The organism is Hydrogenophaga sedimenti, assembly GCF_051857515.1.
Classification (GTDB): domain Bacteria; phylum Pseudomonadota; class Gammaproteobacteria; order Burkholderiales; family Burkholderiaceae_C; genus Hydrogenophaga.
The window spans coordinates 54,109-109,375 of sequence record NZ_JBPZHA010000004.1 but is presented as its reverse complement, the minus strand read 5'-3'; the positions used below and the strand labels follow the sequence as shown (position 1 = coordinate 109,375).

54 protein-coding genes (2 of these 54 running past the window's edge) are annotated in these 55,267 nt (G+C 67.8%); 24 read left to right on the top strand and 30 right to left on the bottom strand.

Annotated elements, in window-relative coordinates; translation table 11 throughout:
• Positions 1-214: the 5' end (the start) of a sigma-54-dependent transcriptional regulator gene (locus ACS5NL_RS07805; RefSeq protein ID WP_439353164.1), read on the bottom strand. 1,202 nt of this gene lie to the left of the window's left edge; 214 of the gene's 1,416 nt are visible here — the first part of the coding sequence; its start codon is at positions 212-214; its stop codon lies off the left edge, out of view.
• Between the two features lie 435 nt (positions 215-649).
• Between ACS5NL_RS07805 and ACS5NL_RS07800 the strand changes: the two genes are divergently transcribed.
• From ACS5NL_RS07800 to ACS5NL_RS07755, 10 genes are all read left to right on the top strand, one after another.
• Positions 650-868, top strand: coding sequence for a formate dehydrogenase (locus ACS5NL_RS07800; protein WP_439353163.1), 219 nt, complete (start codon positions 650-652; stop codon positions 866-868).
• A gap of 17 nt (positions 869-885) precedes the next feature.
• Complete coding sequence (locus tag ACS5NL_RS07795) at positions 886-3,849, top strand: formate dehydrogenase subunit alpha (protein WP_439353162.1); 2,964 nt, start codon at positions 886-888, stop codon at positions 3,847-3,849.
• Between the two features lie 97 nt (positions 3,850-3,946).
• Positions 3,947-4,552 (top strand): formate dehydrogenase FDH3 subunit beta, encoded by a 606-nt coding sequence (gene fdh3B, locus ACS5NL_RS07790; RefSeq protein ID WP_439353161.1) that lies wholly within the window; start codon positions 3,947-3,949, stop codon positions 4,550-4,552.
• Positions 4,549-4,788, top strand: coding sequence for a hypothetical protein (locus ACS5NL_RS07785; protein WP_439353160.1), 240 nt, complete (start codon positions 4,549-4,551; stop codon positions 4,786-4,788). The genes fdh3B and ACS5NL_RS07785 overlap by 4 nt, the downstream gene beginning before the upstream one ends.
• 10 nt (positions 4,789-4,798) lie before the next feature.
• Positions 4,799-6,025, top strand: coding sequence for a formate dehydrogenase subunit gamma (locus ACS5NL_RS07780; protein ID WP_439353159.1), 1,227 nt, complete (start codon positions 4,799-4,801; stop codon positions 6,023-6,025).
• Positions 6,026-6,045: 20 nt separating this feature from the next.
• Positions 6,046-6,411, top strand: coding sequence for a hypothetical protein (locus ACS5NL_RS07775; protein WP_439353158.1), 366 nt, complete (start codon positions 6,046-6,048; stop codon positions 6,409-6,411).
• A 46-nt stretch (positions 6,412-6,457) separates the two neighbouring features.
• A complete protein-coding gene (locus tag ACS5NL_RS07770) occupies positions 6,458-7,318 on the top strand; it encodes a formate dehydrogenase accessory sulfurtransferase FdhD (protein ID WP_439353472.1) in 861 nt (286 codons plus the stop codon).
• A gap of 54 nt (positions 7,319-7,372) precedes the next feature.
• A complete protein-coding gene (upp, locus tag ACS5NL_RS07765) occupies positions 7,373-8,005 on the top strand; it encodes a uracil phosphoribosyltransferase (protein ID WP_439353157.1) in 633 nt (210 codons plus the stop codon).
• A gap of 171 nt (positions 8,006-8,176) precedes the next feature.
• On the top strand, positions 8,177-10,708 hold the full coding sequence (locus tag ACS5NL_RS07760; protein WP_439353156.1) for an ABC transporter permease: 2,532 nt from the start codon (positions 8,177-8,179) through the stop codon (positions 10,706-10,708).
• A gap of 12 nt (positions 10,709-10,720) precedes the next feature.
• The gene (locus ACS5NL_RS07755; protein WP_439353155.1) at positions 10,721-11,128 is read left to right on the top strand and encodes a group II truncated hemoglobin; all 408 of its coding nucleotides are present in this window, start codon (positions 10,721-10,723) and stop codon (positions 11,126-11,128) included.
• On the opposite strand, the gene ACS5NL_RS07750 is transcribed toward ACS5NL_RS07755, so the two are convergent.
• The 3 genes from ACS5NL_RS07750 to radC form a co-directional block, all read right to left on the bottom strand.
• Positions 11,091-11,729 carry a DUF4124 domain-containing protein gene (locus ACS5NL_RS07750; RefSeq protein WP_439353154.1) on the bottom strand — a complete coding sequence of 213 codons (639 nt, stop codon included), beginning with the start codon at positions 11,727-11,729 and terminating at the stop codon, positions 11,091-11,093. The two genes, ACS5NL_RS07755 and ACS5NL_RS07750, sit on opposite strands and share 38 nt — an antisense overlap.
• Before the next feature lie 66 nt (positions 11,730-11,795).
• Entirely contained in the window at positions 11,796-12,437 is a 642-nt protein-coding gene (locus ACS5NL_RS07745; RefSeq protein ID WP_439353153.1) for a Smr/MutS family protein, read from the bottom strand.
• Between the two features lie 31 nt (positions 12,438-12,468).
• A complete protein-coding gene (gene radC, locus ACS5NL_RS07740) occupies positions 12,469-13,161 on the bottom strand; it encodes a RadC family protein (RefSeq protein WP_439353151.1) in 693 nt (230 codons plus the stop codon).
• A gap of 120 nt (positions 13,162-13,281) precedes the next feature.
• Here radC and ACS5NL_RS07735 point away from each other — a divergent pair, with 120 nt between their 5' ends.
• Positions 13,282-13,728, top strand: coding sequence for an FKBP-type peptidyl-prolyl cis-trans isomerase (locus tag ACS5NL_RS07735; RefSeq protein ID WP_439353150.1), 447 nt, complete (start codon positions 13,282-13,284; stop codon positions 13,726-13,728).
• Positions 13,728-14,693 (top strand): 4-hydroxy-3-methylbut-2-enyl diphosphate reductase, encoded by a 966-nt coding sequence (ispH, locus tag ACS5NL_RS07730; RefSeq protein WP_439353149.1) that lies wholly within the window; start codon positions 13,728-13,730, stop codon positions 14,691-14,693. Before ACS5NL_RS07735 ends, ispH begins: the two co-directional genes overlap by 1 nt.
• 9 nt (positions 14,694-14,702) lie before the next feature.
• Here ispH and ACS5NL_RS07725 read toward each other — a convergent pair whose 3' ends face one another.
• The gene (locus tag ACS5NL_RS07725; RefSeq protein ID WP_439353147.1) at positions 14,703-15,830 is read right to left on the bottom strand and encodes a branched-chain amino acid ABC transporter substrate-binding protein; all 1,128 of its coding nucleotides are present in this window, start codon (positions 15,828-15,830) and stop codon (positions 14,703-14,705) included.
• Between the two features lie 117 nt (positions 15,831-15,947).
• Between ACS5NL_RS07725 and serS the strand changes: the two genes are divergently transcribed.
• The gene (gene serS, locus ACS5NL_RS07720; RefSeq protein ID WP_439353145.1) at positions 15,948-17,273 is read left to right on the top strand and encodes a serine--tRNA ligase; all 1,326 of its coding nucleotides are present in this window, start codon (positions 15,948-15,950) and stop codon (positions 17,271-17,273) included.
• An 88-nt stretch (positions 17,274-17,361) separates the two neighbouring features.
• On the opposite strand, the gene ACS5NL_RS07715 is transcribed toward serS, so the two are convergent.
• From ACS5NL_RS07715 to ACS5NL_RS07705, 3 genes are all read right to left on the bottom strand, one after another.
• The gene (locus tag ACS5NL_RS07715; RefSeq protein ID WP_439353144.1) at positions 17,362-17,577 is read right to left on the bottom strand and encodes a hypothetical protein; all 216 of its coding nucleotides are present in this window, start codon (positions 17,575-17,577) and stop codon (positions 17,362-17,364) included.
• A gap of 97 nt (positions 17,578-17,674) precedes the next feature.
• Positions 17,675-18,538 carry a peptidoglycan DD-metalloendopeptidase family protein gene (locus ACS5NL_RS07710; RefSeq protein WP_439353142.1) on the bottom strand — a complete coding sequence of 288 codons (864 nt, stop codon included), beginning with the start codon at positions 18,536-18,538 and terminating at the stop codon, positions 17,675-17,677.
• Positions 18,535-19,734: a Gfo/Idh/MocA family protein gene (locus tag ACS5NL_RS07705; protein ID WP_439353141.1), complete on the bottom strand. Its 1,200-nt coding sequence runs from the start codon at positions 19,732-19,734 to the stop codon at positions 18,535-18,537. The genes ACS5NL_RS07710 and ACS5NL_RS07705 overlap by 4 nt, the downstream gene beginning before the upstream one ends.
• A gap of 27 nt (positions 19,735-19,761) precedes the next feature.
• On the opposite strand from ACS5NL_RS07705, the gene ACS5NL_RS07700 reads away from it, so the two are divergent.
• Entirely contained in the window at positions 19,762-20,469 is a 708-nt protein-coding gene (locus ACS5NL_RS07700; protein ID WP_439353139.1) for an SOS response-associated peptidase, read from the top strand.
• 47 nt (positions 20,470-20,516) lie between these two features.
• Here the strand turns inward: ACS5NL_RS07700 and ACS5NL_RS07695 are convergent, their stop codons facing one another.
• Positions 20,517-21,008: a DUF1097 domain-containing protein gene (locus ACS5NL_RS07695; protein WP_439353137.1), complete on the bottom strand. Its 492-nt coding sequence runs from the start codon at positions 21,006-21,008 to the stop codon at positions 20,517-20,519.
• 268 nt (positions 21,009-21,276) lie between these two features.
• A complete protein-coding gene (locus tag ACS5NL_RS07690) occupies positions 21,277-21,819 on the bottom strand; it encodes a DUF4399 domain-containing protein (RefSeq protein WP_439353135.1) in 543 nt (180 codons plus the stop codon).
• Positions 21,820-22,062: 243 nt separating this feature from the next.
• Here ACS5NL_RS07690 and ACS5NL_RS07685 point away from each other — a divergent pair, with 243 nt between their 5' ends.
• Positions 22,063-24,207, top strand: coding sequence for an Ig-like domain-containing protein (locus tag ACS5NL_RS07685; RefSeq protein WP_439353134.1), 2,145 nt, complete (start codon positions 22,063-22,065; stop codon positions 24,205-24,207).
• A 27-nt stretch (positions 24,208-24,234) separates the two neighbouring features.
• Here the strand turns inward: ACS5NL_RS07685 and ACS5NL_RS07680 are convergent, their stop codons facing one another.
• Positions 24,235-24,864 (bottom strand): MSMEG_1061 family FMN-dependent PPOX-type flavoprotein, encoded by a 630-nt coding sequence (locus ACS5NL_RS07680; RefSeq protein WP_439353133.1) that lies wholly within the window; start codon positions 24,862-24,864, stop codon positions 24,235-24,237.
• A gap of 23 nt (positions 24,865-24,887) precedes the next feature.
• Between ACS5NL_RS07680 and ACS5NL_RS07675 the strand changes: the two genes are divergently transcribed.
• Positions 24,888-25,652, top strand: a complete 765-nt coding sequence (locus tag ACS5NL_RS07675; RefSeq protein WP_439353131.1) for a tRNA-uridine aminocarboxypropyltransferase — start codon at positions 24,888-24,890, stop codon at positions 25,650-25,652.
• Positions 25,653-25,740: 88 nt separating this feature from the next.
• Here the strand turns inward: ACS5NL_RS07675 and ACS5NL_RS07670 are convergent, their stop codons facing one another.
• The 14 genes from ACS5NL_RS07670 to ACS5NL_RS07605 all read right to left on the bottom strand — a co-directional run bounded on the left by ACS5NL_RS07670 (position 25,741) and on the right by ACS5NL_RS07605 (position 38,650).
• Complete coding sequence (locus tag ACS5NL_RS07670; RefSeq protein ID WP_439353129.1) at positions 25,741-26,187, bottom strand: SRPBCC family protein; 447 nt, start codon at positions 26,185-26,187, stop codon at positions 25,741-25,743.
• A gap of 103 nt (positions 26,188-26,290) precedes the next feature.
• Entirely contained in the window at positions 26,291-27,796 is a 1,506-nt protein-coding gene (locus ACS5NL_RS07665) for a protein adenylyltransferase SelO (RefSeq protein WP_439353128.1), read from the bottom strand.
• 179 nt (positions 27,797-27,975) lie between these two features.
• Positions 27,976-29,043, bottom strand: coding sequence for a 3-isopropylmalate dehydrogenase (gene leuB, locus ACS5NL_RS07660; RefSeq protein ID WP_439353126.1), 1,068 nt, complete (start codon positions 29,041-29,043; stop codon positions 27,976-27,978).
• A gap of 22 nt (positions 29,044-29,065) precedes the next feature.
• Entirely contained in the window at positions 29,066-29,713 is a 648-nt protein-coding gene (gene leuD, locus ACS5NL_RS07655; protein ID WP_439353124.1) for a 3-isopropylmalate dehydratase small subunit, read from the bottom strand.
• Positions 29,714-29,724: 11 nt separating this feature from the next.
• Positions 29,725-30,018, bottom strand: coding sequence for a hypothetical protein (locus ACS5NL_RS07650; RefSeq protein WP_439353123.1), 294 nt, complete (start codon positions 30,016-30,018; stop codon positions 29,725-29,727).
• A gap of 34 nt (positions 30,019-30,052) precedes the next feature.
• Positions 30,053-31,474, bottom strand: coding sequence for a 3-isopropylmalate dehydratase large subunit (gene leuC / locus ACS5NL_RS07645; RefSeq protein WP_439353121.1), 1,422 nt, complete (start codon positions 31,472-31,474; stop codon positions 30,053-30,055).
• Positions 31,475-31,504: 30 nt separating this feature from the next.
• Positions 31,505-32,446 carry a LysR family transcriptional regulator gene (locus ACS5NL_RS07640; protein WP_439353119.1) on the bottom strand — a complete coding sequence of 314 codons (942 nt, stop codon included), beginning with the start codon at positions 32,444-32,446 and terminating at the stop codon, positions 31,505-31,507.
• A 217-nt stretch (positions 32,447-32,663) separates the two neighbouring features.
• Positions 32,664-33,974: a citrate synthase gene (locus ACS5NL_RS07635; RefSeq protein ID WP_439353118.1), complete on the bottom strand. Its 1,311-nt coding sequence runs from the start codon at positions 33,972-33,974 to the stop codon at positions 32,664-32,666.
• 24 nt (positions 33,975-33,998) lie between these two features.
• The gene (locus ACS5NL_RS07630) at positions 33,999-34,307 is read right to left on the bottom strand and encodes an FAD assembly factor SdhE (protein WP_439353117.1); all 309 of its coding nucleotides are present in this window, start codon (positions 34,305-34,307) and stop codon (positions 33,999-34,001) included.
• Complete coding sequence (locus ACS5NL_RS07625; RefSeq protein WP_439353115.1) at positions 34,307-35,011, bottom strand: succinate dehydrogenase iron-sulfur subunit; 705 nt, start codon at positions 35,009-35,011, stop codon at positions 34,307-34,309. The genes ACS5NL_RS07630 and ACS5NL_RS07625 overlap by 1 nt, the downstream gene beginning before the upstream one ends.
• A 32-nt stretch (positions 35,012-35,043) precedes the next feature.
• Positions 35,044-36,846 (bottom strand): succinate dehydrogenase flavoprotein subunit, encoded by a 1,803-nt coding sequence (gene sdhA, locus ACS5NL_RS07620; protein ID WP_439353112.1) that lies wholly within the window; start codon positions 36,844-36,846, stop codon positions 35,044-35,046.
• 3 nt (positions 36,847-36,849) lie between these two features.
• Positions 36,850-37,215 carry a succinate dehydrogenase, hydrophobic membrane anchor protein gene (gene sdhD, locus ACS5NL_RS07615; RefSeq protein ID WP_439353110.1) on the bottom strand — a complete coding sequence of 122 codons (366 nt, stop codon included), beginning with the start codon at positions 37,213-37,215 and terminating at the stop codon, positions 36,850-36,852.
• 25 nt (positions 37,216-37,240) lie between these two features.
• The gene (sdhC, locus tag ACS5NL_RS07610; RefSeq protein WP_439353107.1) at positions 37,241-37,672 is read right to left on the bottom strand and encodes a succinate dehydrogenase, cytochrome b556 subunit; all 432 of its coding nucleotides are present in this window, start codon (positions 37,670-37,672) and stop codon (positions 37,241-37,243) included.
• A 153-nt stretch (positions 37,673-37,825) separates the two neighbouring features.
• Positions 37,826-38,650 carry a GntR family transcriptional regulator gene (locus ACS5NL_RS07605; protein ID WP_439353104.1) on the bottom strand — a complete coding sequence of 275 codons (825 nt, stop codon included), beginning with the start codon at positions 38,648-38,650 and terminating at the stop codon, positions 37,826-37,828.
• Positions 38,651-38,807: 157 nt separating this feature from the next.
• Between ACS5NL_RS07605 and ACS5NL_RS07600 the strand changes: the two genes are divergently transcribed.
• The 4 genes from ACS5NL_RS07600 to ACS5NL_RS07585 all read left to right on the top strand — a co-directional run bounded on the left by ACS5NL_RS07600 (position 38,808) and on the right by ACS5NL_RS07585 (position 46,446).
• Positions 38,808-39,794, top strand: a complete 987-nt coding sequence (locus ACS5NL_RS07600; RefSeq protein ID WP_439353102.1) for a malate dehydrogenase — start codon at positions 38,808-38,810, stop codon at positions 39,792-39,794.
• Between the two features lie 23 nt (positions 39,795-39,817).
• Positions 39,818-40,801: an HpcH/HpaI aldolase/citrate lyase family protein gene (locus ACS5NL_RS07595; protein ID WP_439353099.1), complete on the top strand. Its 984-nt coding sequence runs from the start codon at positions 39,818-39,820 to the stop codon at positions 40,799-40,801.
• Between the two features lie 40 nt (positions 40,802-40,841).
• Positions 40,842-43,439 carry a bifunctional aconitate hydratase 2/2-methylisocitrate dehydratase gene (gene acnB, locus ACS5NL_RS07590; RefSeq protein ID WP_439353096.1) on the top strand — a complete coding sequence of 866 codons (2,598 nt, stop codon included), beginning with the start codon at positions 40,842-40,844 and terminating at the stop codon, positions 43,437-43,439.
• 133 nt (positions 43,440-43,572) lie between these two features.
• Positions 43,573-46,446, top strand: a complete 2,874-nt coding sequence (locus ACS5NL_RS07585) for a hypothetical protein (RefSeq protein WP_439353095.1) — start codon at positions 43,573-43,575, stop codon at positions 46,444-46,446.
• A gap of 83 nt (positions 46,447-46,529) precedes the next feature.
• Here the strand turns inward: ACS5NL_RS07585 and ACS5NL_RS07580 are convergent, their stop codons facing one another.
• The 4 genes from ACS5NL_RS07580 to ACS5NL_RS07565 all read right to left on the bottom strand — a co-directional run bounded on the left by ACS5NL_RS07580 (position 46,530) and on the right by ACS5NL_RS07565 (position 50,374).
• Positions 46,530-46,919, bottom strand: a complete 390-nt coding sequence (locus ACS5NL_RS07580; RefSeq protein ID WP_439353092.1) for a response regulator — start codon at positions 46,917-46,919, stop codon at positions 46,530-46,532.
• Positions 46,916-48,562, bottom strand: coding sequence for a sensor histidine kinase (locus ACS5NL_RS07575; protein WP_439353089.1), 1,647 nt, complete (start codon positions 48,560-48,562; stop codon positions 46,916-46,918). Before ACS5NL_RS07575 ends, ACS5NL_RS07580 begins: the two co-directional genes overlap by 4 nt.
• 109 nt (positions 48,563-48,671) lie before the next feature.
• Complete coding sequence (locus ACS5NL_RS07570; protein WP_439353087.1) at positions 48,672-49,550, bottom strand: Rossmann-like domain-containing protein; 879 nt, start codon at positions 49,548-49,550, stop codon at positions 48,672-48,674.
• Positions 49,547-50,374, bottom strand: coding sequence for a helix-turn-helix domain-containing protein (locus ACS5NL_RS07565; RefSeq protein ID WP_439353084.1), 828 nt, complete (start codon positions 50,372-50,374; stop codon positions 49,547-49,549). Before ACS5NL_RS07565 ends, ACS5NL_RS07570 begins: the two co-directional genes overlap by 4 nt.
• A 113-nt stretch (positions 50,375-50,487) precedes the next feature.
• On the opposite strand from ACS5NL_RS07565, the gene ACS5NL_RS07560 reads away from it, so the two are divergent.
• From ACS5NL_RS07560 to ACS5NL_RS07550, 3 genes are all read left to right on the top strand, one after another.
• On the top strand, positions 50,488-50,889 hold the full coding sequence (locus tag ACS5NL_RS07560; protein WP_439353083.1) for a hypothetical protein: 402 nt from the start codon (positions 50,488-50,490) through the stop codon (positions 50,887-50,889).
• An 82-nt stretch (positions 50,890-50,971) separates the two neighbouring features.
• Positions 50,972-52,144: a YjgN family protein gene (locus ACS5NL_RS07555; protein WP_439353081.1), complete on the top strand. Its 1,173-nt coding sequence runs from the start codon at positions 50,972-50,974 to the stop codon at positions 52,142-52,144.
• 12 nt (positions 52,145-52,156) lie between these two features.
• Positions 52,157-53,317, top strand: a complete 1,161-nt coding sequence (locus tag ACS5NL_RS07550) for a M48 family metallopeptidase (RefSeq protein WP_439353078.1) — start codon at positions 52,157-52,159, stop codon at positions 53,315-53,317.
• A gap of 23 nt (positions 53,318-53,340) precedes the next feature.
• Here ACS5NL_RS07550 and ACS5NL_RS07545 read toward each other — a convergent pair whose 3' ends face one another.
• Positions 53,341-54,681, bottom strand: coding sequence for an MFS transporter (locus tag ACS5NL_RS07545; RefSeq protein WP_439353075.1), 1,341 nt, complete (start codon positions 54,679-54,681; stop codon positions 53,341-53,343).
• A 226-nt stretch (positions 54,682-54,907) separates the two neighbouring features.
• Between ACS5NL_RS07545 and cyoA the strand changes: the two genes are divergently transcribed.
• On the top strand, positions 54,908-55,267 hold the beginning of the coding sequence (cyoA, locus tag ACS5NL_RS07540; protein ID WP_439353072.1) for a ubiquinol oxidase subunit II. Its footprint extends 705 nt past the window's final position; 360 of the gene's 1,065 nt are visible here — the first part of the coding sequence; the start codon lies at positions 54,908-54,910; the stop codon falls past the right edge of the window.

The following is a 55,267-nucleotide window of genomic DNA, read 5'->3' as shown; positions in this document are numbered from 1 at the left end:
AGATGTCGAGGATGACCAGATCGACGTGGTGGCCACGCAGCCATTCCGCGCCTTCTTCGGCGCTGCCCGCGCTCATCACGAAGTGGCAGCGCGGGGCCAGGGTCTTGACCAGGAAGTTGAGCATGCCCTGTTCGTCGTCCACGACCAGGATGGACCAGTCGGGCCAGCCTTCGAGGCCTTTGTCGGGGGCAGCGTTGAAAAGGGTGGGTTCCACCCGCCGCGATTCTACGGACGAAGCCGAGTGATTCGCTCGGTTAATCGCGCGGAAGCGACGGGGGCCAGGGCCGCCGGCCAGCCGCAGCGTCGCGACAAATTGTCGCAACACGGCGCGACAAGCTGACGCATGAGGGCGTGTGCGCGCGGCCGCCGCCGATCCGGTCGCGCACCGTCGCTGCAGGGCGGGGCATTGGCGGGCAGATGCCAGGCGGTGGCACGTTTCTGGCTATGGCGCCGCTCCCTGGCGGCACCCCGATCGCGGTGCGGGTCGGCCTTGGCGGGCCGCTGGCGGGCGCCGGCCAGCCGGGCAGGCAAACACGCTTGTCATGCCCCCGGTGCAGGGATAGATTCGGACGGCATCGACTTATGCAATTTGCCCGCAGGTGGCCCGCCATGGGCCACCGCTGACCGCGTTCAACCAGGAGACATGCCCATGAGCAAGCCCTCTCGCCAGGATCCACCAGCCCTGCGCCGTCGCAGCCTGTTTGCGGGTGCCGGCGTCGCGGGTGCCGCGGCCGCGGCCACGGCGCTGCTGCCTTCGGTCCAGCCGGAAGAGCTGGCCGTCCAGGAGCCCCGGCCCGCACCCACACGCGGCGGCGGCTACAGCCTGACCGACCACGTCCAGCACTACTACAAGACCACCCGGATCTGACCCCGAGGAGCCCCACGATGTTGCTCACCAAGAAATCCACGGGCGCGGCGCCCTCCGGTCGCGGGCATTCGGCCTTCGTGCAGAGCCTGCAGCGCGGCCTCTCGACCGCCTTGCCCACGCTGGACCGCCGATCGTTCCTGCGCCGCTCCGGCCTGGGCGTCGGTGTTGGCATCGCCGCTTCGCAGCTGTCGCTGGTGAAGAAGGCCCAGGCTGCGTCGGGCGGTTTCGCCGGCGGCACCGGCAAGATCGAGGTCAAGCGCACCGTCTGCACCCACTGCTCGGTGGGCTGCGCGACCGACGCGATCGTCGAGAACGGCGTCTGGGTGCGGCAGGAGGCGGTGTTCGACTCGCCCATCAACCTCGGTTCACATTGCGCCAAGGGTGCTGCCCTGCGCGAACACGGCCACGGCGAATACCGCCTGCGCTACCCGATGAAGCTGGTCAACGGCAAGTACCAGAAGATCGGCTGGGACCAGGCGCTGGACGAGATCACCGCCAAGATGAAGGGGCTGAGGGAGGCCAGTGGTCCCGACTCGGTCTACTTCGTCGGCTCGTCCAAGCACAACAACGAACAGGCCTACCTGCTGCGCAAGTTCGTGAGCTTCTGGGGCACCAACAACTGCGACCACCAGGCGCGCATCTGCCACTCCACCACGGTGGCCGGCGTCGCGAACACCTGGGGTTACGGTGCGATGACCAATTCGTACAACGACATGCAGAACAGCAAGTGCGCGTTGTACATCGGCTCCAACGCCGCCGAGGCGCACCCGGTCTCGATGCTGCACATGCTGCACGCCAAGGAGAACGGCTGCAAGATGATCGTGGTCGATCCGCGCTTCACCCGCACGGCCGCCAAGGCCGACGAGTTCGTGCGCATCCGCTCGGGCACCGACATTCCCTTCCTGTTCGGCCTGCTGCACCACATCTTCAAGAACGGCTGGGAAGACAAACAGTACATCAACGACCGCGTCTTCGGCATGGACAAGGTGCGCGAGGAGGTGCTGGCCAAGTGGACGCCGGCGGCGGTGGAAGAGGCCTGCGGTGTCAAGGAAGAGCAGATGGCCAAGGTGGCCAGGATGCTGGCCGAGGCCAAGCCCGCCACCATCGTCTGGTGCATGGGCCAGACGCAGCACACGATCGGCAATGCGATGGTGCGTGCCTCCTGCATCCTGCAGCTGGCGCTGGGCAACATCGGCAAGAGCGGTGGTGGCACCAACATCTTCCGCGGCCACGACAACGTGCAGGGGGCAACCGATGTCGGCCCCAATCCCGATTCGCTGCCGGGCTACTACGGTCTGGCGGCCGGCTCCTGGAAGCACTTTGCCGCGGCCTGGGGCGTGGACTACGAGTGGATCAAGTCCAAGTACGCCGAGGGCACGATGGAAAAGCCCGGCATCACGGTCTCGCGCTGGATCGACGGTGTGCTGGAGAAGAACGAGCTGATCGACCAGGGGCCGAACATCCGCGGCATGTTCTTCTGGGGCCACGCGCCCAACTCGCAGACCCGCGGTCTGGAGATGAAGCGCGCGATGGACAAGCTGGACCTGCTGGTGGTGGTGGACCCGTACCCCTCGGCCACGGCGGCGATGGCGGCCATGCCCGGCAAGCCCGAAGACCTGAACCCCGAGCGCGCGGTCTACCTGCTGCCGGCGGCCACGCAGTTCGAGACCAGCGGCTCGTGCACCGCCTCCAACCGCTCGATCCAGTGGCGCGAGAAGGTCATCGAGCCGCTGTGGGAGAGCCGCACCGACCACATGATCATGTACCAGTTCGCGCAGAAGCTCGGCTTCGACAAGGAGCTGGTCAAGAACTACAAGATGCAGAAGGTCAAGGGCATGGACGAGCCCGTGCCCGACGACATCCTGCGCGAGATCAACCGCAGTGTCTGGACCATCGGCTACACCGGCCACAGCCCCGAGCGCCTGCAGGCCCACATGCGCAACATGGGCGCCTTCGACGTGAAGACGCTCAAGTGCAAGGGCAAGGTCGTCGACAAGGTCAACGGCTACGACATGACCGGCGATTACTTCGGCCTGCCGTGGCCCTGCTACGGCACGCCCGAGATCAAGCACCCCGGCTCGCCCAACCTGTACGACACCTCCAAGCACGTCATGGAAGGCGGCGGCAACTTCCGCGCCAACTTCGGCGTGGAGAAGGACGGCGTGAGCCTGCTGGCCGAAGACGGCTCGCACTCGGTGGGTTCGGAGATCACCACCGGCTATCCGGAGTTCGACCACCTGCTGCTCAAGAAGCTGGGCTGGTGGGACGACCTGAGTGACGCCGAGAAGGCCAAGGCCGAAGGCAAGAACTGGAAGACCGATCCCACGGGCGCGATCATCCGCGTGGCGATGGCGCACGGCTGCCACCCGTTCGGCAACGCCAAGGCGCGCGCCATCGTCTGGAACTTCCCCGACGCCATCCCGCAGCACCGCGAGCCGATCTACGGCATCCGCCCGGACATGGTGGCCAAGTACCCGAGCCACGACGACCAGAAGAACCGCTGGCGCCTGCCCATCCTCTACAAGTCGCTGCAGCAGAAGAACATCGACGACAAGGTGCACGAGAAATTCCCGCTGATCATGACCTCTGGTCGGCTGGTGGAGTACGAGGGCGGCGGGGAAGAAACCCGCTCCAACCCCTGGCTGGCCGAGCTGCAGCAGGAGATGTTCGTCGAGATCAATCCCAAGGTGGCCGCCGCGCGCGGCATCCAGAACGGCGGGCGGGTCTGGGTCAGCACCCCGACCGGTGCGCGGTTGAACGTGCAGGCGCTGGTGACCGAGCGCGTGGACGACCACACGGTGTTCATGCCGTTCCACTTCTCCGGTCGCTGGCAGGGGCAGGACCTGAAGGACCACTACCCCGAAGGCGCGATGCCGATCGTGCGTGGTGAAGCGATCAACACCGCGACCACCTATGGCTACGACATCGTGACCATGATGCAAGAGACCAAGACCACGGTCTGCAATGTCGAGAAAGCATGACCCCCACGCCTTTCACTTCGTGTAATGCGCTGCCCCCCGAGGGGGCGCGTTTTCCCTTGGGGCGGCCCGGCGGGAAAACCACCGACCAGGAGACACCATGGCAAGAATGAAATTCATCTGTGACGCCGAGCGCTGCATCGAGTGCAACGGCTGCGTCACCGCCTGCAAGAACGAACACGAGGTGCCCTGGGGCGTGAACCGCCGCCGCGTGGTCACGCTCAACGACGGCGTGCCGGGCGAGAAGTCGATCTCGGTGGCCTGCATGCACTGCAGCGATGCGCCCTGCATGGCGGTCTGCCCGGTCAACTGCTTCTACCGCACCGACGAAGGTGTGGTGCTGCACGACAAGGACGTGTGCATCGGCTGCGGCTACTGCAGCTACGCCTGCCCCTTCGGTGCACCGCAGTTCCCGTCGCAGGGCACCTTCGGCGTGCGCGGCAAGATGGACAAGTGCACCTTCTGCGCCGGCGGTCCGGAAGAGCACGGCAGCGAAGCCGAGTTCGAGAAGTACGGCCGCAACCGCCTGGCCGAAGGCAAGCTGCCGGCCTGCGCCGAGATGTGCTCGACCAAGGCCTTGCTGGCCGGTGACGGCGACGTGGTGGCCGACATCTTCCGCAGCCGCGTGGTCAACCGTGGCAAGGGCGCTGAGGTCTGGGGCTGGGGCACGGCCTACGGCACCGCCAAGGGAGGAACCAAGTCATGAAGCCTCTGACCACCACCCTGGGCGTGCTGGCGATGGCCGCTGCCCTGACCGCCTGCGGCGAACGGCCGCAGGAGCTGGGTGGCGCCGCGCGCCACGACGAAGCACCCTATGCCGGTGTCGGCAAGAGCCAGTACCAGCAGCCGGGCTGGAAGGTGGGAGACAAGGCCAGCTGGGAACAGCAGCTCAAGGCCCGCGGCCAATACGGCATGAACGAGTATTCCCGCGCCACCCAATGAGGAGCCGCGCATGAGCAAGACACCTTTGGCGACATGGCGGCACTGGGCGCTGGCACTGGTCTTGGCCGGTGGGCCGGGCCTCGCGCAGGCCCAGGCGACCAAGACCGAACCCGCCGCAGCGGCACCGGCAGCCGCCGCCAGCGCGGCACCCGCGGCATCGGCCGCAGCCGCGGCGCCCGGCGTCAAGAGCGCGAACATCTTCGAGATCGCGCCCGATGCGTCCAGCGACGCGAACTACACCAAGCAGTCCAACGCCGAGCGCCACGACGTGCAGCCGGGCAACAACGCGCCGATGTGGCGCGATGTGGGCAAGGGCGTGACCGGCTACAGCAGCCTGCCGGTGACGCAGGCGCCCGAGGCGGGCAACCTGATCCAGCCCTTCGTGCAGTACCCGGGTTCGCGCCTGACCAATGCCGGCGAGGCCTGGCGGCAGGTGCGCAACCAGTGGCTGATCCCTTACGGTGGCTCGCTGCTGTTTGTCGTGCTGCTGGCCCTGGCCATCTTCTACAAGACCAAGGGGCCGCTGGGTGGCCACCTGCCCGACACCGGCCGCAAGGTCGAGCGCTTCACGCCGTTCGAGCGTGCGGCGCACTGGTCCAACGCGGGCGCTTTCACCCTTCTGGCGGTGTCGGGTCTGGTGATGGCCTTCGGCAAGTTCTTCCTGCTGCCGGTGATCGGCAGCACCCTGTTCGGCTGGCTGACCTTCCTGCTGAAGAACCTGCACAACTTCGTGGGACCGCTGTTTGCGGTGTCCCTGCTGATCGTCATCGTCACCTTCATCAAGGACAACATCGCCAGCGCGGCCGACTTCGTCTGGCTGTCCCGGCTGGGCGGCATGCTGGGCGACAAGGAGGTGCCTTCCCACCGCTTCAACGCGGGCGAGAAGGGCATGTTCTGGTGGGGCGTGACGATCCCAGGCCTGTTCGTGGTCGGCTCCGGCCTGTTCCTGGACAAGCTGGTGCCGGGCATGCTCTACCTGCGCGGCGACATGCAGATCGCCCACATGATCCACATCACCTGCGCGGTGTTCATGATGGCGCTGATTGCCGGCCACATCTACATGGGCACGGTGGGGGTCAAGGGCGCCTACGACGGCATGAAGACCGGCTATGTGGATGAGGCCTGGGCGCGGGAACACCACGAGCTCTGGCACGACGACATCCAGGCCGGTAAGATCCCCGCCCAACGCAGCAAGACCGAACCTCCCGCCCCGCTGCAGACGACTGCGCAGGCCTGACCGGACCCAAGGACATTGCCATGAAGAAACTGATTCTGTGGATGGGCCTGGCCAGCGTGTCGGTCGCTGCCCAGGCCAAGCTGCCGGCGCCCGTGCTGGACGACGCCGCCAAGGCCAAGGCCGACGAAGCCAAGGCCAAGACCGCCTACACCGCCAAGGTCGATGCCTACAAGCTCTGCCTGTCGATGGACAAGGTCGCCACGCACTACCAGAAGACCGCGGCAGCGGCCGGCAAACCCGCCAAACCGGCCACGGCCACGCCGCCGTGCGCCGACCCCGGTCCGTTTGTCTGGCCGGCGCCAGCCGCTCCGGCCGCGGCGGCGACGGCACCCGCCGCCCCTGTGCCGGCCGCCCCTGCGCCAGCGGCACCGGCCAAGAAGTCCTGACCGAAGGTCGCCCGGACCCATGAACCTGGCCGAACTGCCCACGGTCATGGCCTCGGTGCTGGAGGCCGGCCCCCGGCCTTCGCTGCCGCGCCTGACACAGGCGCGCGCGGACCTGACGCGCGAGGTCTCGGTGGTGGATGAGACGGGCCAGGAAAGCCGCATCCGCATTCCGGCCGAACGCGATCTCACGGTGTACGTCGACAAGCGCGAGCTGGTCACACTGATGACCCTGGGCGCCCACCCCGAGTGGCTGGTGCTGGGCTATCTGCTCAACCAGCGGCTGGTGGGATCGGTACAGGAAATCGAATCCATCAGCGTCGACTGGGACGTCGGCGCCGCCGCCGTCGTCACGCGCCAGGGCATCGACCGCATCGAGGAGCGCACGGCGCGCCGGGTGGTCACCACCGGCTGCGGGCAGGGCAGTGTGTTCGGCGGGCTGATGGACGATGTCGACCGCATCCAGCTGCCACCGCAGGCGCGCCTGCGGCAGTCGCAGCTGTACGAGATCGTCAACACCATCCGTCTGCACGACAGCACCTACAAGACCGCCGGTTCGGTGCACGCCTGTGCGCTGTTCGCCGGCGAGCATCTGCAGCTGTTCGTGGAAGATGTGGGTCGCCACAACGCGGTCGACACCATCGCCGGCTGGATGGCGCTGCAGCCGGCGCTTCCCGCGGGCGAGCGGGTGTTCTACACCACGGGTCGGCTGACCAGTGAAATGGTCATCAAGTCGGCCCAGATGGGCGTGCCGGTGGTGATCTCGCGCAGCGGCACCACCGAGATGGGTCTGAACGTGGCCGAGCGCGTCGGCCTGTGCGCCATCGGTCGCGCCAAGCACCGGCACTTTCTCTGCTACACGCACCCCGAGCGGATCGTGTTCGACGTGCCGCCGCCCGCGGCGGCATAAACTCGTGGCACCGCCAGCCGCCGGGCTGGCCTCCAACCCCTTCGAGTTCCGTTCATGAGCCGCGACGTCCACATCATCGATCACCCCCTGGTCCAGCACAAACTCACGCTGATGCGCCGCAAGGACACCAGCACCAAGAGCTTCCGCGAGCTGGTGCACGAACTCTCGGCCTTGCTGGCCTACGAGATCACGCGCGACATGCCGATGCACGAGATCGAGATCGAGACGCCGCTGGAGACCATGAAGTCCCGCGTGATCGACGGCAAGAAGATCGTGCTGGCCTCGATCCTGCGCGCGGGCAACGGGTTCCTGGACGGCATGCTGCAGGTGATTCCCGGCGCGCGCGTGGGCCACATCGGCCTGTACCGCGACCCCGCCACCCTGCAGGCGGTCGAGTACTACTTCAAGATGCCCAGCGGCATGGAAGAGCGCGACGTGATCGTGCTCGACCCGATGCTGGCGACCGGCAATTCGGCGGTGGCGGCGGTCGAGCGGCTCAAGGCCACCAAACCACGTTCGATCCGTTTCGTCTGCCTGGTGACCTGCCCGCAGGGCATCAAGACCTTCCACGATGCGCATCCCGACGTGCCGATCTACACCCCGGCGGTCGACCGCGAGCTGAACGAGCACGGTTACATCGTGCCGGGCCTGGGCGACGCGGGTGACCGGATCTTCGGCACGAAATAAGGCCCACCCCCGCGCCGCGCCTGCGGCGCGTCACCCCCTCAAGGGGGCAACGCGTGCGGGCCGGCGGAGCCGGACCCACCGCGTTCTCGAATGGGTCACGCGCTTCGGCGGGCGCCTAGCGCCAAACCGCAGCGGTCTGCTGGGGTGATCCGCTTGGGGTAAGGTCTGCCCATGCAAACGGTTCCTGTGTCTTTCTGGTCTCTTGGCTGGCGGTCGCTGTGGCGCGACTGGCGGGCCGGGGAGTTGCGGCTGTTGCTGCTGGCGGTGACGCTGGCGGTGGCGGCGCTGACGGCGGTGGCGTTTTTCGCCGACCGGCTGCAGGGCGGCCTGCAGCGCGATGCGCGGGCGCTGATCGGTGGCGACGCGGTGATCCAGAGCGACCAGCCGGCACCGCCGGCTTTTGCCGCCAAAGCCAGGGCGCTGGGCCTGCAGTCGGTGCAGACGCTGAGTTTTCCGACCATGGGCCGGGCGCGCGACGAAGACGGTGGCGCGGCGCGGCTGGTGGCGTTCAAGGTGGTGGCGCCGGGCTATCCGCTGCGCGGTGGCCTGCGGGTGGCCGACGGGCCGGACGCGCCCGAAGTCACCACGCGCGACATTCCTGCGCCGGGCACGGTGTGGGTCGACGCAGCCCTGCTGTCGGCGCTGGATCTGAAGATCGGCCAGCCGCTGCTGCTGGGCGACGCGAGCCTGACGCTGGCCAAGGTGATCGTGGTCGAGAGCGACCGCGGTGCGGGTTTCATGAGCTTTGCGCCGCGCGTCATGATCAACGCCGCCGATCTGGCCGCGACCGCGCTGGTGCAACCGGCCAGCCGCGTCGGCTACCGGCTGGCGCTGGCGGGCCCGGAGCCCGCGGTGAAGCAGTACGTCACCTGGGCCGAGGCAGAGATCAGGAAGCCGGGCGTGCGCGGCCTGCGGCTGGAGTCGCTCGAAGGCGGCCGGCCCGAGATGCAGCAGACGCTGGCGCGCGCTGAAAAATTCCTCAACCTGGTGGCCCTGCTGGCGGCGCTGCTGTCGGCGGTGGCGGTCGCGATCGCGGCCCGCGGTTTTGCGCAGCGCCATCTGGACGACTGCGCCATGTTGCGCGTGCTGGGCCTGTCGCAGGGCGCGATGGCGCGTGCCTATGCCTTCGAGTTCATCGCGGTGGGGCTGGCCGCGAGCGCGCTGGGCGTGCTGGCCGGTTTCGCGTTGCACTACGTGTTCGTGCTGCTGCTGGCCGGACTGGTGGAGTCGGCGCTGCCGGCCGCGAGCCTCTGGCCGGTGCTGCTGGGCCTGGGCATGGGACTGACGCTGATGGTGGCCTTCGGCTTGCCGCCGGTGCTGCAGCTGGCACAGGTGCCGCCGCTGCGCGTGATCCGCCGCGATGTCGGCCAGCTCAAGCCGGCGACGCTGGTGGTGCTGGGGCTGGGCGTGGCGGGGTTTGCGGTGCTGCTGCTGGCGGCCAGCCGCGACCTCAAGCTCGGTGGTATCGCGGTGGGCGGATTCGCGGCCGCGGTGGCGGTGTTCGCCCTGGTCAGCTGGGTCGCTGTCCGGGTGCTGAGGCGCAGCGTCAACGAAGCGACCGCGCCGCGCGCGCTGGTGCTGGCCACGCGCCAGCTCTCGGCCCGGCCGGCCTACGCGGTGGTGCAGATCAGCTCGCTGGCGGTCGGCCTGCTGGCGCTGGTGCTGCTGGTGCTGCTGCGCACCGACCTGATTTCCAGCTGGCGCAACGCGACACCACCCGACGCGCCCAACCGCTTCGTGATCAACATCCAGCCCGAGCAGGGCGATTCCTTCCGGCAGGCGCTCGCCGCGGGAGGTGTGGCGAAGTTCGACTGGTATCCGATGATCCGCGGCCGGCTGGTGAGCGTGAACGAAAAACCGGTGCGGCCCGAGGACTACGCCGCCGACCGGGCGCAGCGCCTGGTTGAGCGCGAGTTCAACCTGTCGAACACGGTCGAGAAGCCGCCGCACAACGAGGTGGTGCAGGGCCGCTGGACGCCGGAGGAGGCGGGCGGTCTGAGCGTGGAAGAAGGGCTGGCCAAGGAGCTGGGCCTGAAGCTGGGCGACCGGCTGGGCTTTGACATGGCGGGCATGCCGGTCGAAGGCAAGATCACCAGCCTGCGCAAGGTCGACTGGGGCTCGATGCGGGTCAATTTCTTCGTGATCTTCCCGGTGGCGCACCTGCCCGACCTGCCGACGACCTACATCAGCGCCTTTCGCGTGCCCGAGACCGACAAGCGCTTCGACAACGCCCTGGTGCGGCAATTCCCGAACATCACCAACGTCGACATGAGCCAGACCATCGCGCAGGTGCAGCGCGTGCTGGGCCAGGTGATCCGCGCGGTCGAGTTCCTGTTTGCCTTCGCGCTGGCGGCTGGGCTGGTGGTGCTGCTGGCCACCATCACCGCCACCCGCGGCGAGCGCGAGCGCGAGTTCGCGGTGCTGCGTGCGGTCGGGGCCAGTTCGAAGCTGCTGCGCGATGTGCAGCGGGTCGAGCTGCTGGGTGTCGGGGTGCTCGCGGGCGTGCTGGCCTCGGTGGTCGCGATCGGCGTCGGCTGGGCGCTGGCGAAATACGCTTTCGAGTTCAGCTGGCAGCCCTCGCCCTGGGTGCCGCTGGCCGGAGGGCTGACCGGTGGCGTGCTGGCGCTGGCGGCGGGCTGGTGGGGGCTGCGCAGCGTGTTGCGCACGCCCGTGGTCGAAACCCTGCGGCGTGCCGCAATCTGAATCCCGCAAACCATGGACGAACAAGCCACCCCTGTCTCTCCTGCCACCCCGTTCGAATGGATCGGCGGCGAAGCCCGCGTGCGCGCACTGGTCGACCGCTTCTACGACCTGATGGACATCGAGCCCGGCTACCACGAGCTGCGGCTGGCCCACGGCACCACGCTGGACGACGCGCGGCAGAAGCTGTTCTGGTTTCTGTGTGGCTGGCTGGGCGGCCCGTCGCACTACGAAGACCGCTTCGGCCACCCGCGCCTGCGCATGCGGCACATGCCGTTCAAGATCGGCATCGTCGAGCGCGACCAGTGGCTGGCCTGCATGGACCAGGCGATGGGCGAAACGGGGGTGCCCGAGGACCTGCGGGTCCGCCTGAAGGACAGCTTCTTCAAGACCGCCGACTGGATGCGCAACACGCCGGCCTAGCCGCCGTGTCGTCGTTCTCGCAGCGCATGCCCATGACAGAGCTGCCGTTGGCGAGGATGCGGGTGTTCATCAGGTACTTGGCCGTCGCCTGGGTGCCGTCGGCGTTGATCTGGATCTGCAGCCGGGTGATCGTGCTCTGTGAACCCAGGCCGGCCGCGCGCATCGCATTGGCCGAATCCCGCTGCAGCTTGCAGATCTCGTCGCGACCACCGGAGTTCTTGATCTCCGGTGACTTGCTGCGGTCAATCATCGTGAAACTCAGGTCGGGTGCGGCGAGGGCGCATTCGCTGGCGAAGTCACCGCGGTCACTGTTTTCCCGGGTGCGCTGGAGCACGCTCTCGACCACCGCCGTGGTCAGCCTGTCCACCCGGGCCACAGGGGCCGCCGGTGCGGCCGGCATGGCCGGCGCAGGGGCTTCCTTCTTCGGCTCGGGCGGGCGGATCGTCACCTTCGGCAAGTCGGTCCGGCAGTCGGTGTCGGAATAGACGATCTGTCCACTGGCGTTCTTGCACTTGTACAGCGGCGCGGCCGCAGCGGCGGACGGCGCGAGGGCAACGAATCCGAGCACGGCGAGCAGTGGCGCGGGAAAACGAAGACGCATGGCGAAAGGCTCCCTGATGTTTTGGCGCCCGCACTATAGCCGGCGGCGTCGGCGGGGCGCCTGCCTTCAGCGTCCCACCGGCTTGAGCAACACCACCAGCGCACCCGCTCCACCCTCGGCCGGTCGCGCCTGCACGAAGGCCAGCACTTCTTTCTTCTGCACCAGCCAGCGCAGCACGCGGCCCTTGAGCACCGGCGCGCGCCCAGGCGAGCCCAGTCCCTTGCCGTGCACCACGCGCACGCAGCGCAGGCCCAGGTGGTGGGCGTCGCGGATGAACTTGCCCAGCGCTTCGCGCGCTTCATCGACACGCAGGCCGTGCAGGTCGATCTGGGTCTGGATGCTCCAGTGGCCCTCGCGCAGCTTGCGCGTCACGTCCGGCCCCAGGCCGGGGCGGCGGTAGCTCAGCTGTTCGTCGGTGTGCAGCAGGGTCTCGACGTCGAACTCGTCGGACAGTGCTTCGCGCATCACCGCGTTTTCATCGAGCTGGCGCTGCCGCGGCTCGGGCGGCACTGCGATCGGCGGGTGCACCACGCGCCGGGCGGCGGTCAGCGGCTTCACCGGTCCGACGGCCAGCTCGAACAGGCGCTTCTCGCGGTCCTGCCTCAGCGCCCGCAGGCGCTCGGCCTCGCGCGCCGCCGTCTCGGCGGCCACCCGCTGGGCGATCACGTTTTTCACGGCCTTGAGTTCTGCGAGCGAGCGGACCTTCATGGCCCGGATTCTCGCGCAGGCGCAAAGGCCTTCAGACCAGACCGAGCTCTGCCATGGACGCCGCGTTGTCGCGGGTCACGATGAAGTGGTCGAGCACGCGCACGTCCACCAGCGCCAGCGCCGCCTTGAGCGACTGCGTCAGCGCCTCGTCGGCACGCGAGGGCCGGGCTTCGCCGCTGGGGTGGTTGTGCGCGAGCACGACCGAGGCCGCGTGGTGGTGCAGGGCGCGCAGCACGACTTCCCGCGGATAGACCGAGGTCTGGCTGAGGGTGCCGCGGAACAGTTCCTCGAGCGCGATCAGCCGGTTCTGGCTGTCCAGGAACAGCACGCAGAACACCTCGTGCGCCCGGGCGCCGAGTTGCAGCTGCAGGTAGTCGCGCACCGCGCGCGGGCTGTCGAACAGCGGCCGCTGCTGCAGCTCCTGCGCCAGGGCACGGCGGGCCAGCTCCAGCACGGCGACCACCTCGGCGCGTTTGGCCGGCCCGAGACCCTTGACGACCTTGAGCGCGTCGGCACCGGTGTGCAGCAGGCCGCCGACGCCGCCGAAGCGGTCGAGCAGTTCCTGGGCGAGCTGGATCACGTGTTTGCCGCTGATGCCGGTGCGCAGCAGCAGGGCCAGCAGCTCGGCGTCGCCCAGCGCGCCGGGGCCGCGCGCGAGCAGCTTTTCGCGTGGCCGCGCGTCGGCGGGCAGGCTCTTGAGTCCGGTGGCGGCAAGGCCATTCATGTGGTGTGCTCCCTGGGTCTGGCCGGTTTTTACAATACGGCTTGTTGTCGGGCAGTCACGGATCGGGCGTTTTCCGTGCGTAGGTGCCTTCCGAGCCCGTGTTTCATCCCCCTTTTGTCCATGCCGCACATCCAAAAAGGTTCGTTCCTGACCCTGCACTACCGCATGTCGGGTCCCAACGGCCAGGTCATCATCAACACCTTCGAGGGCCAGCCCGCGACCCTGAGTCTGGGCGCCGGAGAGCTCTCGCCCGCCATCGAGCAGCGCCTGATCGGGCTGGAAGAGGGCGTGCACACGACCATCGAGCTGGCACCCGGCGAAGCCTTTGGCGAGCGCCAGCCCGAGATGGTCCAGTGGGTCGCTCGCAAGCTGCTGAACCAGCTGGGCGACCCGCACGAGAAGTACGCGGTGGGCGACGTGGTGCAGTTCCCGACGCCGGACGGCCTGGGCAGCTACGCCGGGTCTGCCGTCGAGGTGGCCGAAGACGGCGCGGTGCGTTTCGACTTCAACCACCCGCTGGCCGGCCAGCCGGTGAGCTTCGAGGTGAAAGTGATCGGGGTGTTGTGATGAGCCAGTTGCAGGATGTTCTTCTGGCCGAGCCGCGCGGTTTCTGCGCCGGCGTCGACCGCGCGATCGAGATCGTCGAGCGCGCCCTGGCCAAGTTCGGCCGGCCAATCTATGTGCGCCACGAGATCGTGCACAACACCTATGTGGTCAACGACCTCAAGGACAAGGGCGCGATCTTCATCGAGGACCTGGACGAAGTGCCTCCGGGCGCGACGCTGGTCTTCTCGGCCCACGGCGTGAGCCAGGCGGTGCAGAAGGAAGCGGAGCAGCGCGGCTTCCGCATCTTCGACGCCACCTGCCCGCTGGTGACCAAGGTGCACGTCGAGGTCGCCAAGCTGTTCAAGGAAGGCTACGAGTTCCTGATGATCGGCCACAAGGGCCACCCCGAGGTCGAGGGCACGATGGGGCAGCTCAGCGAGGGCATCCACCTGGTCGAAGACATCGACGATGTGGCCAAGGTGAGTCCGCGCCAGACCGAACTGCTCGCCGTCGTGACGCAGACCACGCTGTCGGTCGATGACACGGCGGGCATCCTGGCCGCCGTCAAGGCGCGTTTCCCCAAGGTGCGCGAGCCCAAGCAGCAGGACATCTGCTACGCCACGCAGAACCGGCAGGACGCCGTCAAGCTGCTGAGCCCGCAGGTCGACATCGTGATCGTGGTGGGCAGCCCGACCAGCAGCAACAGCAACCGCCTGCGCGAGGTCGCGCACCGGCTGGGCACGTCGGCCTACATGGTCGACAACGCGGGCGAGTTGAAGGCCGAATGGTTCGAGGGCAAGCAGCGCGTGGGCCTGACGGCCGGCGCCTCGGCGCCCGACATCCTGGTGCAGCAGGTGATTGAACGCCTGCGCGAACTCGGCGCGATCTCCGTGCGCAAGCTCGACGGCATCACCGAAACGGTCAAGTTCCCGCTGCCCAAGGGCCTGAAGATCGAGGGCGACGGCGCCATCGACCATCTGCACTGAGCGGACTCTTTAGCGAAGAGCCTGCTTGAATTTCAGGACACCGTTTTCCGCTTCGTAGAGGTAGGCCGGCGCCAGCGTGTTGTCGCCCCGGGCGTCGAAGGCCACCGGTCCCTCCCCGCCAACCAGGCGACCACCTGATTTCAGATGGTCGCGGACAAGTGCCCGATTGCCGTTTCCCTGTTGTCCCAACGTTTCAACCAACAGGGTCACGGCATCAAACGCCGATGAAGCCGCATCGCCGGGAGGCTTGCCGTACTGGCTTTGGTAGGTCTGTGCAAAGGCCGAGTCGGAGGGTGGGACAGAGTCCTTGCGGTCCTGGCTGGTGCAGACCAATGTCATGCCCAATCTCGCTGTTTCCTGAGCCATGGGGTCACTGCAGACCCCGTCACCTGAGACGATGGTCCAACGGACATTGCGGGGCAGTCGCCCGACGACTTTGATGGCAAACCGGTCCATGCCGCCGAGGTAGAGAACCGCAGCGGAGCCCCCGACAGTTTGCAGGCCGGACAGATCGCCATCGCCGTTGAGTCCCAGGTTCAGGGGGGCGACATCCTGCCCAGAGAACGATCTGTGCGCGCTGGAAAACCCGTTTGCGGTGAGCTCGCCGTAGGCTGTGTCATCGTATGCAAACAGCGCTGGCTGGTCCTGAAAACGTCCGGACAACACCCGGTAAGTGTTTCGGGCGAGCTGCTCGTCGTCCATGGCCATCCGGAGGGTCCATCGATGGCCCGAGCGCGTCAACAAAGGGTTCGTTGCGGCAAGGGACACATTGAGCAGGCCGGCCTGTTCGTAAATCGTTGCCGCAGGCATGGCGGTGCCGGAGTTGATGCCGCCCACGACGGCATCGTAGTGACCGTCGGCGACGATGGTCCTGGCCACGGTTTGGGCAGTTTCCGGATTGGCCTTGTCGTCAAAGAAATCCAGCCTCACCTTGAACTTCCCGCCCGCAGGTCTGTCAGGCGAGGACTTCAGTCGGATGGCGCCCGCTTTGGCGCCGAGCGCTGCGCCATTGAGAGCCTCTTGTGCGACATGGCGTATCGGGGAGCTGAGGGGAACCACCACCGCGATTCGCAGGTCGGGCGCTTCGTCTGCATGTGCCGAGAGGGTGCTCAAGGCGAGCAGCAGCAAACTTGTCATCGGTTTCAATGGAGTCCTCCCCGGAGTTCAGGCGCTGTTGGCATTCAGGTGGCCTGCCCTCGGCAGTCTAACGGCGTGAAAAGGATGCCCGCCCTTGGGAAACCTACAATCCCACCCATGCTAGACATCCTCCAACTCCGCAAAGACCTGGACGCCGTGGTGGCGCGCCTGGAAACCCGCAAGAACCCGCAGCCCTACCTCGATGTGCCCGCCTACCAGGCGCTGGAAACCGAGCGCAAGACGCTGCAGACCCGCACCGAAGCCCTGCAGGCGCAGCGCAACAGCCTGTCCAAGCAGATCGGCATGCTCAAGGGCAAGGGACAGCACGCCGAGGCCGACGCGGCCATGGCCCAGGTCGGCGAGATGAAGGCCGAACTCGAAGCCTCGGCCACGCGACTGGAGGTGATCCAGGGCGAACTGCAGGGCCTGCTGCTGGCCGTGCCCAACCTGCCGCACGAGAGCGTGCCGGTGGGCGGCGACGAACACGGCAACGTGGTCGTGCGCAGCTGGGGCACGCCCCGGACCTTCGACTTCACCGTGCGCGACCATGTGGACATCGGCGAACAGCTGGGCCTGGACTTCGACACCGGCGCCAAGCTCGCTGGCTCGCGCTTCACCTTCATGCGCGGCCCGATCGCCCGCCTGCACCGCGCGCTCGCCCAGTTCATGCTCGACACGCAGACGCAGGAACACGGCTACACCGAGTGCTACACGCCCTACATCGTCAACGGCGAGACGCTGCGCGGCACCGGTCAGCTGCCCAAGTTCGAAGCCGACCTGTTTGCCGTGAAGAAGGGTGGCCAGGAGGGCGAAGAGATGCCCGACACCCAGGCGCTGTACCTGATCCCGACCAGTGAGGTGACGCTGACCAACGTGGTGCGCGACACCGTGCTGGCCGAGGCCGATCTGCCGATCAGGATGACGGCCCACACCCCGTGCTTCCGCTCCGAAGCCGGCAGCGCCGGGCGCGACACGCGCGGCATGATCCGCCAGCACCAGTTCGACAAGGTCGAGATGGTGCAGATCGTGCACCCCGAAAAGAGCTACGAAGCGCTGGAGGAAATGACCGGCCACGCCGAAGCCATCCTGCAGAAGCTGGGCCTGCCTTACCGCGTGATGAGCCTGTGCACCGGTGACATGGGCTTTGGTGCCAGCAAGACCTACGACCTGGAGGTCTGGGTGCCCGCGCAGGGCACCTACCGCGAGATCAGCTCGGTGTCGAACTGCGAAGCCTTCCAGGCCCGCCGCCTGCAGGCCCGCTTCAAGAACGCGCAAGGCAAGAACGAACTGGTGCACACCCTGAATGGCTCCGGCCTGGCCGTGGGCCGCGCACTGGTGGCGGTGCTGGAAAACAACCAGAACGCCGACGGCAGCGTGACGGTGCCCGAAGTGCTGCGGCCCTACATGGGCGGCCTCGAACGCATCGGCGGCACGGCGGCCTGAGCGTCCAGCACACGCCGCGGAACCGGCTCCGCCGGGCCGGTGGCGTGGCCCCCTTGAGGGGGTGACGCCGCAGGCGGCGCGGGGGTGGTCACTTCAGCCGGAACCCCTTCGCCTGCATGCAGTGCTTGAGCAGCTCCTCGGCCTGATCGCCCTTGATCTTGGCCAGGCCCGTCTGGAACTTGCATTCCGAGATGAAGTTGGCGGTGTCGAAGTCGCTGACACCTTCCTTGGTCCAGCGCTGCTCGGTGGAGGCGCACGCGGTCAGCGCGGCCACGGCGGATAGGCAAAGCAGCGGACGGAACAACGGCGACTCCGGGCAGGAAAAGGTGATCGGGGACTGACCGCCTGATTTTGCCGTGGCGACCGTGCCCGCCGCCCCACGGACCGGGCCGAAATCGGGCTCAGGCGTGAATAAACAACGCCGGATCGACCGAAACGCGGTTCAAAACCACACCCCAGTGCAGGTGCGGGCCGGTGACGCGGCCGGTGGCGCCCACGGCCGCCAGCGCCTGTCCCTGCGCCAGCCGGTCGCCGACGCGCACATCGATGCGGCTGAGGTGGCACAGCATCGAGAACACACCACCGCCGTGGTCGATCCACACCGTCTGGCCGTTGAAGAAGTAGTCGCCGGTGTCGACCACCTCGCCCGCCAGTGGCGCACGCACCACCGTGCCAGTGCCGGCGGCGATGTCCATGCCGCTGTGCGGCTGTCGGGCCTCGCCATTGAAGACGCGCCGCAGGCCGAACGAACTGGAACGTGTGCCGCCGACCGGGGCCTGCATCCGCAGGTTGGTGGGCAGCGGCTCGGAAAAACGCGCCATCACCAACTGCTGCCGTGCGCGCTCGCGCTCGTGCCGGGCCAGGTCCTCGGGCGAGAGTTCGACGGTGCGCGGCGCCACCTTCAGGCGCTGCTGCGCGTAGGACTTGGGTGCGATCTGGTAGGCCACCCTGCGCCGGCTGCCGTCGGCAGCCTCGACCACGATCTGCGCCGGGCCGGGTGCCGCCGACAGCGGAATGCCGACCAGCGCGGTCCAGCCGACCGGCGAACCCACGACCAGCAGCCGTGCATCGTCGGACCAGGCCGTGGGGCGGTCGGCCGCCGGGCCCAGCGGGAGCAACGCCACGCCGCCGGGGACCGCCGAAGCGTCGGGCCACTGTGCCTCTGCCTCCGGGGCCGCGCGACCCGCCGTGGGCCAGACCGTGCCGGCCCAGAGCGCGGCGATGCCGGCCAGCAGCCGGCGGCGATGTGGTGCGACCGAGTTCATGCGGTGGTCCATGTGCCACCGGCCTGTGCCGAGCGGATCACCGCATCGACAAAGCGCATGCCCATCCAGCCGTCGTGCGCATTGGGGAAGTGCAGGGCCAGGGGATCGGGCGCCACGCCAGCCCGGCGCGCTGCAATCGCTTCGGCCGCGTCGGAGTACAGGTTGGCGAAGGCCTCGGGAAAGCCTTCGGGGTGGCCGGCGGCGACGCGGGTGCTGCGCTGCGCCAGCGGCAGCGTGCCCGGGCCGCGCGGCGTCAGGCGCTGTGCGGGCGCGTCCAGCGGCTTGAAGTCCAGCACCTGCGGGTGTTCCTGCTGCCATTCGAGCGTGCCGCGCGAGCCGCTGACGCGGATGCGCAGGCCGTTCTCGACACCGGCGGCGGCCTGCGTGACCCAGAAGCTGCCGCGCGCCCCGCCCTGCAGGCGCAGCAGCACGCCGGCGAAGTCGTGTGCCGTGCGGTCGGGCACGACGCAGCCGAGTTCGGCCGCGAGCTGTTCGACCTCCAGCCCGGTGACGAAGCGCAGCAGGTGGTGGGCGTGGGTGCCGATGTCGCCCATCACCAGCGAGGGGCCGCCGCGCGCCGGGTCGGTCTTCCAGGCGGTGCGGCCCGGGCCGGGCTTGGCGCGCCCGCCCTGCACGTACTCGACCTGCACCAGCCGGACCTCGCCGAGCTGGCCGGCCGCGACCATGGCACGCGCCTGGCGCGCCATCGGGTAGCCGCTGTAGTTGTGCGTCAGGCAGAACACGCGGCCGCTGGCCTGCGCCTTCTCGCGCAGCTGCGCGGCTTCGGCCACGGTGTTGGTCATCGGCTTGTCGCAGATGACGTCGAAGCCGTGGTCCAGGGCGGCCATGGCGTAGGGAAAGTGGCTGTCGTTGGGCGTCATGATCGCCACCACATCGGCGCCGTCGGCGCGGGCCGCTTCGGCCGCCAGCAGGGCCAGCGCATCGGGATGGCAGCGGTCCGGCGCCAGGCCGAGCGCCGTGCCGGCCGCGACCGAGCGCTGCGGGTCGGACGACAGGGCGCCGGCCACGATCTCGTAGCGGTCGTCCAGGCGCGCGGCCTGGCGGTGCATGGGGCCGATGAACGAACCGGCGCCGCCGCCGATCACGGCCAGGCGCAGGCGGCGGCCCAGCAGGGCGACCACGGGGTTGAGATGGGGTGCGGCAGAAGCAGGGGCCGACATGGAAGCAGAGGTCATGGTGGCCCGTGTTCTACCATCGATCGCATGACTGTTCATTTCGAGACCCTCCACCCGGCCCAGCTGTACACCGATGTCTTTGGCGTTCCCGCGCCCGACACGCCCGTGGGGCGCGAGCTCTGGCCGCGCCAGCAGGGCGCGTTCGTCCGACAGCGGCGTGAACCGGTTTCCCCCGGCGAAGCGACCCCGGGTGCGACCGATGCCGAGGGCGGGCCGACCGCACCGGTGCTGGAATTGCAGGTGGGTCAGTTCGGCCTGGTGCCGCGCTGGGTGAAGTCGGCGTCGGACGCCAAGCTGCGCTCGCCCAAGCTGGTGAACGCGCGCAGCGAGACGCTGACGACTTCCAACAACCTGCGCGAGGCCTGGCTGGCCGGGCAGCGCTGCATCGTGCCGATGCAGGCATTCTTCGAGGACGACTGGCGCAGCGGCAAGGCGGTGCCCACACGCATCACGCGGGTCGATGGCCAGCCCATGGGCGTGGCCGGTGTGTGGGAGCGCTGGGTCGGGGCCGACGGCACCGAGATTGTCAGCTTCACGCTGCTGACCGTGAACGCCAACAGCCACGCGCTGCTGCACCGCTACCAGCAGCCCGGCGCCGAGAAGCGCATGCCGGCGATCCTCAACGAAGGCGGTTACGGCGCCTGGCTCAACGCGGGCCATCCGGAGAAGGCGCGCGAGTTCCTGCGCGCTTACCCGGCCAACTGGCTGACCGCCAATCCGGTGCAGAAAAAATAGGGCGCCGCCGCCCCTGACCGAAGCGGCGGCGCCGGGACGGGGCCGCGTCAGGCGGCGGGTTTGGTGAGCTTGCCAGCCACTTGCTCGGACAGCCAGCCGAACAGTGCGCCCACGACGATCGAGAGAATGGTCGGCACGATGGCGGTGGTCGGAGTCATGTCCTTGCCCAGCAGGATCAGACCGGCCACGGTGGCGAAGCCGTAGACGCTCGACGGGATGGTGGACAGCACCGGAATGTGCGCGGCCAGCACGATGACGGCGGCGCCGATGCCCACGGCGACCGGTGCGGCCAGGCCACCCAGCGCACCGAGCTGGCCGATCAGCAGGACCGAGGCCATGCCCACGACAGCGCCGAAGGACATGCAGACCACGGTCTTGACCAGGCCGTCGCGCTTGCCGCCGTTGTGGAAGAAGCTGGCCCAGGCCACGAAGGCCTGCCAGACCTGCATGTGGAACGCGGCCAGCGGCCCCAGGAACAGCCAGGTGGCGACGACGGCGAGCAGGCCGATGGAGATGGCCAGTGCAAACAACAAACTCATGAATGTCTCCTCGTTGGTGGTTGGAAATCACCCGCTTCCGTGGGGAGCGGGTGTCACCAACGAGTCAATTCCCGTGCCATGCCGCGCGGGCATGGATCAATTTGAGAGCGCTGCTGATTTGATTGGGGAAAGGGCGGAAAACCGCCGCGGTACATGACGCGCTGCACCATGTACCGCCGCCATCTTTCTGCCACACCGGGTGTGCGCGAACGGAACAGGGCGTGACGAAAAAAGACCAAGGCGCAGGCGCCGTGGTCGCTCCAAGGGCTTACTTCACCGTGATGGTGATGCGCTCGCTCGCGACCACCGGGTGGTGCGGGATGTGGTTCTGGTCGCCCAGCACCAGCTGCAGCGTGTGCGGTCCCGGCTTGAGGTCGAGCGAGACCTCGGTCTGGCCGGCGCCGAAGTGGCGGAAGTTTTCGTTGGCCGGCAGCGGGGCGTTGGCGTCCCACTCGCTGACGTCCACCAGCAGGTGGTGGTGACCGGTGCCGGCCTTCTCGATGCCCGCGGGCGCCACGCCCATGCCGCTGAGGCCGAACACCACCTTCACCGGGCCGCTCACCGTCGCCCCGTTGGCGAGGTTCACGAAATACAGCCTGGCCGCCGCCGGCGACTCGACCTTCTTGTAGCCGCTGGCCAGCGCGGGCGTGCTCTCGGTGACCTTGGCGGGCGTGGTGGCCGCGGCGTTGGGGGCCATCGGGCCGTGCATGGCGCCATGCATGGCTTCGTGGTCGTGGCGCATGCCGTGGCTGCAACCGGCGAGCGCAATGGCGGCAACGGTGCTGGCGAGGGTGAGGCGGATGTGTGGCAAGGGTTCTCTCCTGAATGGGCTGTTGGAAGCGCCAGCATACGGAGGGAGCCCGCGCCGTGAAGCAGGCTTTACCCATGGATACATCCCGGCGGGGTTTTCGGGGGATTTGCCCCAGCCGCCGCTGGCGTCCTCAGGGAAAACGCGAAGAGCTCTGGCTCTTGTCGGCCGACCGGCGTACAACGGCGTGCGGAACTTCACACCAAAGACCTCCCGGCCCGGGCGGTTGCCAACAGGAGACTTCAGATGACGCCTTTCCACGCCCGCCGGTTCACGGCGGTCCTGTCGTTCGCGCTGATCCCGGTGGCCGTCTGGGCCGACGGCGTGTCGGTGCGCAGCGACGACAGCGCCAGCCCCTTCCCGAGCAACCGCTACACGGTGGCCGACTTCGGCAACGCGACTTTCCGCCGGGTCAACCTGCCCAGGCCCGACTGCGCGGTGCGCGTGAGCGACTGCCAGGACATCGACGTCATCAACACACTCGACGGCTTCTCGACCCAGCCGCGCATCACCGTGCCGTTCACCGGCGACATCGACCTGTCGAGCGTCAACAGCGACACCGTGTTTCTCGTCAACCTCGGCGACACGCAGACGCTGCGCGGCTTCGGCGAGAAGGTGGGCATCAACCAGATCCTCTGGGACACGGCGGGCAAGACCCTGGTGTTCGAGCCCGACGCCCTGCTGGCCGAACATGCGCGCTACGTGCTGGTCGTGACCAACGGTGTGCGCGATGCCCGCGGCAAGCGCATCAAGACCAGCGACGCGATGGAGGTGCGCGGCCTGCGTGGCTTTGACAAGCGCGGCGGCGACCACGACCGCGACGCGCGGGAGGCGGCCAGCAGCGTGCGTATGGGACGCGGGCTGTCGGTGGCGGCGGCCTCGCTGTTCACCACCCAGAGCGCGACCGGCGACCTCGTGAAGATCATGCGGCAGATCAAGGCCGGCACACCGGCGCCGGCCAGTTTCCTGATCGGTTCGAACAGCGGCGGCGCGGTGCGTGCCGTGTTCCCGGTGTCGGGCATCACGGGCGTGGCGTTCAACCGGCAGACCGGTGCGGGCGCCGCTGACCTGACGCTGCAGCCGGTGCCGCTGCCCGCGCTGCAGGCCATCCCCGGCGCGGTGGGCCAGCTCGCCTACGGCCAGTACAGCTCGCCCAACTACCAGACCGCCGGTCAGGTCATCCCCGCCACGCCGACGCTGAGCGGTCGCCCGGCGCCGCAGGGCACGCAGAACCTGGTGTTCCAGCTCTTCCTGCCGGCCGGCGACAAGCCCGCGGGCGGCTGGCCGGTCGCGATCTTCGGCCACGGCTTCACCGACAGCATGTACGGCGCGCCGTGGACGGTGGCCTCGGTGTTCGCCTCGCGCGGCATCGCCACGCTGTCGATCAACGTGGTCGGCCACGCGGGTGGCGCGGCCGGCCGGTTGGCGATCGCGCAGGGCGCCGGCGAACCGGTGATCGTGCCGGCCGGCGGGCGCGGCTTCGACCAGGACGGCAATGGCGCCATCGACTCGACCGAAGGCGTGAACGCCGCCGCGCCGCGCAGCATCGTCAGCAGCCGCGACGGCCTGCGCCAGACCGTGGTCGACCTGATGCAGCTGGTGCGCCAGGTCGAGGTCGGCATGGATGTCGACGGCGACGGCAGCGCCGACCTCAACGCGCAGCGCATCTACTACGCCGGCCAGTCCTTCGGCGGCATCTACGGCACCATGCTGCTGGGCGTCGAGCCCAACATCAAGGCCGGCGTGCCCAATGTGCCGGGCGGCTCGATCACCGAGGTCGCGCGCCTGGGCGTGTTCCGTGGCCTGACCGGTCTGGCGCTCGCCACCCGCACGCCGCAGCTGCTGAACCTGCCGCCGTCGGCGTCGCTGCCGGTGCCGTTCAACTTCTTCGAGAACATGCCGCTGCGCGACCTGCCGCCGGTGGTCAACAACGTGCCGGGGGCGATGGAGATCGCCAAGGTGCTCGACCGCTTCGAGTGGGTGCAGCAGGCGGGCAACCCGGTGTCGTATGCGTCGCTGATCCGCCAGCAGCCGCTGCCGGGCAGCGCGGCCAAGCCGGTGATCCTGCAGATGGCCAAGGGCGACCAGACCGTGCCCAACCCGACCAGCAGCGCCATCGTGCGCGCCGGTGGCCTGCAGGCGAACACGACCTACTACCGCAACGACCTTGCTTATGCGGCGAATCCGGCGGTTGGCAAGAATCCGCACACCTTCCTGACCGGGCTGGCGAGCGCGGCGACGGCGCCGATGGCAGTGATGGCGCAGTCGCAGATCGCCGTGTTCTTCCAGAGCCACGGCACGGTGGTGATCGATCCGGACGGTGCCGCAGGGCCGCTGTTCGAGGTGCCGATCGCGCTGCCGCTGCCCGAAGCGCTGAACTTCATTCCCTGACCGCCTGGCGCCCGCGGGGACGGGTGTTCAGAGCGTGTTGCGGTAACGCTCGAGCATCTGCTCCTGCGTTTCCGCGACCATCTCTTCGCCACGGAATTCGCGGATCTGGTCGCGCATCATCTCGGCCATGCTCGGCAGCGCCGCGCGCTCGACCTGGCGCGACGCGTCCCAGAGCTTCGAGCGCATCAGGGCCTTGGCGCAGTGCAGGTAACACGCGCGCACACCGACACGGATCGCGAGTTTGGGCACGCGGCCCGGTTCGGCGCAGCGCTCCCGGTCGGCCGCATCGTCGCTGAGCCAGGCCAGGCCGTTGATCCGCAGGGTTTCGTCCACGCCCGGAACCAGGAACAGCAGCCCGACCGGCGCACCGGCCTCCCCGCCGCGCACGATGTTCTCCAGCGTGTCCAGCCGGTTGTTGCCGGGCGCGTCGGGGATCAGCAGCGTGTGGGCATCGGCCACGTGCACGAAGCCCGGCGCGCCGCCGCGCGGCGAGGCGTCCAGGCCGTGTGTGGCGTCGCCGCTGGCGATCACCAGCATCGGCGAGAGGCCGATGAAGCGGCGCGCGTGGGCGTCGAGTTGCGGGATCTCTTTCTTGGCCGAGCGCTCGCGCACCGGGTCGTACAGGGCGCGCAAGGCGGCGAGGGAGGTGATGCTCATGCCGGGCAGCATACATTTGACGGATGCCGTTTTCCACTCCAGAACAACAGCCCCTGCCCGACCGGGGTCACGCCGTCTCCCGCCTGCGCACCACGCGCATCGCTGCGTCCAGCAAACCCTTCGTGGCGCGCGGCGCCAATCCGCTGCGCTGCACCGGCTGCCGGCTGCCGCCGCCGCACTGCATCTGCGACTGGCGCCCGAGCCAGCCCTCGCGCGCGGGCTTCTGCCTGCTGATGGGCGACATCGAGGCGCTCAAGCCCAGCAACACCGGCTGGCTGATCGCCGACGTGGTGGCCGACACCTGGGCCTTCCAGTGGTCGCGCACGGTGGTCGATCCCGCGCTGCTGGCGCTGCTGAAGGACCCGCAGTGGCAACCCTTCGTCGTGTTCCCGCCGGAGTACACCTCGGCGGGGCTCGTGGTGACGGCGCCGCCGCCCGTTGAAGCCTCCGAGGGGCGCCGGCCGCTGTACGTGCTGCTCGACGGCACCTGGTCGGAGGCGCGCAAGATGTTCCGCAAGAGCCCTTACCTCGACGGGTTGCCGGTACTGGGGCTGCACCCGGAACAGGCCTCGCGTTACCGGCTGCGCCGCTCGGCGCAGGACCATCACTTCTGCACCGCCGAGATCGCCGCGCTGTGCCTGGACCTCGCGGGCGATGCGAACGCCGCCGAGGCGCTGGACGCCTGGTTCGGCCTGTTCAGTGAGCACTACCTGAGCGCCCGGGGGCAAGGGCCGCTGCCGGCCGAGAGCCCGTCGCAGCAGCGGCTTCTGGCACTGGCGAAGGCCTGAGTTTTCGGCGCCTGGCCGCCCCAGGCCGAAACGCGCCCCCTTGGGGCAGCGACCCGCTCCGCGGTGGGGCGTGGGGGGCCTAGCTGTGTCAGTCCGGAATGTTGGGCTCGACCAGCTGAGCCAGCTGCTGCAGGGTTTCCTGCCAGCCGAGGTAACACATCTCGAGCGGGATCATGGCCGGGATGCCTTCCTGCACGGCGGTGATTTCGGTGCCGCACATCACTGCCTTGAGCGTGATGGTGGTGATCATCTGACCCGGCAGGTTGGGGTCGTCGAAGATGTCGGTGTTGACGATCTTCTCGTTGGGCACCAGCTCGAGGTACTTGCCACCGAACGCGTGGACATGGCCCGAGGACCAGTTGGTGAACTGCATGCGGTAGATGCCACCGACGCGGGCGTCCATCTCCAGCACGCGGCCGGTGAAGCCAAAGGGCGGCAGGAACTTGGCCATGGCGTCGGGATCGAGGTAGGCGCGGTAGATGCGTTCGGGCGGTGCGCGCAGGACGCGGTGAAGGCGGACGGTGCCAGTGCTCATGGTGGTTGCTCCTTGGTGGTTTCGGTGTCGACGGGGCCAGCAGGTGGATGGTGGCCACTGTACGACGACGAAACAGTGTCGCCGTTTTCGACACGCACCCGGCTCAGGTGCCGCAGAAGGTCCGGTAGCCACGGGTCTGCTCGGGCGTGCCGGGCAGGGCGGCCAGCGCATCCGCGCTGCGCTCGGTGTACGGGTCGGTCACGATCGCCAGCAGGCGCTCGAAAGGCTTGAGGTCGCCCGCCTCGACCGCGGCGTCCAGCGCATTCTCGACCAGGTGGTTGCGCGGGATATAGACCGGGTTGGTCGCGTCCATGTGGTCGGCGATCTCGGCCGCGGGTTCGCCCGAAGCCTGGGCGCGGGCCTGCCAGCGGACGAGCCAGTCGCCGAGCGCGGCGGTGTCGTCTCCCCAGAGGGCGCGCAGCTCGTCCGGCCGGCCCCGCAGCACCGCCGACAGGCGCCGGAACCCCAGCGTGAAGTCGACCCGGTGTTCGTGCATCAGGCGCAGCAGGTCGTTGGCCAGCGCGCGGTCCGCCTCGCCGTCGGCGCCATCCGCGCCGCCCGCCCGCAGGCCGAGCTTGGCGCGGTGCAGGTTCAGCCAGTGTTGTGAGAAGCGGTCGGGGAAGCGTTCGAGCACTTCGGTGGCCTTCACCACGGCACGTTCGCTGTCTTCGTCGATCAGCGGCAGCAGGGCTTCGGCCAGCCGCGCGAGGTTCCACTGCGCGATGCCGGGCTGGTTGCCGAAGGCGTAGCGGCCCTGGCTGTCGATGGAGCTGAACACGGTCTCGGGGTCGTAGGCTTCGAGGAAGGCGCAGGGGCCGTAGTCGATGGTCTCGCCCGAGATGGTCATGTTGTCGGTGTTCATCACGCCGTGGATGAAACCGACCGACATCCACAGGGCGATCAGCTTCGCCTGCCGCGCCGCCACCGCGTCGAGCAGGGCGAGGTAGCGGTCACCGCGTTCCGTGATGCCCAGGAGGTCGCGGTCGTGGCGTTCGATCGCGTGGTCCGCCAGCACCCGCAGGCGTTCCGTGTCGCGCCGCGCGGCGAAGAACTGGAAGCTGCCGACGCGGATGTGGCTCGCGGCCACGCGGGTGAGGATGGCCCCGGGCAGGGCACGTTCGCGGGAGATCGTCTCGCCGGTGGCAATCGCCGCCAGGGTGCGCGTGGTCGGGATGCCCAGTGCCTGCATGGCCTCGCTGATCAGGTATTCGCGCAGCACCGGGCCGACGGCCGCCTTGCCATCGCCGCCGCGCGAAAAGGGCGTGCGGCCCGAGCCCTTGAAGGCGATGTCGCGGCGCTGGCCTTGGAGATCGAGGATTTCGCCGAGCAGCAGCGCGCGGCCGTCGCCGAGCTGGGGCGAGAAGCCGCCGAACTGGTGGCCCGCGTAGGCCTGGGCGACCGGCTGTGCGCCTTCGGGCACCCGGTTGCCGGCCAGCACCGCCAGGCCTTCGTCCGAGGCCAGCCGCGCGGCGTCCAGGCCCAGCTCCTCGGCCAATGCGTGGTTGAACCGCAGCCAGCGCGGCGCCGGCACCGTGGCCGGTTGCCAGGGCACGGACAGGCCGTCCAGCTGCGCGTAGCGGTTGTCGAAGGGGAAGAGGGGTGTGGACACAGGGAGCGCCTGGAGCAAGAAAACACCCATTGTGGGCGCGCACCAAAAACCTTGGAAAACGCGTGTCTGCCTCCAGGGCACCCGTGGAACCGGCTTCGCCGGGCCACAGGGTGCGACCCCCCTCTCAGCGCCGCAGGCGCGCCAGAGAGGGGGAAGCCGCGCAGCGGCGCAGGGGGGAGTTACAGAGCCTTCACCACCGCGTCGCCCATCGCGGCGGTACCGACCTTGGTCGTGCCTTCGCTCCAGATGTCGCCGGTGCGCAGGCCCTGCGCCAGCACCTTCTGCACGGCGGCTTCGATGCGCTGTGCGGCGGCTTCCTGGTTGAGCGAGAAGCGCAGCATCATCGCGGCCGACAGGATGGTCGCCAGCGGGTTGGCGATGCCTTTGCCCGCGATGTCGGGCGCGCTGCCGTGGCTGGGCTCGTACAGGCCCTGGTTCTTCGCGTTCAGCGAGGCCGAGGGCAGCATGCCGATGGAGCCGGTCAGCATCGAAGCCTCGTCGGACAGGATGTCGCCGAACATGTTGCCGGTGACGACCACATCAAACGCCTTGGGGTTCTTGACCAGCTGCATGGCCGCGTTGTCCACATACATGTGGTCCAGCGCCACATCGGGGTACTGGGCGTGCACCTCGATCACGGTGTCCTTCCAGAACTGGAAGGTCTCCAGCACGTTGGCTTTGTCGACCGAGGTCACCTTCTTGTTGCGCTTGCGCGCGGCCTGGAAGGCGACGTGGGCGATGCGCTCGATCTCCGGCTTGGCGTAGCGCATGGTGTCGAAGGCTTCGGGGGCGCCCTTGAACTCGCCGTCCGGGGCTTCGCGGCGGCCCCGTGGTTGGCCGAAGTAGATGTCGCCGGTCAGCTCGCGGATGATCAGGATGTCCAGGCCCGCCACCAGCTCGGGCTTGAGGCTGGAGGCACCCACCAGCTGCTCGTAGCAGATGGCGGGGCGGAAGTTGGCGAACAGGCCCAGGTTCTTGCGCAGGCCCAGGATGGCCTGCTCGGGGCGCAGTGGGCGGTCCAGCTTGTCGTACTTCCAGTCGCCGACGGCGCCGAACAGGATGGCGTCCGCTTCCTTGGCGAGCTTGAGCGTGGACTCGGGCAGCGGGTGGCCGTGCGCGTCGTAGGCGGCGCCACCGACCAGGGCCGATTCCATCTCGAACTTCAGGTCGAGCGCGTTGAGGACCTTGACCGCTTCGGCGACGATTTCGGTGCCGATGCCGTCACCGGGGAGAACTGCGATTTTCATTGTGTGTTGCGATTGAAGTGAATTACATGGTGTGGGCCAACCAGGGCTTGGTCGCCAGGCGCTCTTTCTCGAACGCCTCGATCTTGTCCTTGTGGCGCAGCGTCAGGCCGATGTCGTCCAGCCCGTTGATCAGGCAGTACTTGCGGAAGGCGTTGACCTCGAACGGGATCTCCTCGCCCTGCGGCTTGACGATCACCTGGCGCTCCAGGTCGATGGTCAGCTGGTAGCCGGGGAAGGCGTGGACTTCGTTGAACAGCTGGTCCACCTGCGCCTCGCTCAGCACGATGGGCAGCAGGCCGTTCTTGAAGCAGTTGTTGAAGAAGATGTCGGCGTAGCTGGGCGCGATGATGGCGCGGAAGCCGTACTGGTCGATGGCCCAGGGCGCGTGTTCGCGGCTGGAGCCGCAGCCGAAGTTGCGGCGCGTGATCAGCACCGAAGCGCCTTTGTAGCGCGGCTGGTTCAGCACGAAGTCGGGGTTGGGCTTGCGGTCGCTCTCGGGCACGCCGGGCTGGCCCGGCTGGTCCATGTAGCGCCACTCGTCGAACAGGTTGGGGCCGAAGCCGGTCTTGCGGATCGATTTGAGGAACTGCTTGGGAATGATGGCGTCGGTGTCGACGTTCTCGCGGTCCATGGGGGCCACGAGGCCCTGGTGAATGGTGAATTTCTGCATGGTGATGGTGTTCAGTTGGTCGCGCCCTTGACGGCTTCGCCGGCCTTCTCCAGTCCGGAGCCGACCGCCTGGCCGGCGGCCTTGCCGCCTTCGACGGTCTTGTCCTTGATCTCGATCGACTTGTCGACCACCACGTCTTTGACTTCGATGGCCTTGTCGACCACCTTGTCCTTGACTTCGATGGCCTTGTCCTTGACCAGATGCGCATCCTGTTTGACGCCTTGCACGGTGTTGGTGCTGCAGGCGGCCAGCGAGGTCAGGGCGGCAGCGGCGATCAGGGTGAGCAGGGGCTTGAGAGAGGACATGAGAGGACTCCTTGAGAAGGGTTCAGGGCAAAACTCAGGCGATGGTGCGGATGTCGATGAAGTGGCCGTGGATCGCGGCGGCGGCGGCCATCGCGGGCGAGACCAGGTGGGTGCGGCCACCGGCGCCCTGGCGGCCTTCGAAGTTGCGGTTGCTGGTCGAGGCGCAGCGCTCGCCCGGCTCCAGCCGGTCGGCGTTCATCGCCAGGCACATCGAGCAGCCGGGCTCGCGCCACTCGAAACCGGCGGCCTTGAAGATCTCGTGCAGGCCCTCGCGCTCGGCCTGGTCTTTCACCAGACCGGAGCCGGGCACGACCATCGCCAGCTTGATGTTCTTGGCGACCTTCTGGCCCAGCTTCTTCACGACCGCGGCGGCTTCGCGCATGTCTTCGATGCGGCTGTTGGTGCAGGAGCCGATGAAGACCTTGTCGACAAAGATGTCGGCCAGCGGCTTGCCCGGTTCCAGCGCCATGTAGGTCAGCGCGCGCTCCATCGCGCCGCGCTTGCTGGCGTCCTTTTCCTTTTCGGGATCGGGCACGCGGGCGTCGACGCCCAGCACCATCTCGGGCGAGGTGCCCCAGGTGACCTGCGGCAGGATCTGCGTGGCGTCGAGTTCGACCACGGCGTCGAAGTGGGCGCCTTCGTCGGAGTGCAGCGTCTTCCAGTAGGCGACGGCCTGGTCCCATTCCACGCCGGTGGGCGAGAGCGGGCGGCCCTTGACGTACTCGATGGTCTTGTCGTCGACGGCGACCAGGCCGGCGCGCGCGCCGCCTTCGATCGCCATGTTGCAGACCGTCATGCGGCCTTCCATCGACAGGGCGCGGATCGCGCTGCCGCCGAACTCGATGGTGTAGCCGGTGCCGCCGGCGGTGCCGATGCGGCCGATGATGGCCAGCACGATGTCCTTGGCGGTCACACCCCTGGCGACCTGGCCTTCGACCTTGACCAGCATGTTCTTGGCCTTCTTGGCCAGCAGGGTCTGCGAGGCCATCACGTGCTCGACCTCGCTGGTGCCGATGCCGTGCGCCAGCGCGCCGAAGGCGCCGTGGGTCGAGGTGTGCGAGTCGCCGCAGACCACGGTCATGCCGGGCAGCGTGGCGCCGTTTTCCGGGCCGATGACGTGCACGATGCCCTGGCGCTTGGACATGAACGGGAAGAAGGCGGCGGCGCCGAATTCCTTGATGTTGCTGTCCAGCGTGGTGATCTGCTCTTTGCTGATCGGGTCGGTGATGCCGTCGTAGCCCTGCTCCCAGCCGGTGGTGGGCGTGTTGTGGTCGGCGGTGGCGACGATGGAGCTGACGCGCCAGACCTTGCGGCCGGCCTGGCGCAGGCCTTCGAAGGCCTGCGGGCTGGTGACTTCGTGCACCAGGTGGCGGTCGATGTACAGAACGGCGGTGCCGTCTTCTTCGGTGTGGACGACGTGTTCGTCCCAGATCTTGTCGTAGAGCGTGCGGGCCATGGGGGTGGGTTCTCCTGTGGGTCTGAAATTCTAGGATGGGATGGCGGTGCGGGCGGCCTGCGCGGACAGGTGGTCGACCAGCAGGCGGGCGCTGACGGGCAGGCTGGAAAAGTCGCGCGCGACCAGGTCGATGTGGCGCGTGGCCCAGTCGTCGGTGAGCGAAATGCAGGCCAGGCCACCGGTGTCGTGCATCAGTTCGAAGGCGCGGCGCGGCATCAGGCCGACGCCCAGGCCGTTGTGGATCATGCGGCACATCGCGTCCAGCCCGCTCACGCGGATGCGCAGGCGGATGCTGCGGCCTTCTCGCACGGCGGCCTCGTGCATCGCGCGGTAGATCGAGCTGTTGGCGTGCAGGCCGACGTGGTCCCAGTCGAGACTGGCGGCAAACGGCAGTTCCGCGTGGGCAGCCAGCGGATGCCGCGCGGGCGCGATCAGCACCAGGGTGTCCTGCCGGTAGGGCAGGGTCTGCAGCCCGTCGCCCTGCGGCGCGGCGCCGACGTGGCAGATGCCGAGGTCGGCCGCGCCTTCCTGCACCGCGCGCACGACTTCGGTCGAGAGGTGTTCCTCGAGATCGATCTTGATGGCGTCGTGCGCGTGGATGAAGCTGCCGAGGTCTTCGGGCAGGAACTGCACGGTGGCCGAGATGTTGGCGTGCACCCGCACATGGCCGCGCACGCCATCGGCGTATTCCGACAGCTCACCCTGCATCTTGTCCAGGCTGAACAGGACCGAGCGCGCATGGTGCAGCAGGCTCTGGCCGGCGGGGGTGGGCGTGACGCCGCGCGCGTGGCGCATCAGCAGCGCGGTGCCGACGGTGGATTCGAGGTCCGACAGCCGCTTGCTGACCGCGGACGGCGCCATGAACTCCTGCTCGGCCGCCTTGCCGATGCTGCCGCGCTCGCACACCGCCACGAACAGCTGCAGCGTGGTCAGGTCAAGTCGGCGGGTGAAGGCGCGGTCGGGAGCATTCATGGGGAAGTCATCGCATTTCAAGATGACTTCCGGGATTTTCCCTCTTTTGAACGGCGGTTGGTGTCGTGATTGGCGATGCCAGACCCCGCAAAAACAAAACCCGCCACACGCGATGTGTGGCGGGTTTGTTCAAGGCCTGCGCGGAACCGGCTTTGCCGGGCCGCTGCTGGCGCCCCCTTGAGGGGGTGACGCCGCAGGCGGCGCAGGGGTGGGCTTGTTATCGCTTGAACCCAGCCGGCACGTCGCGGCGCGGCGAACCCGTGAACAGCTGGCGCGGACGGCCGATCTTGTACTCGGGGTCGGCCAGCATTTCGTTGAGCTGGGCGATCCAGCCGACGGTGCGGGCCAGCGCGAAGATGCCGGTGAACAGGCTGACCGGGATGCCGATCGCGCGCTGCACGATGCCCGAGTAGAAGTCGACGTTCGGGTACAGCTTGCGGCTGACGAAGTACTCGTCTTCCAGGGCGATCTTTTCCAGTTCCTTGGCCAGCTTGAACAGCGGGTCGTTTTCCAGGCCCAGTTCGGCCAGCACTTCGTTGCAGGTTTCCTGCATCAGCTTGGCGCGCGGGTCGTAGTTCTTGTAGACGCGGTGACCGAAGCCCATCAGCTTGACGCCGGAGTTCTTGTCCTTGACCTTCTCCATGAACTCGCCGACCTTGGAGACACCGCCCTGGCGCTGGATGTCTTCCAGCATGTTCAGGCAGGCTTCGTTGGCGCCGCCGTGGGCGGGGCCCCACAGGCAGGCGACGCCGGCCGCGATGGCGGCGAACGGGTTGGTGCCCGACGAGCCGCACAGGCGGACCGTGGAGGTGGAGGCGTTCTGCTCGTGGTCGGCGTGCAGGATGAAGATGCGGTCCAGGGCCTTTTCCAGCACCGGGTTGACCTTGTAGTCTTCGCAGGGCGTGCCGAACATCATGCGCAGGAAGTTGCCCGAGTAGCTCAGGTCGTTGCGCGGGTACATGTAGGGCTGGCCCACACCGTACTTGTAGGCCATCGCGACCAGGGTCGGCATCTTGGCGATCAGGCGGATCGCGGCGATGCGGCGGTGCTCCGGATTGTTGATGTCGGTGCTGTCGTGATAGAAGGCCGACAGGGCGCCGATCAGGCCCGTCAGCACGGCCATCGGGTGGGCGTCACGGCGGAAGCCGCGCAGGAAGAACTGCATCTGCTCGTTGACCATGGTGTGGTTGATCACGAGCTTGTGGAAGTCGCCGCGTTCCTTCTCGTTGGGCAGTTCGCCGTTGAGCAGCAGGAAGCAGGTGTCGAGGTAGTCGGCCTGGGTGGCCAGCTGCTCGATCGGGTAGCCGCGGTACAGCAGCTCACCCTTGTCGCCGTCGATGTAGGTGATGGCGGACTGGCAGGAGGCGGTAGACAGGAAGCCCGGGTCGTAGGTGAACATGCCGGTCTGCGCATACAGCTTGCGGATGTCGATCACGTCCGGACCGATGCTGCCGGCATACACCGGCATCTCGACGCTGGGGCTGCCGTTGGAAAACGACAGGGTGGCTTTGTTGTCTACGAGTTTCATGCGGTTTCCTTGATGGGATGGGACTTAATCGGTAGAGCGGGCGGCGCGGAGCATCTCCAGCACCTGCAGAACTTCCGGTTCGGCCTGTGGCCCCTCGGGTGTCTTGCGGCCGAGCAACTGATCGAGCAGATCGTTGTCGGACAGATCCATTAGAACCCCGAGAGCTTCGGCCTGCCTGACGGTCAAGCCAGATTCGTGCCTGGCAAAGAACCGCTCGATGAACAGGTCGTTCTCCAGCAGGCCACGGCGGCAGCGCCACTTGAGCTTGCTCATGCCCCGCAGGTCCAGCAGGGCGTCGGCAGCAGCGATGTCGGTCGTGGCCATGGGCGTCATCAGACGGCGCGACGCACCATCAGTTCCTTGATCTTGCCAATCGCCTTGGTCGGGTTCAGGCTCTTGGGGCAGACGTCCACACAGTTCATGATGGTGTGGCAGCGGAACAGGCGGTACGGGTCTTCCAGGTTGTCCAGCCGCTCGGCGGTGGCCTGGTCGCGGCTGTCCGCGATGAAGCGGTAGGCCTGCAGCAGACCGGCAGGGCCCACGAACTTGTCGGGGTTCCACCAGAAGCTGGGGCAGCTGGTCGAGCAGCTGGCGCACAGGATGCACTCGTACAGGCCGTTGAGCTCTTCGCGCTCTTCGGGGCTCTGCAGGCGCTCGCGCTGCGGTGCCGGCGTCTCGTTGATCAGGTAGGGCTTGATCGAGTGGTACTGCTTGAAGAACAGCGTCATGTCCACGATCAGGTCGCGCACCACCGGCAGGCCGGGCAGCGGCTTGAGCACGATGTCGCCCTTGAGCGTGTTGAGGTTGGTCAGGCAGGCCAGGCCGTTCTTGCCGTTGATGTTCATGGCGTCCGAACCGCACACGCCTTCGCGGCAGGAGCGGCGGAACGACAGCGTGGGGTCCACGGCCTTGAGCTTGACCAGTGCGTCCAGCAGCATGCGCTCGGTACCGTCCAGGTCGAGCTGGATGGTCTGCATGTACGGCTTGGCGTCCTTGTCCGGGTCGTAGCGGTAGATCTTGAAAGTGCGTTGTGCCATTTTTCAGCTTCCTTGTGTTCGCTCTTGTCCGGTCAGAAGGTACGGGGCTTCGGAGGCACCGTTTCGGCGGTCAGCGGCTTCATGCGCACCGGCTTGTAGTCCAGGCGGTTGCCGTCCTTGAACCACAGGGTGTGCTTCATCCACTCGGCGTCGTTGCGGCCCAGCGGGCAGGTCGGGTGGTTGACGTCGTGTTCGTAGTCGCGCACCAGGTGGGCGCCGCGGCATTCCTTGCGGGCAGCGGCACTGGTCATGGTGGCCTGGGCGGCTTCCATCAGGTTCTCGACCTCCAGCGCTTCGATGCGCGCGGTGTTGAACACCTTGGAGTTGTCCTTCAGGCCGATGGCGGCGACGCGCTCACGCAGGGCGTTGATCTTCTGGACGCCCTGGTCCATCACCTCCTGGCTGCGGAACACGCCGGCGTGCGCCTGCATGATGCCGCGCATGTCGTTGGCGACGTCCTGCGAGTACTCGCCGTTCTTGGCGTTGTCCAGTCGGGCCAGGCGGGCCAGGGTCTGGTCGGCCGCGTCCTTGGGCAGGTCCTTGTGTTCCTGCTTGGGATTGACGTTGGCGATGATGTGGTTGCCGGCGGCCTTGCCGAACACCAGCAGGTCCAGCAGGGAGTTGGTGCCCAGGCGGTTGGCGCCGTGCACCGACACGCAGGAGCATTCGCCCACGGCGTAGAGGCCGTTGACCGGCTTGTCTTCACCACCCGAGCGCTCGACCACCTGGCCGTGGATGTTGGTCGGGATGCCGCCCATCTGGTAGTGGATGGTGGGCACGACCGGGATCGGCTCGCGCGTCACGTCGACGTTGGCGAAGTTCACGCCGATCTCGTACACCGAGGGCAGGCGCTTGTGGATGGTGTCGGCACCCAGGTGGTCCAGCTTCATGTGGATGTAGTCCTTGTTGGGACCACAGCCACGGCCTTCCAGGATTTCCTGGCCCATGCAGCGGGACACGAAGTCGCGCGGCGCCAGATCCTTCAGCGTGGGTGCGTAGCGCTCCATGAAGCGTTCGCCATTGCTGTTGAGCAGGATGGCGCCTTCGCCGCGGCAGCCTTCCGTCAGCAGCACGCCCGCGCCGGCCACGCCGGTGGGGTGGAACTGCCAGAACTCCATGTCCTGCAGCGCGATGCCGGCGCGGGCGGCCATGCCCAGACCGTCGCCGGTGTTGATGAAGGCATTGGTCGAGGACTGGAAGATGCGGCCGGCACCACCGGTGGCCAGCAGCACGGTCTTGGCTTCGAGCACATAGGTGTCGCCGGTTTCCATTTCGAGGGCGGTCACGCCCACGCAGTCACCGGAAGCGTCGCGGATCAGGTCCAGCGCCATCCACTCCACGAAGAACGTGGTGCGGGCGGACACGTTGGCCTGGTACAGCGTGTGCAGCATGGCGTGGCCGGTGCGGTCGGCCGCGGCGCAGGCGCGCTGCACCGGCTTCTCGCCGTAGTTGGCGGTGTGGCCGCCGAACGGGCGCTGGTAGATGGTGCCGTCGGGGTTGCGGTCGAACGGCATGCCGAAGTGTTCGAGCTCGTACACGACCTTCGGGGCTTCGCGGCACATGAACTCGATGGCGTCCTGGTCACCGAGCCAGTCGGAACCCTTGACGGTGTCGTAGAAGTGGTATTCCCAGCTGTCTTCGCTCATGTTGCCCAGCGAGGCGGACACGCCGCCCTGCGCCGCCACGGTGTGCGAGCGGGTCGGGAAGACCTTGGAGAGCACGGCGACCTTGAGGCCGGCACGGGCCAGTTGCAGGGAGGCACGCATGCCGGAGCCGCCGGCTCCGACGATGACCACGTCGAACTTGCGCTTGGAAAGGGATGCGGTGGTGGTCATGGATCAGAGTCTCCAGAGAACTTGAACAGCCCAGCCCAGGCAGGCGAGGAGCCAGACGATGGTGAAAACGTGCAGAGCGAGGCGGATGCCGACGGGCTTGACGTAGTCCATCCAGATGTCGCGCATGCCGATCCAGATGTGGTACGCCAGACCGGTGAAGATGGCGAAGGTCAGGCCCTTCATCCACTGGGGAGCGAAGATGCCGGCCCAGCTCTCGTAGCCCAGCGGGCCGCTGGTGAACAGCACCTTGGCCAGCACGACCAGGGTGAAGAGGGCGAACAGGGCGCCGGTGATGCGCTGCGCGAGCCAGTCGCGCAGGCCGTAGTGGGCGCCGGAGACGACGCGCTTGGAACCGTAGTTGACGGACATGTTGTGGATTCCTTCTTTCGCTGGATCAGTACAGGCCAAACAGCTTGGCGCCCAGGATCACGGTCAGGCCGATCGACAGGGCCAGCGTGAAGATGGCGGACGACTTGCCGAATTCCTTGCTCACGGCGTGCCTGGCGTCCATGTACAGGTGGCGCAGGCCGGCGATCAGGTGATGCAGGTAGGCCCAGATGATGGCCAGCACGACCAGCTTGAACAGCCAGCCGGGCACGAAGCCGACGCCGCCGGCAAAGACGGCCTTGAAGCGGTCGAACGAAATCTCGGAGCTCACCGAGTTGTCGAACAGCCAGACGATCAGGGGCAGCAGGATGAACATCAGGCCGCCGCTGGCACGGTGCAGGATCGACACCCAGCCGGCCAGGGGCAGGCGGTAGGTGGTCAGGTCCTTGAAGGCGTTGATGTTGCGGAACTCGGGCCGCGGCTTGGTCAACTCGGTCATGGTGGGGGCTTTCTTCCGGTGTGGAGACGGGGTTGGAAGGGTTCTTGTAACGCTCTGGTAACTCGGATCACAAACCTTCAAATTCTATTGCAATGCAGCATACCGGAGGCTGACATCTGACCGTCATGTGCCGGTCTCTGGCAGGTTGGCGACTCAGCTCAGTTCGTTGTGGTAGTGCCTGGTTTCGGTGCGGTAGAGGCCGCGGCGCAGTTCCATCGGCACGTCGTTGTAGGTGTAGGCCAGGCGTTCCACGCTCAGCAGCGGGTGGCCGACCTCGACACCAAGCAACACGGCCGCATCGGCATCGGCGGCCACGGCCTTGAGCTTTTCGACCGCACGCACCATGCGCACACCGAACTGGGCCTCGAACAGGGCGTACATCGGCCCCTTGTCGCTCGACAGCGTTTCCAGGCTCAGTCCCTTGAACGGTGTGCCGGGCAGCCAGATGTCTTCCAGGATGGTCGGCGTGCCGGAGAACGACAGCACCCGCCGCACCAGCACCAGCGAGTCGCCGCCGCGCAGATCCAGCTGGCGGGCCACCTCGGCCGGGCCACGCAAGCGGCGGCATTCGATGATGCGGCGCTCTGCCGGGCCCTGGGCGTCGGGCGTGCCGGCGTCGGGTTGCACCCGCAGGAAACGGTACTGGATGTGCTGCTCGGCGTGGGTGGCGACAAAGGTGCCCTTGCCCTGACGCCGCACCAGCAGGTTGTCGGTCGCGAGTTCGTCGATGGCCTTGCGCACCGTGCCCTGGCTGACCCGGAAGCGGGCGGCCAGTTCGAACTCGCTGGGAATCATGTCGCCGGGCTTCCATTCGCCGGCCTGCAGGCTGCGCAGGATCAGCGACTTGATCTGCTGGTACAGCGGGCTGAAGGCGGGGGTGGGCGGGGCAAAAACCGTCTCGGCAGCGCCGCTGGTGTCGGCGGGCACACGGGTGTCCGGTGAGGACAGGTCGGGCTGCGAGGGGTGTGCGGAGGCCATGGGATGGTGGGTTCGGCGGGGGTGCAATCATATCTTATATAAGACATAAGACAAATTGACGCCTACGGGTTTACGCGGGTACACTCGGCGGCTGTCCAACGGGCCATTGCCCTGCCGATTTTTTTACTTTTCCAACGCCCTTTCTGGAGTTTTCACCATGAGCAAGAAGCCCGTTCGTGTTGCCGTCACCGGTGCCGCAGGTCAGATCGGTTACGCCCTGCTGTTCCGCATCGCCTCTGGCGAAATGCTGGGCAAGGACCAGCCCGTGATCCTGCAACTGCTGGAAATTCCCGACGAGAAGGCCCAGAACGCCCTGAAGGGCGTGATCATGGAACTCGAAGACTGCGCCTTCCCGCTGCTGGCCGGCATCGAAGCCCACAGCGACCCGATGGCCGCCTTCAAGGACACCGACTACGCACTGCTGGTGGGTTCGCGTCCGCGCGGCCCGGGCATGGAACGTGCCGAGCTGCTGTCGATCAACGGCGCGATCTTCACCGCCCAGGGCAAGGCCCTGAACGCTGTCGCCTCGCGCAACGTCAAGGTGCTGGTGGTCGGCAACCCCGCCAACACCAACGCCTACATCGCCATGAAGGCGGCTCCGGATCTGCCGGCCAAGAACTTCACCGCCATGCTGCGCCTGGACCACAACCGCGCTGCTTCGCAGATCGCCGCCAAGATCGGCTGCGCCGTGGGTGACATCGAGAAGCTGGCCGTGTGGGGCAACCACTCGCCCACCATGTACGCCGACTACCGTTTCGCCACCGTGAACGGCAAGTCCGTCAAGGACACCATCAACGACCAGGTCTGGAACGCCGAGACCTTCCTGCCGACCGTGGGCAAGCGTGGTGCGGCCATCATCGCCGCCCGTGGCCTGTCGTCGGCCGCTTCGGCCGCCAACGCCGCCATCGACCACATGCGCGACTGGGCCCTGGGCACCAACGGCAAGTGGGTCACCATGGGCATCCCGTCCAAGGGTGAGTACGGCATTCCCGCTGAAGTGATGTTCGGCTTCCCCGTCACCTGCGAAGGCGGCGAGTACAAGATCGTCGAAGGCCTGCCGATCGACGCTTTCTCGCAAGAGTGCATCAACAAGACCCTGGCCGAGCTGCAGGGCGAGCAGGACGGCGTCAAGCACCTGCTGTGAGCTGGTAACCGCTCGGTAACTCTGTGAAGCCTCATCCGCGCGACATCCTTGCAGGGGCCCAGGCCGGCGCGTTTGCGCTGCCGGTCTGTGACCACTACAGCGGTGTCGAGGCGCGGATGAAGAAAAGCCTGCAGCTGCAGGCCGAGCTGAGTGCCGAGTTCGGTGCCTGCGTCTTCGACGTCACGCTGGACTGCGAAGACGGGGCACCCGTCGGTGGCGAGGCCGAGCATGCGGCCCTGGTCACCGAACTGGCGCTGGGTGCCCCTGCGGGTGCCCGCGTCGCCGCCCGGGTCCACCCGGTCGATCACCCCCACTTTGATGCCGATGTCGCGACCATTGCCGGTCGGGCCGGTGCGCGCCTGTGTCACCTGATGGTGCCCAAGGTCGAGTCGGTGTCCGACGTCGGGCGTGCCGTGACGGCCATGAATGCCGTCGGCGCCACCGCGCTGCCGCTGCACGTGCTGATCGAGTCGCCCGCGGCCGTGCACCGGGCCTTCGACATCGCCGCGCACCCGCGCGTCGCTTCGCTGAGCTTCGGTCTGATGGACTTCGTTTCGGCGCACGGCGGGGCGATCCTGGCCTCGGCGATGACGCTGGCCGGCCAGTTCAGCCACCCGCATGTGCTGCGCGCCAAGATCGAGATGGCCGCCGCCTGCCACGCGCACGGCAAGGTGCCGTCGCACAACGTGGTGACCGAGTTCAAGGACCTGCCCGCGCTGCAGAGCGCTGTGCGCCGGGCCGCGACCGAGCTGGGTTACACGCGCATGTGGAGCATCCACCCGGACCAGATCCGCGCCATCGTCACCGCGTTTTCACCGGCCGAGGCGGAAATCGAGACCGCGCTGGACATCATCGAAGCCGCGGCCGCCGCCGACTGGGCGCCGGTGCAGCACCAGGGCCGCCTGCACGACCGCGCCAGCTACCGCTACTACTGGCAAGTGATCGAACGCGCACACCAGACCGGGCATGCCCTGCCCGAGACCGTGCGTGGCTGGTTTCTTGCATGACCACCTTCCAACCCCATTACCCACCCCACCGGAGAACGCCATGTCGACCTTCCTGACCGACTACCGCGCCCACGCCGCCGAACGCGCGGCCCTGGGCATTCCCGCTCTGCCGCTCGATGCCAAGCAGGTCGCCGCCCTGATCGAACTGATCAAGAACCCGCCCGCCGGTGAAGAGGCGTTCCTGATGGACCTGCTCACCCACCGCGTGCCCCCGGGCGTGGACGACGCGGCCAAGGTCAAGGCCAGCTTCCTGGCCGCCGTCGCCCATGGCGACGAAAAGGTGGCGCTGATCTCCAAGGCCAAGGCCACCGAGCTGCTGGGCACCATGGTGGGTGGTTACAACGTGCACCCCCTGATCGAACTGCTGGACGACGCCGAAGTGGCGTCCGTGGCCGGTGCAGCGCTCAAGAAGACGCTGCTGATGTTCGACTACTTCAACGACGTGGCCGAGAAGGCCAAGGCCGGCAATGCTGTGGCCAAGGAAGTCATGCAGAGCTGGGCCGACGCCGAGTGGTTCACCAGCCGCCCTGAAGTCGAGAAGAAGATCACCGTCACCGTGTTCAAGGTGCCCGGCGAGACCAACACCGACGACCTGTCGCCCGCCCCGGACGCCACCACGCGCCCGGACATTCCGATGCACTACCTCGCGATGCTGAAGAACACCCGCCCCGACGCGGCCTTCAAGCCCGAGGAAGACGGCAAGCGCGGTCCGATGCAGTTCATCGAAGACCTGAAGAAGAAGGGCAACCTGGTCGCCTACGTGGGTGACGTGGTCGGTACCGGTTCTTCGCGCAAGTCGGCCACCAACAGCGTGATCTGGGCCACCGGCCAGGACATCCCGTTCGTGCCCAACAAGCGCTTCGGCGGCGTGACGCTGGGCGGCAAGATCGCCCCCATCTTCTTCAACACGCAGGAAGACTCGGGTTCGCTGCCGATCGAAGTCGACGTGAGCAAGCTGGAAATGGGCGACGTGATCGACGTGCTGCCCTACGACGGCAAGCTGGTCAAGAACGGCGAGACGGTCGCCGAGTTCCAGCTCAAGAGCGACGTGCTGTTCGACGAAGTGCGCGCCGGCGGCCGGATCAACCTGATCATCGGCCGTTCGCTGACCGCCAAGGCGCGCGAGTTCCTGGGCCTGCCCGCTTCGACGCTGTTCCGCCTGCCTTCCGTGCCCGCCGCCACCAAGGCCGGCTTCACGCTGGCGCAGAAGATGGTGGGTCGCGCCGTCGGTCTGCCGGAAGGCCAGGGCGTGCGCCCCGGCACCTACTGCGAGCCGAAGATGACCACCGTCGGTTCGCAGGACACGACGGGCCCGATGACCCGCGACGAACTGAAGGATCTGGCTTGCCTGGGCTTCTCGGCCGACCTGGTGATGCAGTCGTTCTGCCACACCGCGGCCTATCCGAAGCCGGTCGACGTGAAGACCCACCGCGAACTGCCGGCGTTCATCAGCAACCGCGGCGGTGTGGCCCTGCGTCCTGGCGACGGCGTGATCCACAGCTGGCTCAACCGCCTGCTGCTGCCCGACACCGTGGGCACCGGCGGCGACAGCCACACCCGCTTCCCGATCGGCATCTCCTTCCCGGCCGGTTCCGGCCTGGTGGCCTTCGGCGCCGCCACTGGCGTGATGCCGCTGGACATGCCCGAGTCGGTGCTGGTGCGCTTCAAGGGCCAGATGCAGCCCGGCGTCACCCTGCGTGACCTGGTGCATGCCATTCCGCTGTACGCGATCAAGGCCGGTCTGCTGACCGTCGCCAAGGCCGGCAAGAAGAACATCTTCTCGGGCCGCATCCTGGAAATCGAAGGTCTGCCGGACCTGAAGGTCGAACAGGCCTTCGAGCTGTCCGACGCCTCCGCCGAGCGCTCGGCCGCGGGCTGCACGATCAAGCTCAACAAGGAGCCGGTCGCCGAGTACCTGAAGTCGAACATCGTTCTGATGAAGAACATGATCGCCGACGGCTACAAGGACGCCAAGACGCTGGCCCGTCGCATCGAGAAGGTCGAGGCCTGGCTGGCCAAGCCCGAACTGCTCGAAGCCGACAAGGACGCCGAATACGCCGCCGTCATCGAGATCGACCTGGCCGACATCAAGGAACCGATCGTCTGCTGCCCGAACGATCCGGACGACGCCAAGACCCTGTCCGACGTGGCCGGCACCAAGATCGACGAAGCCTTCATCGGTTCGTGCATGACCAACATCGGTCACTTCCGCGCGGCAGCCAAGCTGCTGGGCGGCCAGCGCGACATCCCGGTCAAGCTGTGGGTCGCGCCGCCGACCAAGATGGACGAGAGCGAGCTGATCAAGGAAGGCCATTACGCCAGCTTCGGCGCCGCCGGTGCCCGCACCGAAATGCCCGGCTGCTCGCTGTGCATGGGCAACCAGGCCCAGGTCCGCGAAGGCGCGACGGTGATCTCCACCTCGACCCGCAACTTCCCCAACCGCCTGGGCAAGAACACCAACGTGTTCCTGGGTTCTGCCGAGCTGGCCGCGATCGCGTCCAAGCTGGGCAAGATCCCGACGGTGGCCGAGTACCACGAAGCCATGGGCATCGTGAACAAGGACGGCGCGTCGATCTACAAGTACCTCAACTTCAACCAGATCGACGAGTACGTGGAAAACGCGAAGACGGTCGCCTGAGCGGTTGTCCTGCGCTGAAAGAAAACGGCCCTTCGGGGCCGTTTTCTTTTGGTGTGCGCCGTCTATCATCTTCTGCAACAAGGTGTGAGATCGAGGGGGCTCTGTGGTTCGAGATGGATGTCTTCGTGGGCGGATGGTCTGGGGCGCCATGCTGGCCGGGCTGTGGTGTGCCGCCCCCGGTGTGGCTGAGGCGGGGGTCGAGGCGATGGGCTTGTCAAATTCGCTGCTGCAGGCCGCGGATGCCTCGGCGGTGAAGACGGGGCTGACGGAGCACCAGGTGCGCCAATTGGTCGCCGCCGACCCGATCGATCGCGAGGCGTTGCTGGTGACATTGGTGGGCCAGATTGAGGCCCATCTGCGACGTCAGCCGGGTCGTCCGCTGTCGCCCATACCCGCGGCGGTGCTCAAGGGGTGGCTGCGTACTTTGCTGGATCGCCAGCTGTCGCCAGCGGAATGGGTGGAGCGCCTGGATCTGTTGACCAAGATTCACGGTGAGCTGGACCAGCGTTTCTCTGCACTGGTGTCTGGGCGGGTCGGTGTGGACGACGGTTTGATCCGTGCCAACGCCGCGCGCGCGTCGGGTGACTTCGGCACGGCCCTGACCTTGCTGGATGGGTGGGTGCAACAGGTGGCGGCGGCATCTGCGGCCGCCTCTTCAGACCGGAATGCCGCCGCCGACCGCATGCTGTCGAGTCTGCTGGCCGTTCGCGGGCTGCTGAAGGCACTGCAACTCGATGCCGACGCGGCTGTGCAGGACCTGATGCGTGCGGCCGGGGTGCTGGGGGATGCAGAAACGGACAAGCCGCTCTTGCTGCTTCTGTCGGGGTCGGTGGCCGCCACGGAGGGGGCCAAGGGGCGCTTCACAGATGTCGCCCGTTCGATCAAGGAGCAGTCCGAGGCGGCCTTGGCGCGGCGTTCATCGGACCCGGCCTGGCGCAGGACCTTGTGGGTGGCCCATCTCTGGATGGCGAGCGCAGCGTTCGACCGCGGAGACCTTGTGGCCGCGCGCGACGGCTTTGTCGAAGCGTCCAGAGTGATGCCCCAATTGTCCGGGGACGATGATCTGAGCCTGGTTGCTGCCTGGATGCGTGAATTCTTGCCCGGGGCTTTGCCTGCCGATGGGGCTTCAGCCGACCTCAGGGCGCACCAGGTCGCTGCCGTTCGTCTGGCCCGCGACTTGACCCGTCGCCGTCCGCAGTGGACCCAAGCCTGGTTTCTTCTCGCCCTGTCCGATCTGGTGCAGGGTGTGACCGACATCCAGCGAGGAGCGCCCGAGCCCGGACGTGCGGCTTTGCAGGAAGCCGTGCGCGCGCTCGATCGGCTGGACGCTGCAGATGCGGGCAACAGCAAGGCGTTGCAGATACGTTTGCAGGTGGAGTTGTTCCTGGTGTCGGAACGACTGGTGGCGAAGGCGCAGGAAGAGGCGTTGTCGTTGCTGGGCCGTGCGGTGGCGGCTGAGGCCGAATTGCGTCGACGGGGAGAAGACCTCTCGGATCTCGAGCCGCTGATGTTCTCGGTCAAGTTGCAGGTGGCCAGGCTTCATGGTCAGCGCGGGGCGCGCGCGCAGCAGCTGTCGGTGCTCACGGAGGCGCTCGCCTTGGCTGAGCGGCATGACGACCGTGGTGCTGTCTGGGAGTTGGGCGGCTGGCGGGTTCACGTCGAACTGGCCGAGGCCCTGGAGGCCGATGGTCAGTTGCCGCGGTCGCTGCAGCACCGGCAGTTGGCCCAGGCGAAGACCGAGGCGGCGGTGCGTCGCGCCGGTGAGCGGCCCGAGTGGGTCGAGCGCGAATGGGAAAACCTGCACGAAATGGCGCAAATCCAGGGTGCATTGCAGTCGGCCGATGAGGCCGGGCGCACCAATGCGCGGGCGTTGGAGCTGGCGCGGCGCGAGTCCACCGCCACTCCCGCCGACTCTGACTGGCACCGGCGCTTGTTCCGGTCCCTCTGGGCCGACGCCGCGATCTTGAAGCAACGCGGGGTGGACGGGGCGGTGCTGCCGCGGCAAGAAGAGGCGGCGGATGTGGCGGCTGACCGCTATGCCGCCAACCCCAAGGCCGAGTTCGCGGCCGAGGATCTGTGGCTGGCCAAGAGCACCACCTGTGGCGGCTGGGCACGCACCGTCCGGCTGGATCTGGCCGATGGGGCGTGCCGGCGCGCGCTGTCGGTGGCGGAGCAGGCGCTGCGCGCGGAGCCCGCCTCGGACAAGTGGCTGGACTACGCGGCGACCAGCCATTCGGAGTCGGCCGATCTGGCCGACGTGCGGAAAGATTTCCCTCGGGCGCTCGAGCACCGTCAGGCCGCGGTCGACCAGTCGGCTCGACGCAGTGCGACCGCGCGGGAGGGGTCTTCCGCCGGCATGGCGCACTGGTTGCGGCTGTTCCACCTGGGCAGGGCACAGATGCAGCTGAAGAAAAATGCCGAGGCGCTCGTGGCCATGGCGCAGGCGCGTGAGTTGGCGCAGCGGTTTTCGTCGCAGCTTCCCGCCGACGACCTGTGGTGCGAGTACCGCTGGTTCAGCGAAGGCGGGTGGGCCGGCTTGCAGATGGAGGCCGGTGGCCTGCCCGAAGCCGCGAAGGCACTGGCGGCCGCCGCAGCGGCCGCCGACACCTTGGCGAATCGGTCGACATCCGCGCGGACGCTTTGGTGGGCGCGGGCGGCAGAAAGCTATGAAATGCTCGACAAGGCGCTGTCCGAACAGGGGCTCGAGACCGAAGCCCGGCAGGCATCGGCAAAGGCGATCACCTACCGCGCGCGCCTTCATGAGCAACGGCGGCTGGCGGGTGCCAGGGAGACCGCCCGGGAACAGCTGGGGCGTGTGCTGGCCGACCTTGGGATCGGCCAGGAGCAGGCCGACGGGTTGTCCAAGCAGGGATTGATCGAGCGGTTGCAGAAACGCCTGGACGAAAGGTACGGCGTGGCGCGCGAGCAGGGCATGAACCGTGAGCGTTCGGATCAGATCCAGCTTCTGCAGAACGCCTTGTTCGCGGTGCGCCAGTTGCCGGACTGACGGTGCCGAGGTCTGCCGCCCGGTCGTTCCGGTCGCCGGTCCCGCGCCAGCTCAGGGTTGTTGCGGCGGCGAAAGGCAGCAGGCTACAGCGGGCGCCGGATCAGCTCGCGTGCGACATCCACCGTCAGCGGTTTGGTCAGGAAGCCCCGGATCACCGGCATGCTCGCCGCGCGCTCGCGGTCATGGGGCGAACCCGATGAGGTGAGCATCACCAGAATGACCGTGGGTTTGCCGGCGATCAGGGGCTCGGCCTTCTGGGCCACCTCGAAGCCGTTCATCATCGGCATGTTGATGTCGAGAAAGATGTAGGTGGGCAGTTCGAGCGGGTCGCTCTGGAGGAAGGCCAAGGCGTCCACGCCCGTTTCGAAGGCCAGCACTTCCCCCGTGAAGCCGGCCTTGCGCAGCATGATTTCGTGGAACACGTTGTCGGACTCGTTGTCGTCGACAAGCAGCACGCGCTGAGGGTCGGTCATGTGGGCTCCTGAGGGGGCTGTGCGGGATGGACTGCCGCGGGCAGGTGCAGGGTGAAGCTGCTGCCCCGACCGGGCTGGGAGCGCAGGTCGATGTGGCCGCCGTGCAGTTCCATGATGCGGCGGCAGATCGACAGGCCCAGGCCGGTGCCCTCGTACTCCCTGCGGCTGTGCAGCCGCTGGAACATGTCGAAGATCGCCGCCTGTTTGTCCGCCGGGATGCCGATGCCGTTGTCCTGCACGCTCAGCCGCACCCAGCCGTTGTCGCGCTGGCCGCTGATTTGCACCCGGGGTGTCTCGCCGGGCGCCACGAACTTCAGCCCGTTGGCGATCAGGTTCTGCAACACGATGCGCAGCAGGGTCGGATCGCCGGTGACGGCTGGCAGGTCTTCGGCCATGTCCACCTGGCCGCCGCTGCGTTCGATGGCTGCCTGAAGGTCCTGCACCGTCTGCTGGGCCAGCGCATTCAGGTCGGTCGGTTTGGGGCTGAGCATGTGCTTGTCGAGCACCAGCAGGTCGGTCAGATCGTCCAGCAGCACGTTCATGCGGCGTCCGCCGGCATGCACGAAATCCAGATAGCGCCGGGCCACGGGCGGCAACCCCTCGCCGAAATCCTGCACCAGCAGGCCGCTGAAGTTGTTGATGGTGTTGACCGGTTCCTTGAGGTCGTGCGAGATGATGTGAATGAAGCGCTGCTGCTCCAGGCCCTTGCGCTCCAGCAGCGCCACCGTGGCGTGCAGCTGCTCTTCCCGCTGCTTGAGCACGGTGACGTCGTGCCCGCGCACCACCGTGCCGACGATCTTTCCCTGGTCGTTGCGGGCTGGCAGGTAGTGAATTTCCAGGTGGCGCAATCCCTTGACCGGGAAGTTGATCACGGCTTCGTAGGACACCGTCTCGCCAGCCATGGCGCGGTCGATCCGCGCCTTGACGATCTGCTGGAAGCTGTCTTCACCCACCAGGGTTGCCACGCGTTTGCCGACGATCTCGCTGGCCTGCTGACCCCAGTAGTCGAGGTAGGTGCGGTTGACATAGCGGTAGACGTAGTCCGCGTCGACGAAGGACTTGAGGTCCAGGCCGGCGGCGCTGGCGGCCACCATCAGTTCGTGCTGGCGGGACGCATCTTCGGTGCGCCGCCGCTGCAGTTCGAGGTGGTCGTGCTCGAGCACGATCAGGTGCGTGGCCAGATCGGCCAGCTGGCGCAGCGCCAGACGCTGAGCGTCGTCCAGCTGGCGCTCACGGCGGTCGACCACGCACAGGGTGCCCAGGGCCATGCCGTCGTGGTCGCGGATGGGGGCGCCTGCATAGAAGCGCACGCCGGCGGGGGCAGTGACAAACGGGTTGTCCGCGAAACGGTGATCGGTGGTGGCGTTGCGCACCTCCATCACCGGATCGGACATGCAGATGGCGTGGGCGCAGAACGCCTCGGAACGGCTGGTCTGCTCGAGGTCCTCCATCCCCTGGCGCGAGAGGAACCACTGCCGGTCGCTGTCGATCAGCGTGATCAGGGCAATCGGTGTCTGGCACAGGCTGGCCGCCAGCGCCGTGATGGTGTCGAACGACGCGCGCGGCGCCGAATCCAGAAGGTGCAGGGACCTCAGCGCTTGCAGGCGCCGGGCTTCGTTGTCCGGCAGCGGAACGGGCATCATGGATCGAGGGGCTGGGGTGGGCTGTTGACTTTCTGTAACAGTCGTGGGCAATGATGCACGAAGTCCGGGGCCTTGTGTGTCAGATTGAGACCAATCCTCCCGTCCTGGGTCACATCCCGGCGATCTGGCGCCAGCCGGGCCAGCTTCCGCGGGCGATCGCAAACTTCCTGCTGGCACCGCTCCACGACTCGCCGGCCGCCATCGCCGCGGCAAAGGCCGCGCCATCGACCACTTGCGTGCCGCCCAGCAGGGTCACCCCGCGGTCGAACAGCGCGTCGGGCCAGAGGCCGGCCGAGGGGCCGATCACGGCGAAGCGCTGGGCGGCGGGCGCTGCCGCCAGCATCTGGTCCAGCGAGTCGTTGAGCAGCATGGTCGAGGTGCCGACCACGGTGTTGCAGCCGGCCAGTGCCGCACGGTCCAGCGTGACCAGGATGTTGGGGAAGCGCTCTTGCTGCCGCGCCACCATCCCGGCGTTCATCTCCACCACGGTCAGGCGCCCGCCGGCCTCGTCGACGCGCCGCACCAGCGGTGGGAAGAAGCCGATCATGCCCAGGTGGTCCTGCGGGCCGAGCACCACGTCGCCCAGCGAGTTGCCGGCCGGCGGCGGCGTGTAGCCGACGCGGCGCCAGACCGAGTCGGTGAGGGCGTTGACGGCCGCCAGCGCGACCGCGCGCTCGACCTCGTCGCCATCGGCCAGGCGCTGCGCCAGCGCCATCGGATCGGCGCCCGCGAGCGCGTCGCTGCGGCCGCTGCCGTGGTGGGCGAGCAGGCGGTCCAGCGTGTGGCCCAGCAGGATGTAGGACAGGCCGAAGGCGCCGTCCTCGAGTTCGATGGCGCAGAACTCGGCGTCGTGCTCGCCGGGTTCGCCCGGCCGCCGCGGGATGTGCAGGCGCCGCACCTTCGGGCTCGGCCAGCGGCCGGCGATGGCGGCGAGTTGTGTCAGCACGGCGGCTGCGATGGGCGTGGGGCTGGTGTGGTGCAGGCTCATGGAGCCATGGTAGCGGCGAGTGCGCGCAGCGCCTGCGCCGTCGCCTCGTCGCCGGGGAAGAAGGTCTCCAGCGCCAGTTCCTGCAGCGTGATGTCGGTCGGTGAACCGAACACGGTGGTGGTGCTGACCAGGTGCAGCACACCGCCCGGTGTGTGGACCAGAAAGGGCATCAGCACGCCCGGGTGCTCGCCTTCCAGCCGTGCCGCCGCATCGGGCGCCTGACCGGGGTAGGCCTGCAGTTCGGCGAGCAGGTCTGCCAGTCCCTCGTCGCCGGTGGCGCGGATCTGTTGCTGCAGCCGCGCGAACAGGTGCTCGCGCCACTGGTTGAGGTTGGCGATGCGCGGCGCCAGCCCGCCGGGGTGCAGGCTCACCCGCAGCAGGTTGACCGGTGCCTGCAGCAGGGCTGGATCGACGCCGGTCAGCAGCGGCGCGACCATGCGGTTGGACAGCACCATGTCCCAGTGCCGGTCGAAGGCGACCGCGGGCCAGGGTTCGTGGCGGTCGAGGATGTGCTGCACCGCGCGCCGCGCCGCGTCCATCGCCGGGTCGTCCAGCCGCTGCTCGCGGTACATGGGCGCGAAGCCGGCGGCGACCAGCCAGGCGTTGCGCTCGCGCAGCGGCACCGCGAGGCGTTCGCACAAGCGCAGCACCAGCTCGCGGCTGGGGCTGGCCTTGCCGGTCTCGACGCAGCTCAGGTGCCGGGTCGAGAGCTCGGCGTCGAGCGCGAGGTCCTGCTGGCTCAGGCGGCGCAGCTGGCGCCAGTGGCGCAGGTGGTCGCCGACCGAGAGGCGGCGGCTGGCGTGGAGGTGGGCTGGGCTGGACATGGGTGGATGGTAGGTCGGTGCGGCGTGCGTGGCATGACCTGGGAGGTCATGGACGCCATGCCCTGCCGCACCGAGCATCGGGCTCCCTTCGTTGCCACTTCAAGGAGTTCACCATGTTCAATGTCTCGGAATCCACCCTGCGCCGCGTGCTCTGGCTCGATGCCGCCAGCGGCCTGGCCATGGGGCTGTCGCATTTCGCTCTGGCCGGCCCGCTGTCGGCCTGGACCGGCATTCCGGCCGTCTGGCTGGAGGTCGCTGCGGTGATCGTGTTCGGCGCGGCCTCGCTGGCGGCCTGGCTGGCGAGCCGGTCTTCTCCGCCGGCCACCGGCGTGCGCCTGCTGGCCATGGGCAATTTCGCCTGGGTGGTGGCCAGTGGCTGGCTGGCGTTCGGGGCGGGTCTGCCGCTCACCGCCCTGGGGCTGGGCTGGGTGCTGGCACAGGCGCTGACGGTGCTGCTGCTGGCCGAGCTGGAATGGGCCGGGTCGCGGCGGGGCCAGCGGGTCGCGCTGGCCTGATCGAGGCCGCCGGACTGCGGGCGGCGGGCGGGCAGAATGCCGGGTGAGGAAAAGAGAAAGCCAACAGAAAGCCCGCTGTCACATGGAACCCACCGACTCCCCCGGCGATGCCGCGCCGGACCTGACCTACCGCACACTCGCCGTCCGCTTCACCGGAGCGGGCAGCGAGTATTTCCGGATCTGGATCGTCAACCTGCTGTTGCTGATCGTCACGTTCGGCATCTACTGGCCCTGGGCCAAGGTGCGGCGGATGCGCTATTTCATGCACAACACCCTGGTCGACGGCGATCCGCTGGATTTCCACGGCGACCCGAAGCAGATGCTCAAGGGCTGGGCGCTGGTGGGGGTGCTGTTCGCCATGTACAACGTCGCGAGCAGCGCCTCGGCGCTGGCCAATCTGGTGGCTTTTGCGGCGTTGGGGGCGCTCTGGCCTGCGCTGTGGCGTTCGTCGCTGCGCTTCCGGCTGGGCAACACGAGCTGGCGCGGCCTGCGTTTCCGTTTTTCCGGATCGGTGGCGGACGCCTACCGGGGTCTCTTGCCCAGCTATCTCGCGGCGCTGCCGCTGGTGGTGCTGGGGCTGTGGGTGCCCGAAGAGGCGGACGCGGTGGCGCCCGACTGGGTGGGCGGCGCTTTCGCCGGCGCCATGCTGGTCATCGTTGCGCTGGCGCCGTGGCTGTTCTGGCGCATGAAGGCCTACCAGCACCGGAACTACGTGCTGGCGCATCTGCAGACCGATTTCCGGGCGCCGGTGCGTGCGTTCTACGGCCTGGCAGCCAAGCAGTTCGGCCTGATGCTGTTGCTGCCGGTGGTGTTGGTGGGGCTGGTCTGGGGCCTTTCGGCTGCACAGGGGGAGATGATCGAGATGTGGGAGGACCTGTCGGTCACCCAATGGATCATCGGGCTGGTGGCGCTGTTCGCTTTCATGGCCCTGTTCGTGGGCCTGGGACCCTGGTGGACGACGCGCATCCAGAACCTGGTCTGGACCAAGACCGGCAACGACCAGATGCGCTTCATCAGCCAATTGCGGTTTCGCGACATGCTCTGGCTCAGTCTCAAGAACGGGGTGCTGATGATCCTGACACTGGGCCTGTACTGGCCGTGCGCCGCCGTGGCGGTGGCGCGGCGGCGGCTGGAAGCGGTGCAGATCCGCTGTGTGGTCGATCCGGACACGCTGGTGGCCCAGGCGCAGGAGAAGCCCGGCGAGGCCGCGGGCGATGCCGCCGGCGATTTCTTCGGCATCGACGTCGGCCTCTGACGGAGGCACACGATGGACGATTCGTCAGATTCCGGCGCCGTGGTGCGGGTGAGTGCCCGCTATTTCGACGGCCGCTCGACCCGCCCGCACAAGGTGCAGGTGTGGCTGGCGCAGGGCCAGCTGCAGATCGACGGCGAGACCGTGCGCACGCAGGTGCCCGCGGCGCAGGTGCAGTGGCCCGAGCGCACCCGGCACGGCCCGCGCGTCGCGCGCCTGCCCGACGGGGCGAGCCTGCAGTCGCTCGACGCGGATGCCTGGGACGCCTGGCGCCGCGACACCGGTCATGTCGATGGCTGGGTGGTGGCGCTGCAGCAGAGCTGGCGGGCGGTGGCCGCCAGTGTGCTGGCGCTGGTGCTGCTGCTGGCCGCGGGCTATGTCTGGGGCCTGCCCTGGCTGGCGCGGGAGGTGGCGCAGCGCGTGCCCGACGGGCTGGAGGACCAGGTCGGCGAGGCGGTGCTGGCGCAGCTGGACGACATGGTCAAGCCCAGCCGCCTGTCGGCCGACGAGCAGCGCGCGATCGAGGCGGCCTGGGCGGAGGTGCTGCAGCGGCACCAGAAAGCCCAGGCGGCGCAGGGGCGTGCGGTGCGGCCCACGCAGTTGCTGATCCGAGAGAGCGAGATCGGCCCCAACGCGCTGGCCTTGCCGGGCGGCACCATCCTGCTGACCGACGACATGGTCCGGCTGGTGCAGAACGACACCCGCGTGCTGTCGGGCGTGCTGGCCCATGAACTGGGCCACGTGCAGCACCGCCATGGCCTGCAGACCCTGGTGCAGATCGGTGTGCTGGGCGCGGCGACCTCGCTGGTCTGGGGGGATTTCAGCGGCCTGCTGGCCACGGTGCCGCTGTGGCTGGGGCAGGCGCACTATTCGCGGCAGGCCGAACGCGAGGCCGATGCCCACAGCGTCGGTGTGCTCCGGGACGCCGGCATCTCGCCGCAGGTGATGGTGACGCTGCTCGACCGTTTCGCGCTGTACCGGCGCTGCGGCGATGCCCTGCTCAAGCCGGCCGCGGCCGGCGAGGCAGAGAAGCCGCAGGGCGCCAGACAGTGCGCCGGCCAGGCGGGGAAGGGAACCGGGAAGGACGACAAAGCCGACGCGGCCTGGGGCCTGGGCTTTGCCTCGCACCCGGCCGACGCCGAGCGCATCGCCTTTTTCAATGCGGCCGCCCGCTGACGCGGGCGGCCCGGGCGCAGGGCTTAGCTGCCCTGCTGCTCGATCACGCGGTTGATGCGCAGCGCGCCCAGGGTGCAGACCACGCCCGAGAGCAGGTAGAGCGACACCGCGCCCAGACCAAAACGGGTCGACAGACCCAGCGCGACCAGCGGCGCGAACGCGGCGCCGAACAGCCAGGCCAGATCGGTCGAGAGGGCGGCGCCGGTGTAGCGGTACTGCGGCGAGAAGTTGGAGGTGACGGTGCCCGAGGCCTGGCCGTAGGACAGGCCCAGCAGCACGAAGCCGGACAGCAGGAACAGGTTGTTGCCACCCGTGCCGCCGCCCAGCATCCAGGGTGTGAGCAGGCTGAACACGCCGATCAGCACCGCCATCGTGCCCAGCAGGTTGCGCCGGCCGACCCGGTCGGCCAGCCAGCCCGAGAGCATCACCGCGCCGGCGGCCAGGAAGGCGCCGATCACCTGCACGCCCAGCACCTCGGTCACCGGCTGGCTGCCCTGCAGCGAGATCCAGGACAGGGGGAACACCGTGACCAAGTGGAACAGGGCGAAGCTGGCCAGGGCAGCGAAGGCGCCCAGCAACACATTGCCGCCTTCGTCGCGCATCACGCGGTGGACCGACACCGGCTGCAGTTCGCGGTCGCTCAGCAGCCGCGAGTACGACTGGCCGACCACCAGGCGCAGGCGGGCGAACAGGGCCACCACGTTGATGGCGAAGGCCACGAAGAAGGCGTAGCGCCAGCCCCAGGCCAGGAATTCCTGGTCGTCCAGACTGCCACGCAGGTAGGCGAACAGGCCGGCGGCGAGCACGAAGCCCAGCGGCGCACCCAGCTGGCCGATCATGGCGTACCAGCCGCGGCGCTCCGGCGGGGCCGACATCGCCAGCAGCGAGGGCAGTCCGTCCCACGAACCACCCAGCGCCAGACCCTGGCCGACCCGCAGCAGCAGCATCAGCGCGATCGCGGCCGTGCCCTGTGCCCGGTAGTTGGGCAGGTAGGCCATGCCCACGGTGCAGATGCCCAGCAGGAACAGCGCGATGGTCAGCTTGGTGCCACGGCCCCAGTGGCGCTGCACCGCCATGGACAGGGCGGTGCCCAGCGGCCGGGCCACGAAGGCCACCGCCAGCAGGCCGAAGGCCGCCAGCGTACCGTTCAGCGGCGACAGGAAGGGAAACAGGAAGGCAGGGAACACCAGCACGCAGGCGATCCCGAAGACAAAGAAGTCGAAATACTCGGACGAGCGGCCGATGATGACGCCGACCGCGATTTCGCCGGAGGTGACGTCTTCGTGGGTGTCGGCCCTGGAAAGGGCGGAGGGGCTCTCTTCAAAACCGGCCTGGGGGTGGGCGGCGAGGGCGGGGCTGCTCATGAAAAAGTCTCCTGTAGGTCGTGTGGCGTGTCGCCAACATCCTTCTACACCCCGGCCACCCGGTCGGCAATCTGGGGTTTTCCCAGCGTGCGTTACCGCAATACAGGGCAAGTCCGCCTTGACATTGGACAAAATGTCCAATCGACAAAAGCGTGGAGGTCGGTAAATTCGCGTGCGCATTGATTTTTGTCATTCGCGTTTACCCACCAAGAAAGCTTCCCGCCCCATGCCTCGTCTGTTTTCTTCGTTCCCGTTCCGGGGAAGCCTCTGGCTGGCGGCCGCCGCCGCGGTGGCCCTCCTGACGGGCTGCAGCAAAGCCGTCGTCCTGAACCCCGCCGGCGACATCGCCGCCCGGCAGGGCCAACTGGTGGTCCAGGCCACGCTGCTGATGCTGGTGATCATCGTGCCGGTGATCACGCTCACGCTCTGGTTTGCCTGGAAGTACCGCGCGTCGAACACCGCCAACACCGAGGCCGACTACGCCCCCGACTGGCACCACTCGACCGTGCTGGAGCTGGTGATCTGGAGCGGGCCGCTGCTGATCATCATTGCGCTGGGCGCGATCACCTGGATCGGCACCCACAAG

Bases quoted from the DNA above. Each gene is read 5' to 3' on its own strand.
- ACS5NL_RS07680 (WP_439353133.1), bottom strand. From the start codon at position 24,864: ATGAGCATCACCTCCCTCGCCGCCTTGCGCGCCCTGTACGACCCGGTG.
- ACS5NL_RS07580 (WP_439353092.1), bottom strand. From the start codon at position 46,919: ATGACCGACCCTCAGCGCGTGCTGCTTGTCGACGACAACGAGTCCGAC.
- ACS5NL_RS07685 (WP_439353134.1), top strand. From the start codon at position 22,063: ATGACGCCTTTCCACGCCCGCCGGTTCACGGCGGTCCTGTCGTTCGCG.
- leuB (WP_439353126.1), bottom strand. From the start codon at position 29,043: ATGAAAATCGCAGTTCTCCCCGGTGACGGCATCGGCACCGAAATCGTC.
- ACS5NL_RS07710 (WP_439353142.1), bottom strand. From the start codon at position 18,538: ATGAACTCGGTCGCACCACATCGCCGCCGGCTGCTGGCCGGCATCGCC.
- sdhA (WP_439353112.1), bottom strand. From the start codon at position 36,846: ATGACCACCACCGCATCCCTTTCCAAGCGCAAGTTCGACGTGGTCATC.
- ACS5NL_RS07800 (WP_439353163.1), top strand. From the start codon at position 650: ATGAGCAAGCCCTCTCGCCAGGATCCACCAGCCCTGCGCCGTCGCAGC.
- ACS5NL_RS07780 (WP_439353159.1), top strand. From the start codon at position 4,799: ATGAGCAAGACACCTTTGGCGACATGGCGGCACTGGGCGCTGGCACTG.
- serS (WP_439353145.1), top strand. From the start codon at position 15,948: ATGCTAGACATCCTCCAACTCCGCAAAGACCTGGACGCCGTGGTGGCG.
- ispH (WP_439353149.1), top strand. From the start codon at position 13,728: ATGAGCCAGTTGCAGGATGTTCTTCTGGCCGAGCCGCGCGGTTTCTGC.
- ACS5NL_RS07705 (WP_439353141.1), bottom strand. From the start codon at position 19,734: ATGACCTCTGCTTCCATGTCGGCCCCTGCTTCTGCCGCACCCCATCTC.
- ACS5NL_RS07755 (WP_439353155.1), top strand. From the start codon at position 10,721: ATGGACGAACAAGCCACCCCTGTCTCTCCTGCCACCCCGTTCGAATGG.
- upp (WP_439353157.1), top strand. From the start codon at position 7,373: ATGAGCCGCGACGTCCACATCATCGATCACCCCCTGGTCCAGCACAAA.
- fdh3B (WP_439353161.1), top strand. From the start codon at position 3,947: ATGGCAAGAATGAAATTCATCTGTGACGCCGAGCGCTGCATCGAGTGC.
- ACS5NL_RS07650 (WP_439353123.1), bottom strand. From the start codon at position 30,018: ATGTCCTCTCTCAAGCCCCTGCTCACCCTGATCGCCGCTGCCGCCCTG.
- ACS5NL_RS07735 (WP_439353150.1), top strand. From the start codon at position 13,282: ATGCCGCACATCCAAAAAGGTTCGTTCCTGACCCTGCACTACCGCATG.
- radC (WP_439353151.1), bottom strand. From the start codon at position 13,161: ATGAATGGCCTTGCCGCCACCGGACTCAAGAGCCTGCCCGCCGACGCG.
- ACS5NL_RS07585 (WP_439353095.1), top strand. From the start codon at position 43,573: ATGGTCTGGGGCGCCATGCTGGCCGGGCTGTGGTGTGCCGCCCCCGGT.
- ACS5NL_RS07695 (WP_439353137.1), bottom strand. From the start codon at position 21,008: ATGAGTTTGTTGTTTGCACTGGCCATCTCCATCGGCCTGCTCGCCGTC.
- ACS5NL_RS07725 (WP_439353147.1), bottom strand. From the start codon at position 15,830: ATGACAAGTTTGCTGCTGCTCGCCTTGAGCACCCTCTCGGCACATGCA.
- acnB (WP_439353096.1), top strand. From the start codon at position 40,842: ATGTCGACCTTCCTGACCGACTACCGCGCCCACGCCGCCGAACGCGCG.
- ACS5NL_RS07565 (WP_439353084.1), bottom strand. From the start codon at position 50,374: ATGTCCAGCCCAGCCCACCTCCACGCCAGCCGCCGCCTCTCGGTCGGC.
- ACS5NL_RS07700 (WP_439353139.1), top strand. From the start codon at position 19,762: ATGACTGTTCATTTCGAGACCCTCCACCCGGCCCAGCTGTACACCGAT.
- ACS5NL_RS07625 (WP_439353115.1), bottom strand. From the start codon at position 35,011: ATGGCACAACGCACTTTCAAGATCTACCGCTACGACCCGGACAAGGAC.
- ACS5NL_RS07605 (WP_439353104.1), bottom strand. From the start codon at position 38,650: ATGGCCTCCGCACACCCCTCGCAGCCCGACCTGTCCTCACCGGACACC.
- ACS5NL_RS07795 (WP_439353162.1), top strand. From the start codon at position 886: ATGTTGCTCACCAAGAAATCCACGGGCGCGGCGCCCTCCGGTCGCGGG.
- sdhD (WP_439353110.1), bottom strand. From the start codon at position 37,215: ATGTCCGTCAACTACGGTTCCAAGCGCGTCGTCTCCGGCGCCCACTAC.
- ACS5NL_RS07760 (WP_439353156.1), top strand. From the start codon at position 8,177: ATGCAAACGGTTCCTGTGTCTTTCTGGTCTCTTGGCTGGCGGTCGCTG.
- ACS5NL_RS07675 (WP_439353131.1), top strand. From the start codon at position 24,888: ATGCCGTTTTCCACTCCAGAACAACAGCCCCTGCCCGACCGGGGTCAC.
- ACS5NL_RS07560 (WP_439353083.1), top strand. From the start codon at position 50,488: ATGTTCAATGTCTCGGAATCCACCCTGCGCCGCGTGCTCTGGCTCGAT.
- ACS5NL_RS07545 (WP_439353075.1), bottom strand. From the start codon at position 54,681: ATGAGCAGCCCCGCCCTCGCCGCCCACCCCCAGGCCGGTTTTGAAGAG.
- ACS5NL_RS07770 (WP_439353472.1), top strand. From the start codon at position 6,458: ATGGCCTCGGTGCTGGAGGCCGGCCCCCGGCCTTCGCTGCCGCGCCTG.
- leuC (WP_439353121.1), bottom strand. From the start codon at position 31,474: ATGGCCCGCACGCTCTACGACAAGATCTGGGACGAACACGTCGTCCAC.
- leuD (WP_439353124.1), bottom strand. From the start codon at position 29,713: ATGCAGAAATTCACCATTCACCAGGGCCTCGTGGCCCCCATGGACCGC.
- ACS5NL_RS07575 (WP_439353089.1), bottom strand. From the start codon at position 48,562: ATGATGCCCGTTCCGCTGCCGGACAACGAAGCCCGGCGCCTGCAAGCG.
- ACS5NL_RS07750 (WP_439353154.1), bottom strand. From the start codon at position 11,729: ATGCGTCTTCGTTTTCCCGCGCCACTGCTCGCCGTGCTCGGATTCGTT.
- sdhC (WP_439353107.1), bottom strand. From the start codon at position 37,672: ATGACCGAGTTGACCAAGCCGCGGCCCGAGTTCCGCAACATCAACGCC.
- ACS5NL_RS07550 (WP_439353078.1), top strand. From the start codon at position 52,157: ATGGACGATTCGTCAGATTCCGGCGCCGTGGTGCGGGTGAGTGCCCGC.
- ACS5NL_RS07570 (WP_439353087.1), bottom strand. From the start codon at position 49,550: ATGAGCCTGCACCACACCAGCCCCACGCCCATCGCAGCCGCCGTGCTG.
- ACS5NL_RS07555 (WP_439353081.1), top strand. From the start codon at position 50,972: ATGGAACCCACCGACTCCCCCGGCGATGCCGCGCCGGACCTGACCTAC.
- ACS5NL_RS07745 (WP_439353153.1), bottom strand. From the start codon at position 12,437: ATGAAGGTCCGCTCGCTCGCAGAACTCAAGGCCGTGAAAAACGTGATC.
- ACS5NL_RS07640 (WP_439353119.1), bottom strand. From the start codon at position 32,446: ATGAATGCTCCCGACCGCGCCTTCACCCGCCGACTTGACCTGACCACG.
- ACS5NL_RS07630 (WP_439353117.1), bottom strand. From the start codon at position 34,307: ATGACGCCCATGGCCACGACCGACATCGCTGCTGCCGACGCCCTGCTG.
- ACS5NL_RS07785 (WP_439353160.1), top strand. From the start codon at position 4,549: ATGAAGCCTCTGACCACCACCCTGGGCGTGCTGGCGATGGCCGCTGCC.
- ACS5NL_RS07775 (WP_439353158.1), top strand. From the start codon at position 6,046: ATGAAGAAACTGATTCTGTGGATGGGCCTGGCCAGCGTGTCGGTCGCT.
- ACS5NL_RS07635 (WP_439353118.1), bottom strand. From the start codon at position 33,974: ATGAAACTCGTAGACAACAAAGCCACCCTGTCGTTTTCCAACGGCAGC.
- ACS5NL_RS07670 (WP_439353129.1), bottom strand. From the start codon at position 26,187: ATGAGCACTGGCACCGTCCGCCTTCACCGCGTCCTGCGCGCACCGCCC.
- ACS5NL_RS07600 (WP_439353102.1), top strand. From the start codon at position 38,808: ATGAGCAAGAAGCCCGTTCGTGTTGCCGTCACCGGTGCCGCAGGTCAG.